The organism is Candidatus Desulfosporosinus nitrosoreducens (assembly GCF_030954495.1).
GTDB classification, from domain to species: Bacteria; Bacillota; Desulfitobacteriia; order Desulfitobacteriales; family Desulfitobacteriaceae; genus Desulfosporosinus; species Desulfosporosinus nitrosoreducens.
The window spans coordinates 1-49,953 of record NZ_JAVHUW010000020.1 but is presented as its reverse complement, the minus strand read 5'-3'; the positions used below and the strand labels follow the sequence as shown (position 1 = coordinate 49,953).

At 46.6% G+C, this 49,953-nt stretch carries 47 protein-coding genes, 1 riboswitch and 1 other annotated feature; of the genes, 2 read left to right on the top strand and 45 right to left on the bottom strand.

What is annotated here, in order from left to right; genetic code table 11:
* From glyS to REC12_RS01515, 30 genes are all read right to left on the bottom strand, one after another.
* Positions 1 to 2,002: glycine--tRNA ligase subunit beta (gene glyS, locus REC12_RS01660; RefSeq protein ID WP_308891898.1), on the bottom strand; the 2,002-nt coding region annotated here is incomplete at its 3' end.
* A gap of 1 nt (position 2,003) precedes the next feature.
* Entirely contained in the window at positions 2,004 to 2,894 is an 891-nt protein-coding gene (gene glyQ / locus REC12_RS01655; protein WP_308891897.1) for a glycine--tRNA ligase subunit alpha, read from the bottom strand.
* Positions 2,895 to 3,249: 355 nt separating this feature from the next.
* Complete coding sequence (locus REC12_RS01650; RefSeq protein WP_308891896.1) at positions 3,250 to 3,699, bottom strand: DUF4342 domain-containing protein; 450 nt, start codon at positions 3,697 to 3,699, stop codon at positions 3,250 to 3,252.
* Positions 3,692 to 4,486: a DNA repair protein RecO gene (gene recO, locus REC12_RS01645; RefSeq protein WP_308891894.1), complete on the bottom strand. Its 795-nt coding sequence runs from the start codon at positions 4,484 to 4,486 to the stop codon at positions 3,692 to 3,694. Before recO ends, REC12_RS01650 begins: the two co-directional genes overlap by 8 nt.
* A 50-nt stretch (positions 4,487 to 4,536) precedes the next feature.
* Positions 4,537 to 5,181: a deoxyribose-phosphate aldolase gene (gene deoC / locus REC12_RS01640; RefSeq protein WP_308891892.1), complete on the bottom strand. Its 645-nt coding sequence runs from the start codon at positions 5,179 to 5,181 to the stop codon at positions 4,537 to 4,539.
* A 1-nt stretch (position 5,182) separates the two neighbouring features.
* Positions 5,183 to 6,097, bottom strand: a complete 915-nt coding sequence (gene era / locus REC12_RS01635) for a GTPase Era (RefSeq protein ID WP_308891891.1) — start codon at positions 6,095 to 6,097, stop codon at positions 5,183 to 5,185.
* Positions 6,098 to 6,187: 90 nt separating this feature from the next.
* Entirely contained in the window at positions 6,188 to 6,610 is a 423-nt protein-coding gene (locus REC12_RS01630) for a cytidine deaminase (protein WP_308891905.1), read from the bottom strand.
* A gap of 57 nt (positions 6,611 to 6,667) precedes the next feature.
* A complete protein-coding gene (locus tag REC12_RS01625; protein WP_308891903.1) occupies positions 6,668 to 7,099 on the bottom strand; it encodes a diacylglycerol kinase family protein in 432 nt (143 codons plus the stop codon).
* 43 nt (positions 7,100 to 7,142) lie between these two features.
* On the bottom strand, positions 7,143 to 7,613 hold the full coding sequence (ybeY, locus tag REC12_RS01620; RefSeq protein ID WP_308891890.1) for an rRNA maturation RNase YbeY: 471 nt from the start codon (positions 7,611 to 7,613) through the stop codon (positions 7,143 to 7,145).
* Positions 7,614 to 7,667: 54 nt separating this feature from the next.
* Positions 7,668 to 9,968: an HD family phosphohydrolase gene (locus tag REC12_RS01615; RefSeq protein WP_308891889.1), complete on the bottom strand. Its 2,301-nt coding sequence runs from the start codon at positions 9,966 to 9,968 to the stop codon at positions 7,668 to 7,670.
* 71 nt (positions 9,969 to 10,039) lie between these two features.
* On the bottom strand, positions 10,040 to 11,260 hold the full coding sequence (locus REC12_RS01610) for a sporulation protein YqfD (RefSeq protein ID WP_308891888.1): 1,221 nt from the start codon (positions 11,258 to 11,260) through the stop codon (positions 10,040 to 10,042).
* Complete coding sequence (locus tag REC12_RS01605; protein WP_308891887.1) at positions 11,253 to 11,540, bottom strand: YabP/YqfC family sporulation protein; 288 nt, start codon at positions 11,538 to 11,540, stop codon at positions 11,253 to 11,255. Before REC12_RS01605 ends, REC12_RS01610 begins: the two co-directional genes overlap by 8 nt.
* Before the next feature lie 134 nt (positions 11,541 to 11,674).
* Positions 11,675 to 12,127 carry a GatB/YqeY domain-containing protein gene (locus REC12_RS01600; protein WP_308891886.1) on the bottom strand — a complete coding sequence of 151 codons (453 nt, stop codon included), beginning with the start codon at positions 12,125 to 12,127 and terminating at the stop codon, positions 11,675 to 11,677.
* A 13-nt stretch (positions 12,128 to 12,140) separates the two neighbouring features.
* Positions 12,141 to 12,317, bottom strand: a complete 177-nt coding sequence (gene rpsU / locus REC12_RS01595) for a 30S ribosomal protein S21 (protein WP_007786763.1) — start codon at positions 12,315 to 12,317, stop codon at positions 12,141 to 12,143.
* Between the two features lie 87 nt (positions 12,318 to 12,404).
* Positions 12,405 to 12,755 (bottom strand): histidine triad nucleotide-binding protein, encoded by a 351-nt coding sequence (locus tag REC12_RS01590; RefSeq protein ID WP_308891885.1) that lies wholly within the window; start codon positions 12,753 to 12,755, stop codon positions 12,405 to 12,407.
* A gap of 87 nt (positions 12,756 to 12,842) precedes the next feature.
* On the bottom strand, positions 12,843 to 14,180 hold the full coding sequence (gene mtaB / locus REC12_RS01585; RefSeq protein WP_308891902.1) for a tRNA (N(6)-L-threonylcarbamoyladenosine(37)-C(2))-methylthiotransferase MtaB: 1,338 nt from the start codon (positions 14,178 to 14,180) through the stop codon (positions 12,843 to 12,845).
* Positions 14,181 to 14,354: 174 nt separating this feature from the next.
* Positions 14,355 to 15,089, bottom strand: a complete 735-nt coding sequence (locus REC12_RS01580; RefSeq protein WP_308891883.1) for a 16S rRNA (uracil(1498)-N(3))-methyltransferase — start codon at positions 15,087 to 15,089, stop codon at positions 14,355 to 14,357.
* A 2-nt stretch (positions 15,090 to 15,091) separates the two neighbouring features.
* The gene (gene prmA / locus REC12_RS01575) at positions 15,092 to 16,021 is read right to left on the bottom strand and encodes a 50S ribosomal protein L11 methyltransferase (protein WP_308891881.1); all 930 of its coding nucleotides are present in this window, start codon (positions 16,019 to 16,021) and stop codon (positions 15,092 to 15,094) included.
* Between the two features lie 66 nt (positions 16,022 to 16,087).
* On the bottom strand, positions 16,088 to 17,200 hold the full coding sequence (gene dnaJ / locus REC12_RS01570; protein WP_308891879.1) for a molecular chaperone DnaJ: 1,113 nt from the start codon (positions 17,198 to 17,200) through the stop codon (positions 16,088 to 16,090).
* Between the two features lie 543 nt (positions 17,201 to 17,743).
* Positions 17,744 to 19,582, bottom strand: coding sequence for a molecular chaperone DnaK (gene dnaK / locus REC12_RS01565; protein WP_308891878.1), 1,839 nt, complete (start codon positions 19,580 to 19,582; stop codon positions 17,744 to 17,746).
* Positions 19,583 to 19,605: 23 nt separating this feature from the next.
* Positions 19,606 to 20,208, bottom strand: a complete 603-nt coding sequence (grpE, locus tag REC12_RS01560) for a nucleotide exchange factor GrpE (RefSeq protein WP_308891877.1) — start codon at positions 20,206 to 20,208, stop codon at positions 19,606 to 19,608.
* Between the two features lie 61 nt (positions 20,209 to 20,269).
* Complete coding sequence (hrcA, locus tag REC12_RS01555) at positions 20,270 to 21,310, bottom strand: heat-inducible transcriptional repressor HrcA (RefSeq protein WP_308891876.1); 1,041 nt, start codon at positions 21,308 to 21,310, stop codon at positions 20,270 to 20,272.
* Between the two features lie 129 nt (positions 21,311 to 21,439).
* Positions 21,440 to 22,633 (bottom strand): radical SAM family heme chaperone HemW, encoded by a 1,194-nt coding sequence (gene hemW / locus REC12_RS01550; RefSeq protein WP_308891874.1) that lies wholly within the window; start codon positions 22,631 to 22,633, stop codon positions 21,440 to 21,442.
* A 64-nt stretch (positions 22,634 to 22,697) separates the two neighbouring features.
* The gene (gene lepA, locus REC12_RS01545) at positions 22,698 to 24,503 is read right to left on the bottom strand and encodes a translation elongation factor 4 (protein ID WP_308891873.1); all 1,806 of its coding nucleotides are present in this window, start codon (positions 24,501 to 24,503) and stop codon (positions 22,698 to 22,700) included.
* Positions 24,504 to 24,721: 218 nt separating this feature from the next.
* Complete coding sequence (locus REC12_RS01540) at positions 24,722 to 25,840, bottom strand: hydroxymethylglutaryl-CoA lyase-like TIM-barrel protein (RefSeq protein ID WP_308891872.1); 1,119 nt, start codon at positions 25,838 to 25,840, stop codon at positions 24,722 to 24,724.
* Positions 25,841 to 25,861: 21 nt separating this feature from the next.
* Entirely contained in the window at positions 25,862 to 26,698 is an 837-nt protein-coding gene (locus tag REC12_RS01535) for a radical SAM protein (protein ID WP_308891870.1), read from the bottom strand.
* 486 nt (positions 26,699 to 27,184) lie between these two features.
* Positions 27,185 to 27,625, bottom strand: a complete 441-nt coding sequence (locus REC12_RS01530) for a HutP family protein (protein ID WP_308891869.1) — start codon at positions 27,623 to 27,625, stop codon at positions 27,185 to 27,187.
* Between the two features lie 350 nt (positions 27,626 to 27,975).
* Positions 27,976 to 29,553: a murein biosynthesis integral membrane protein MurJ gene (gene murJ / locus REC12_RS01525; protein ID WP_308891867.1), complete on the bottom strand. Its 1,578-nt coding sequence runs from the start codon at positions 29,551 to 29,553 to the stop codon at positions 27,976 to 27,978.
* A gap of 102 nt (positions 29,554 to 29,655) precedes the next feature.
* Positions 29,656 to 30,762, bottom strand: coding sequence for a stage II sporulation protein P (spoIIP, locus tag REC12_RS01520; protein ID WP_308891866.1), 1,107 nt, complete (start codon positions 30,760 to 30,762; stop codon positions 29,656 to 29,658).
* A 111-nt stretch (positions 30,763 to 30,873) separates the two neighbouring features.
* On the bottom strand, positions 30,874 to 31,203 hold the full coding sequence (locus REC12_RS01515) for a phage holin family protein (RefSeq protein WP_308891865.1): 330 nt from the start codon (positions 31,201 to 31,203) through the stop codon (positions 30,874 to 30,876).
* A 187-nt stretch (positions 31,204 to 31,390) separates the two neighbouring features.
* Here REC12_RS01515 and rpsT point away from each other — a divergent pair, with 187 nt between their 5' ends.
* A complete protein-coding gene (gene rpsT, locus REC12_RS01510) occupies positions 31,391 to 31,663 on the top strand; it encodes a 30S ribosomal protein S20 (RefSeq protein ID WP_308891864.1) in 273 nt (90 codons plus the stop codon).
* A gap of 70 nt (positions 31,664 to 31,733) precedes the next feature.
* Here the strand turns inward: rpsT and holA are convergent, their stop codons facing one another.
* The 12 genes from holA to REC12_RS01450 all read right to left on the bottom strand — a co-directional run bounded on the left by holA (position 31,734) and on the right by REC12_RS01450 (position 44,791).
* Positions 31,734 to 32,738, bottom strand: a complete 1,005-nt coding sequence (holA, locus tag REC12_RS01505) for a DNA polymerase III subunit delta (RefSeq protein WP_308891863.1) — start codon at positions 32,736 to 32,738, stop codon at positions 31,734 to 31,736.
* A 200-nt stretch (positions 32,739 to 32,938) separates the two neighbouring features.
* Positions 32,939 to 35,467: a ComEC/Rec2 family competence protein gene (locus tag REC12_RS01500; RefSeq protein ID WP_308891862.1), complete on the bottom strand. Its 2,529-nt coding sequence runs from the start codon at positions 35,465 to 35,467 to the stop codon at positions 32,939 to 32,941.
* Positions 35,464 to 36,120 carry a ComEA family DNA-binding protein gene (locus REC12_RS01495; protein ID WP_308891861.1) on the bottom strand — a complete coding sequence of 219 codons (657 nt, stop codon included), beginning with the start codon at positions 36,118 to 36,120 and terminating at the stop codon, positions 35,464 to 35,466. The genes REC12_RS01500 and REC12_RS01495 overlap by 4 nt, the downstream gene beginning before the upstream one ends.
* A 79-nt stretch (positions 36,121 to 36,199) precedes the next feature.
* On the bottom strand, positions 36,200 to 36,367 hold the full coding sequence (locus tag REC12_RS01490) for a hypothetical protein (RefSeq protein ID WP_308891860.1): 168 nt from the start codon (positions 36,365 to 36,367) through the stop codon (positions 36,200 to 36,202).
* Positions 36,368 to 36,402: 35 nt separating this feature from the next.
* Positions 36,403 to 37,728 carry a PhoH family protein gene (locus REC12_RS01485; RefSeq protein WP_308891858.1) on the bottom strand — a complete coding sequence of 442 codons (1,326 nt, stop codon included), beginning with the start codon at positions 37,726 to 37,728 and terminating at the stop codon, positions 36,403 to 36,405.
* Between the two features lie 265 nt (positions 37,729 to 37,993).
* Positions 37,994 to 40,498, bottom strand: coding sequence for a leucine--tRNA ligase (gene leuS, locus REC12_RS01480; RefSeq protein WP_308891857.1), 2,505 nt, complete (start codon positions 40,496 to 40,498; stop codon positions 37,994 to 37,996).
* 209 nt (positions 40,499 to 40,707) lie between these two features.
* Positions 40,708 to 40,909, bottom strand: a binding site (T-box leader).
* 106 nt (positions 40,910 to 41,015) lie between these two features.
* Entirely contained in the window at positions 41,016 to 41,372 is a 357-nt protein-coding gene (gene rsfS / locus REC12_RS01475; RefSeq protein ID WP_308891855.1) for a ribosome silencing factor, read from the bottom strand.
* Complete coding sequence (gene yqeK, locus REC12_RS01470; RefSeq protein ID WP_308891854.1) at positions 41,362 to 41,943, bottom strand: bis(5'-nucleosyl)-tetraphosphatase (symmetrical) YqeK; 582 nt, start codon at positions 41,941 to 41,943, stop codon at positions 41,362 to 41,364. The genes rsfS and yqeK overlap by 11 nt, the downstream gene beginning before the upstream one ends.
* Before the next feature lie 192 nt (positions 41,944 to 42,135).
* The gene (locus tag REC12_RS01465) at positions 42,136 to 42,384 is read right to left on the bottom strand and encodes an RNA recognition motif domain-containing protein (protein WP_308891852.1); all 249 of its coding nucleotides are present in this window, start codon (positions 42,382 to 42,384) and stop codon (positions 42,136 to 42,138) included.
* 87 nt (positions 42,385 to 42,471) lie between these two features.
* Positions 42,472 to 43,101 (bottom strand): nicotinate-nucleotide adenylyltransferase, encoded by a 630-nt coding sequence (gene nadD, locus REC12_RS01460; protein ID WP_308891851.1) that lies wholly within the window; start codon positions 43,099 to 43,101, stop codon positions 42,472 to 42,474.
* Between the two features lie 41 nt (positions 43,102 to 43,142).
* Positions 43,143 to 43,850, bottom strand: coding sequence for a transglycosylase domain-containing protein (locus tag REC12_RS01455; RefSeq protein WP_308891850.1), 708 nt, complete (start codon positions 43,848 to 43,850; stop codon positions 43,143 to 43,145).
* 506 nt (positions 43,851 to 44,356) lie between these two features.
* The gene (locus tag REC12_RS01450; protein ID WP_308891848.1) at positions 44,357 to 44,791 is read right to left on the bottom strand and encodes a metal-dependent transcriptional regulator; all 435 of its coding nucleotides are present in this window, start codon (positions 44,789 to 44,791) and stop codon (positions 44,357 to 44,359) included.
* A gap of 238 nt (positions 44,792 to 45,029) precedes the next feature.
* On the opposite strand from REC12_RS01450, the gene REC12_RS01445 reads away from it, so the two are divergent.
* The gene (locus tag REC12_RS01445; RefSeq protein ID WP_308891847.1) at positions 45,030 to 46,373 is read left to right on the top strand and encodes an Nramp family divalent metal transporter; all 1,344 of its coding nucleotides are present in this window, start codon (positions 45,030 to 45,032) and stop codon (positions 46,371 to 46,373) included.
* A gap of 267 nt (positions 46,374 to 46,640) precedes the next feature.
* On the opposite strand, the gene REC12_RS01440 is transcribed toward REC12_RS01445, so the two are convergent.
* From REC12_RS01440 to REC12_RS01430, 3 genes are all read right to left on the bottom strand, one after another.
* Positions 46,641 to 47,501: a YitT family protein gene (locus REC12_RS01440; protein WP_308891846.1), complete on the bottom strand. Its 861-nt coding sequence runs from the start codon at positions 47,499 to 47,501 to the stop codon at positions 46,641 to 46,643.
* A gap of 264 nt (positions 47,502 to 47,765) precedes the next feature.
* On the bottom strand, positions 47,766 to 48,914 hold the full coding sequence (locus tag REC12_RS01435) for a methyl-accepting chemotaxis protein (protein ID WP_308891845.1): 1,149 nt from the start codon (positions 48,912 to 48,914) through the stop codon (positions 47,766 to 47,768).
* Positions 48,915 to 49,096: 182 nt separating this feature from the next.
* A riboswitch (cyclic di-GMP riboswitch) is annotated at positions 49,097 to 49,183 on the bottom strand.
* A 166-nt stretch (positions 49,184 to 49,349) separates the two neighbouring features.
* A complete protein-coding gene (locus REC12_RS01430; protein ID WP_308891900.1) occupies positions 49,350 to 49,877 on the bottom strand; it encodes a methyl-accepting chemotaxis protein in 528 nt (175 codons plus the stop codon).
* Positions 49,878 to 49,953: the final 76 nt, after the last annotated feature.

Below are 49,953 nucleotides of genomic sequence, written 5' to 3'. Positions count from 1 at the left end.
TTTTCAAATCGGCATCTTCAACCATAATCATTACGGCTTGGAACAAAGCCTCGATCAGAGGAACAAGCTCGCCGGCTAATTTATACGCCTCATCAAGGGCTCCTTCCGCCAAAGCCTTTTCAAAGCCCTCTCTGCGCCCGGCAATTCCTTTCTCTAAGGCAAGTTCGGTCTCGTCAACCAACGAAGAGACTCTTAATTCTTGCAAAGATTCCTTTTTAGTTAAATTGAAACATCGCGTGTAGGCTTGAACGTAGGGAGTAAACGCCTCTTCGGTACGTTTTTCCGAAAGAGTTCTGGCCTTTTGCGCGACACGGTTCAATAAATCTCCGCCTTGTGCCAGAGCGGCATCCACTGTATCATAGCGCAGGCCCTGTTCCAAAAGCACAAACCGCAAGCGTTGCTGGAAGAAATCCTGTAACCCGGGCAAGATTTCCTCCAAAGGCAGCAAGGCTGTTCCTTGCTCCTTAAAGGCTTGGTAAACCGCAGTTAAAAGCCCCGCCAAGGAGAGATCCCAGCCGGCATCTAAGAGTATGGCCACAATTCCCTGGGCTTGCCGCCTAAGGGCGTAGGGGTCCTGTGACCCTGTCGGCTGAATTCCGATGCCAAAAGCTCCGACGATAGCATCCAGTTTATCCGCTATACTGACGACACGCCCAGCCTCAGAGACCGGCAAACTATCTCCGGCAAAACGAGGCTGATAGTGCTCGAAAATGCCCTGACAAACCCCGGGAGTTTCTCCGCCGGCCCGCGCATAATCCGCTCCCATAATTCCTTGCAGCTCGGGAAAGTCGCTGACCATCAAAGTGACAAGGTCGGCCTTGGCTAAAAAGGCAGTTCGATCAATCTCTTCCTTACGAGCTTCTTCAAATTTCAAAGTTTCCGCGATAAAGCGCGCTACTTTCCGCATACGTTCGACTCGCTGCTCTACCGTACCCAATTTCTCATGATAAACAACCTTCCCCAGCTTGGAAACCAATTCTTTCAAGGGAACCTTCTGATCTTCGCGATAATAAAAAGCCGCATCCTCCAGCCGGGCCTTCAGAACCTTTTCATTGCCCGCCTTGACAACATCTAAGGCAAAATCATTGCCGTTGCGCACTGTGATAAAATAGGGCAAAAGCTTTCCATCCTTAGAGCGAACGGGAAAATAACGCTGATGTTCTCTCATGGGAGTCGTTATCACAGCTTCCGGCAAATGCATATAGCGATCGGCTACTTCTCCCAGCAAAGCTGTCGGATATTCCACGATATGAATAACCTCTTCGAGCAGTTCTTCATCATCAGGCACTTCTCCGCCGACCTTCTCGGCAAGAGCTTTGATTTGAGCCTGGATCATCCTTTTTCGTTCCTCGGGGGCCACAATGACATAGGCTTGGCGCAGTAATTCCGGATAATCGGACGCTCGCCCAAACACCACCTCATTTTCGGCCAAAGTACGATGTCCGCGCGAACCTCGGCCTGACTCCAGGCCGACTAGTTCAAAATTAACCACCTCTGTTCCGAAAAGAGCTGCGAGCCAACGGATTGGCCGGGCAAAACGAAAATCCAAGTCTCCCCAGCGCATCGGTTTGGGAAAATGCAGGGCTTGAATCAGATCCTGGGCGAATTGAGGCAGAAGGGTCGCAGTCTCCACTCCCAGTTCTGACTTACGGGCAAAAACATAGGGCACACCGTTGACTTCCTGGACAAACAGGTCCTCGACCGTTACTCCTTGACCCCGGGCGAAACCTTGGGCGGCCTTTGTCGGAGACCCGCTGGGATCATAAGCCGCTTTAACAGCAGGACCTTTGACCTCTGTCAGGAGATCTTCCTGTTTATCCTGCAGGTCTCTAACTAAAAGCGCGAGCCGTCGCGGTGTGGCATAAATCCGCAGTTCTTGGTAACTTAGGCGAAGTTCCGCCAACCGTTTACTTGCCTGATCTTCCAATTGTTTCATAGCCCCCGGGGAAAACTTAGCCGGGATTTCTTCCGTTCCAATTTCCAATAAAAAGTCTTTTGCCACCCTATTTCACCTCTTTCAGAGAATTGGTCTTCAACAAAGGAAACCCTAATTTTTCTCTCTGCTCAACATAGGCTTGAGCACAAAGCCGGGCAAGAGCTCGGACCCTGGCAATATAACTCGTTCGTTCCGTAACACTGATAGCCCCGCGAGCGTCCAAAAGATTAAAAGTATGAGAGCATTTTAAGACGTAATCATAGGCGGGGAGCACTAAACCTTTTTCAACCACCCTTTTCGCTTCATGCTCGTACATATCAAACCAAGTCTGCAGTGCCTCAATATCCGCCACTTCGAAATTGTAATGGGAATAATCGATTTCATTCTGCAAATAGATATCCCCATAGGTCACGTCTCCAACCCATTCAATATCGTACACACTGTCTTTATCCTGGATATACGTGGTCAGCCGCTCTAAGCCATAGGTGATTTCAGCACAAACCGGCTTGCAATCAATCCCCCCGCACTGTTGGAAATAAGTGAATTGCGTCACCTCCATGCCGTCGAGCCAAACTTCCCAGCCTAATCCCCAAGAACCAAGGGTTGGAGCCTCCCAGTTGTCTTCTACGAAACGAATGTCATGTTCTTTGGGATTAATGCCTATCCGTTCCAGACTTTTCAGATACAGCTCCTGGACATTGTCCGGGGAAGGCTTCAGAATAACTTGGTATTGAAAATAATGCTGCAAGCGATTGGGATTCTCACCATAGCGTCCGTCTGTCGGCCGACGGGAGGGCTCCACATAGGCCACATTCCACGGTTCAGGTCCAAGGGCACGCAGGAACGTCGCCGGGTTCATTGTCCCGGCCCCTTTTTCCACGTCATAAGGTTGGGCAATGATGCAACCTTGCTCTCCCCAGAATTGATTCAAGGTCAGAATTAAATCTTGAAATTTCATAGTCCGGCCTCCTTGATTAAATATTATTTACCAGAGAAACACCTCTCAGGAATTGTGCTACGGTGAGAAGCGATTAAAGCCAATAAAAAAGCACTCACTCCCGTAGCTTAAACAGCTACAGGGACGAGAGCTTGTTCCCGCGGTTCCACCCTGTTTGACCCTTGCGGGTCCTCTTCGTTTCTAAACACTCCGGGCTGCCCCATTCGCCTATCCCATTCGGCTTCCAGCCTTGACCGAACTCTCTCTGGAGATACTTTGCCAACTTTCTTCCCATCATCGTATTCTAAAGTTATTTAAAGATAATTATATGCTGTAAATAAAATTGTGTCAAACACAAAAGCCATTTTTTACCTAGTTATTCATCAGCACTATAACCATAGGCCTCATCGTCATACCCGGTCTTATCCGGCGAATCCAGTTCCAGATGAAAATGATTGAGAGCCGCTCCCACAGCTCCTACAAGGGCTAACATCCTTAGGCTCGGCTTCCTCCAGACCGAGTAGGCTATAGCTAAACCCAGCGGGGCCGAAAGACTCAGAAGCGTCGCGTCATTTCTCTTAAGATTGACCTTCGTATGATTAAAATTCTGCAGCTTGCTCTTCAGGCTCTCCCATATCTCTTCTCCCCGGTCAGAGGCGGCACAGTTTCTTTTGACACCGTCGCGCTCCTTTTCCAGAAAGTCCAGAGCCTTGATAACATCTCCTTGGGCAAAATTCAGGGCCGCCCGCGCTTCTTCATACCCAATACCCATGCGTTCCCGCAGAATATCCATCTTCTCAAGTTCCGACCATAACTCTTCACTCAACTTCTTTTCCTTCCTTTCCACTGTAAAATCGGGTCTGTTGTCTAAAGCCATCACTGATAGCGTTTCCCATTCTCCAGGATTTAAGCGGCCTCTCGAATTTATATTCCAGAAAATGCCGCAGTGTGTCCAGAACTTCTTCTCTCATCCAAAGCGACCAGCGCAAACGATCAAGTTTCAGAAGATCCACTTGAATTAACTGACGCATAAAAGCAATACTCCCCGCCCGAACCAGGCGTCCTGTATACTTCTCCCGGCACCGTCCGCAAAGCGTACCTCCCGCTTCGGAACTAAACAGCAATCTTTCTCCGCTCACTTTCTCTCCGCACTCTACACAGTCGCCCAGATGAGGGCGGTATCCCAGCAACACCATCAAGCGCAGAGCAAAAGCACAGAGCAAAAGAGTCGTGTCATAATGTTCAAGAAGAAACAAGCAAGTCAAGGTGAGCGTAAACAGTTCAGTATTGGGCTGACCTAAAACCGTCGAAATGTCTAAAAGCTCCGCCATATTGGTCGCTGCCAGGGAACGGTCCAAATCCGACCAGAGATAAGAGAAACTTTCCTTTGGACTGCACTGACTCACAGTATCTAATGTCTTTCCCCGGTGAAGCAGAAAATCTCCATAGGTAAACATCTGCGCTCCGGCCCGCTGCCGGCTTTTAGGTTTACGTACCCCTTTAGCCACAGCCTGAAGCTTGCCCAGCTCACGGGAAAAAAGTGTGAGTATCCGATCCGATTCCCCATATTCCCGGCTGCGAATCACCAACGCGTCCGCATGATAAACGGCCACGCCCTCAACCCTTTCTATTCTTTGTTATCCGGAAATCAACTATACATAATTCAGGCAAGCACCGCGCTCGTCCCTAATCTCTCTGCCCCGGCCTCCACCAACTGAAGGGCGAATTCTTTAGTCCTGATTCCGCCTGAAGCCTTTACCTTGACATTTTCCCCGACCCACTCCTTCAGGTTTTGCACATCTTCAAGCGTTGCTCCTCCTCCGGCGAAGCCTGTGGAGGTTTTTATATAATCCGCTCCCGAGCGTCTGACAATTTCCGCTGCCGTTTTCTTCTCACTTTCCGTAAGCAAACAAGTCTCAATGATTACTTTAATCGACAACCCGCAGGCATGAGCCGCTTCCACCACGCGGCTAATATCCCGCTCTACTCCCTGCCAATTGCCCGACTTTGCCCATCCGACATTCATCACCATATCTACTTCTTTACCGCCATGAGCTTTAACCATGAAGACTTCCGCTACCTTAACCTCCGTAAACGTAGCCCCTAAAGGGAAGCCCACAACTGCCGCCACTCCGATTCCTGTGCCAAATAAAAGTTTCGCCGCAGTCTGAACATAGGAGGGATTCACGCAAACCGTTGCAAATTTATGTTCCTGAGCCTCATGACATAAAGTGACAATATCCTTTTCCGTCGCTTGCGGCTTTAATAGTGTATGATCTGTGATTCCAGCCAGATTAAATTCACCCATCTTATTCATCCCGCTCCTTTCCATATCCATAGTTACGCAGGCTATCGGCCCGGTTGCGCCAATCTTTTTTCACTTTAACCCAAAGCTCCAAAAACACAGGGCTCCCCAGCAGAGCCTCAATATCCTGGCGGGCCAAGCTCCCAATCTCTTTCAGTTGCTTACCTTTGGCTCCAATAATGATTCCCTTCTGAGAATCTCGTTCCACAACAATCACTGCCCGAATTTTAACCAAGGTCTTTTTTTCGGCAACCTCTTCAATGACCACCGCGATAGAATGAGGAACCTCGTCCCGCGTCAGCAGTAAGGCCTTTTCTCTGATTAGCTCCGCCATAATAAAGCGTTCCGGCTGGTCCGTAACCTCATCTTCAGGATAATACATTGGCCCTTGCGGAAGCTGATTAAAAATAACGTTCAATAACTCGGGGGTGTTCTCTCCCGTTTTAGCGGAAATCGGAACAATCGCTTTAAAATCAACCAAAGCAGCAAACTGCTGAATTTTCTGCATCAGTTGTTCTTTGCCTAACAGGTCAACCTTATTTAAAACAAGCACCACCGTTGTCTTGGTATGCTTGAGCATTTCAATGATATACTCTTCTCCGGGGCCATAGTCAGAGGCAAGATCCACCATATACAAAATAATATCAACTTCCCGCATTGATTCCTTGGCCGCACCGACCATATATTCTCCCAGCTTGTGCTTAGGCTTATGTATGCCCGGGGTATCTAAAAAAACGATTTGCCCTCGTTCCTCCGTCAATATACATTGAATGCGGTTCCGTGTCGTTTGAGGCTTATCCGACATAATCAGAACCTTTTGCCCCAATAAATGATTAAGCAAAGTAGACTTTCCGGCATTTGGCCTGCCGATAACCGAGACAAAACCGGAACGAAATTCTTTTAATGATGTTGAAGCCAAGAGCGAAACACTTCCCTATCCTTATACTTTATCCTTACTTTCCTTACGATAACCTTAAGTTACGGCATCTATGCAACACCCAGCGCCGGGTCACACATGCCCTTCTAAAAATTCCGGCCCAAAGGATTGCGGCAATAATGTCTCCAGCGTCGTCCAGCGGGTCTCCCCGCAGCCGTTAACCAGGATTATTAAACAATCCAGGGCAAACTCCCGCATCACTTGCCGACAGGCGCCACAGGGGGATGGGAACTCATCCGTGGGTACGGCGATGGCAATCGCTTGGAGGGTGCGCTCTCCCAAACTAACCGCCTGAAAAAGCGCATTTCTTTCCGCGCAAACCGTCAAACCATAACTGGCATTCTCCACATTGCACCCACTATAAATCTCGCCGGAAGAAAAAAGAGCGGCCGCACCGACCGGATAATGTGAATATGGCACATAGGCCTGCCGATATGCGGCAACAGCCCTGCTAATTAGGTCTTCTCTGAGTTCCGGCCCAATTGAAAATTCCATGATCCCCGGCGGATGAGATTCAAGCTGGCTCAAACTAAACAACTCCTTCACAAGCGGTCAATGTCCGCCTAAAATCAAAAAACCAAAGCCCAGCCCGTGAAAACCTCCAAATAGGTAGTTTAATAGGCGAAAGAAGCGGGGGAAAAACACAATCAGCCCAATAACAACAGCTTGAACCGCCGTTACTAAAACGGCGCCTGCCGCCACATCTTTAGCCATCCCCGCTAAGGGATCAAAATTAGGCTGCACCATGTCTACAATAATTTCAAGCGCAGAATTCACAACTTCTGCGCTTAAGACACTGCCAATCGCGAAAATAAGAATCAACCACTCAGAACGTGAGACTTTACTCCACCAAGCCAGGCACAAGACAGCAATCCCTACCGCAATATGAAATTGCATATGCCCTTGCGTCCTGCACGTATACCAAACCCCTCGCCAGGCTTGATTTAAACTTCGCCAAAACCCAGGCTTTTGATATCTCCCCATGTTCTCCTCCGTCTCATAACCGGCACTTTTTCTTGCCAACCGGCTACCTTTTTAAGCCCAACACGGTCATTATTTCTTCCTCTTTGGCGCGCATTTTTTGTTTGTCTTCATCGTCTTCATGATCATACCCCAATAAATGAAGAGTACCATGAACAGCTAAATAAACAATCTCCCGTTCAAAAGAGTGTCCATATTCCAAAGCTTGCTCTCTGGCCCTTGGAACGGAGATGACAATGTCACCGAGCATATCGTCCTCAAATTCCAGCTCGGGCTCATCTTCCGTTTCCTCTTGCAAGGCGAAGGAGAGGACATCCGTTGGGCGGTCAACGCCCCGATATTCCCTATTTAATTCATGGATACGCCGGTCATCGACCAATATCAGGCTGACCTCCGCTTCGTCCGCCCCTCCCGATAAACGTATCCCCTCCTGAATTGCCCGGTTCAGCATCCCGGCTAATTCCTCACGCGACTCAAGACTAACGGAATCTTCCTCCCAAGAAATATCTAAAATCACAACTTGCCGGCTCCTTTCCACTCGGTCAGATAACATCCATGCTCAAAGCACCGGCTACGAATCTTTCTCGGTATGCTCTGCCGCCGCTGTATTCTTAACCTCATCGTCTTCTGAATTCTCCTGTTTCTCTCCTGGAATCTCTTCTCCATTTCCTTTGTCGGCTGCTTTGCTGCCGTCGGCAGCAAGCTTTTTGGAAACATGCTCTTTCGCCGGGGGTAACTCCGGATATTCCACACGCGAGTGAAATATTCCGCTCAAAACCCTAACAAAAGCCATAGCGATTCGATCTAAGTCCTGAAACGTTAAATCACATTGATCCAACTGTCCGTCATTGAGCTTGTCCTTAATAATTTTCCGAACAAACCCTTCTACCCGTCCGGGTGTAGGGTTTTTCATCGAACGCACGGCTGCTTCCACAGTGTCCGCCAGACAGACAAGAGCTGCTTCTTTGGTTTGCGGTTTCGGACCTTCGTAGTGAAACGCTTCTTCAGGCACATCATCTTTTTCCTCAAGAGCTTTATGATAGAAATAGCTTACCAACCCATCTCCATGATGCTGAGCAATAATATCCTGAATCGGCTGCGGAAGCTTGTTCTCTCTGGCTAATTCCAAACCGTCTTTAATGTGGGAAATAATAATCAGAGCACTCAGCGTCGGAGCAATCTTATCATGAGGATTATCCTGGGTAAACTGGTTCTCAATAAAAAAATAGGGGCGTTTCAGTTTGCCAATATCATGGTACATAGAAGCCACCCGAACCAGAGTAGCATCAGCCCGGACCGCCTCAGCAGCGGCCTCGGCCAGGTTCCCCACTAAAATACTGTGATGATAAGTGCCGGGAGCTTCCATCAGCAACCGCTTCAGCAGCGGACGATTCGGATTGGATAATTCCAGGAGCCGAACTGAAGAAGTAATGTGAAATCCCGACTCAAACCAATGCAAAGCACCTACCGTCAGAAAAGAAGAAGCTACCCCATTGACAATTCCCAGAATCAGGCCTACAATCCAAACAATCAAACTCGTCCCCGTCGTCAAAGCAATCGAGCTAACCATAAAAGCATTGGCCGCGGAAACAAAAAGTCCCGCCCGCGCCAGATCGGAGCGTTGGCTCAAATGGGACACACTGTACACCCCGACGACACCGCCAAAAAGTGCCACCAAACCTGACTGCAAACCATTCGCCGTGGAAAGAGTCGGGTCCACCAAAACGGCAACAAAAACCGCTAAAATTACCGACACAAGCAAGGCGACGTCGGCATCAACTAAAATTGCCACCGACATCGTGGCCCAGGCCACCGGAATCAACATTCCGGACAAGGCATTAAAATCATTGCCGCCCAGATTGATGGAAATAACTCCCCGCCCGATGGCCAGAACTAAAATCATAGCCAGCCCAATCAAAACCATACGGTTCGTTACGCGCAAAACATCTCGTTTGTATTGATGCAAATACCCTAAAATTGTGCCAATTCCCAGAATAACCAGCAGCCCTATCCCGAAAACAGCCTTCAAAGTATTGCGGCTATTGATTAAACCATAGTCAACCAATACCCGATAAATCTTTTCATCCACAATCTCTCCCGGACCCACGATTTTCTGATTGGCCTTATATTGCACAATATCGCGCTTCACGGAGGAGCGGGCGGCGTTGCGCAATTTATCCGTAGTTTCGGTATCGACGACTAAGGTCGGACGAGTCAATTCCTGATCCACAAAGGCCTTAAAGAAAGCCTTCGCATCATCGTGCAGGGCCGACTGATCAATATCCGCTTTCGTGCGTTCACGCAGCGGTGCCACATCTACATCCGTACGGGCCCCCGAAACAACATTGCGGGCTCTGGTCAAAATGATATCGCCGCCGACCTGTTCCGTCGTATCCAGAACATCTGCAGAGGTCTTCAGCAAAGACAGCAGGACACTCTGGGGCAGGCTGGTGAAGGGTTGAGTTTCTCTTAACTTGGCGACACGGGCATTGTCGTCTCCACCGGCAGCGGCAATGCTGTGCAGCTCCGTAAAGTCATTCCCTAAATCTCTTGTCAAATCGTTAAAGAACTCTTCGTCAGGCTTATACACAGGTTGAACAGCTTTAGCCGCCGCGTCCTGGTCCTGAGCATATTTTTCAGTGTCCTCAATATCTCTGGTCCAGGGAGCGGTAATGAGCTGAGGGCTGGGTTCACCGACTTCCAAATGGAGCTTGGAAACAAATAAATTTGAAGATATCAGAAGGGTAAACAACAGAAAATACATCACCCCCATAATGGCACGCAGCCAGAAAGTGTGATGTTTAAACCAATCCAGACGGTTGGGCAAATCCCCCCAAGTCCTTTTGAGCTTTTTGATCTTCAAAACCATCATCCTTACTTTCCAATCCCAAACTATCTTTGCTTATAGCTTAGAGGACTGAAAAATCAATATTCTGTCTAACTCTAAGGATTAGCATAAACCGCAAGATCCTCGTAGGTTTCCACTTCAACCCTAACCCTTTCGGCACCGGAATTTCCGGGAAGAACCTTCACAGTCTCTTCCACAATTTGTGCCCCAGGGGAAATTTTTTTCATGACATCGGCACGGGCAGATTCTTCCGCCAATTGACGAGCTTCGGCAATCGAACGCTGGATGTGAACTTTATGTAGTTCCTTATATTTTATCTGTATAACTTCGACAGGGAAACGCCAATTCCTCCAGGGTTGGAAAGAATGACTTAAGACTTCTTGGTCTGCTTGTGCAAATGGCGAATTCTGCATTGTTACCATTATGACGCGAGAACCAAATTTTATACCCCATCCGTCGGCAACTCTTCCGCTTTCCTCAAGTTTATCTTCAACGAGCGAAATTTGCTGCTCGGCGCTATACCACACCCGGCCGCGCACAAATCCTTTGGCCGCAGAGGTTGGAGGAGTCGGAACTGAACTTTTTACAGGGTTGGTTTTCTGACCGACGGCATTTGGCTTGGTTGGCGGAACCGGGTTCGGCGTTTTGGCAATTAAAACCTGCCCGGCCCGCACGATTTCTCCTTCATGTACTTGAGGAATTCCCTGGATCACCATGATTTCTTTGACAAGTCCGGCGTGACTGGCCACCAGATTACCCGCTTCTTTGGGTATTGACGGCCGTCTTTTTTCCGAGACCTTTATTATGATCTCCGTTCCGTTCCGTTCCAGTCCAATCCAAGCAGCATCCGGCAATTCTTCCTGCAAAGTTTTGGCAATCTGATTCAAATCCAAGCCTTTTGAATAGGTCCAAGTTCTTAGGCCCAGCTTTTCAGCCTTTTCTAAAATCTCGACGGACTGTATGTTCCGATTCCCGCTAACGGAAATTAACAGCACAAGCTGCGACAAAAACGTCAGCCCTGCCGCGATGACTATAACGCCTGCTATTAGCCCCTTTCTTCTCCACCAGCGGGCCGCAACAAAAGGCCAGCCATATTTGGCGATAATATGCACCCTGGTATGCGTTAAACGCGCAGCCCTGCGCAAACGCCGAAAATCATCGAGCTTGAGCCGGGCTCGCATTCCCCGTTCGGATTTTTGGGTATGATAAAGAACCACACCCTCCTGGAGTACACAATTGAGAAAACGCGGCAGCTGATCTCCCCGCGCGAGAAAAAATACTCTTCCCTGCCAAAACGCCCGCAAACGGTCAAACATTTTTTTCCGCCCCTCTCTCAAAGGTCAAAGACGTAAGTTTTCCTTCTATACGCAGTTCCGTAGACAAGATAGTTTTTAAGACAAAGCCCTTGCCTGTAAAGAAAACTTCTCCTTCAGCCGTTTCCAAGCGGATTTCTTCCTCCGAAAAATTAATCACGCTACGATAATTCTCTACGAGGATTTCCTGGCTGCCCGTTATCGTAATTTTAGGACCCTCACCGGCAACATCCGGCGGAAAATCCAAAATATCTCCGACGCTTGTTTGAATCTTTTTAAACATAAAAGCTCCTCCCTTCTGTAGAAATCTATGAAGGGAAGAGCCAGAATAGTCCAAGCCCAAAAGCTAATTGTTATATCTAGCCGGCAAAAAGACCCAGCAGCTTACGCTACTGAGTCTTTTCTTAATCATTAATATTATGCCCCGAGCATTTCCCGCACGACCAGATTGACAAATTTGCCATCCGCCCGTCCTTTCGTCTTAGGCGACAACGCGCCCATAACTTTCCCGAGGTCCTTGGGGCCCTGTGCCCCCAGAGCGCTGATGGTCTCTTGTACGAGTTGGCGAATTTCCCCTTCGGAAAGCTGTTGAGGAAGGTATTCCTTAAGGACGGTAATTTCCTCTTCCAAAGCACTTACCTTTTCAGGGCGATCCGCTTTATCAAATACTTCAAGCGCATCTCGACGCAATTTTAATTCTCGTGCCAAAACTTCAATAACCTGGTCATCGTTGAATTCCACATGCTTCTCAATCTCAGCATTCTTTATAGCAGCCCTGACCATTCGAATGACGGAAAGTCTTACCTTCCCCTCCTCTTTGGCCTTCATGGCAACCTTCATATCCTCAACAAGGCGATCTTTCAGGGACAATTCAAGACACTCCTTACTTGAACTTGCGTTTACGTGCAGCTTCTGACTTTTTCTTTCGTCTCACACTCGGTTTCTCATAGGCTTCATGCTTACGAGCTTCTGCACTGACCCCTGCCTTTTGACAAGAACGCTTGAACCTGCGGAGTGCGGCATCAAGGGATTCGTTTTTACCAACTTTGACTTCACTCATTGTCTTATCCCTCCCTCCACTGGATCGTCACAAATATACTTTACAATTATACTAAAAGAAGCGATTCACGTCAAGTTAACTGCGCAGTTATCCGATGCGAGCTTCAAGAGCCTGTCCTCCGAGCAAATGGAAATGAAGATGCCCAACCACTTGACCTCCGTCCGCTCCGGTGTTGGTAACCACTCTATAACCTGTCTCGGCCACCCCGAACTCTTGAGCTAAGCGCCGGATTACTCCCAAAAGATGGCCTATTAAGCTCTCATGCTCAGGTGTAACGTCATTAAGACTGCCTAAATGACTTTTCGGAATGACGAGCAAATGCACCGGGGCCAAAGGCCGGATGTCTTTAAAGGCAACAAGTTTATCATCTTCATAAATGATTTCACTAGGTATTTTGCGCTGAGCGATTTGACAGAAAATACAATCCTCATGATACATTGTCCATACCTCCCTATCATAATCCGAACTATCCTTTTAAATACCCAACCCAGAATATCAGGTTCCGGGATTTTCCTCAACTGGTCTCTATTCTTTAATATAATCTTCTTGGAGAACAACCTGCACGAATTGACGTGAAGTCCAAACCTTCCCCTGCTGGCCCGGTAAATGTACCTCGATATAATGGGACGTATGTCCGACAGCCTTCCCTGCTGTGTCAACCTTCTCGATTAACACCTCTACAGTTTTCCCGATGAAGCTGTGAATATAGGCCCTTTGACTGGCATGAGCAACGGTCATTAACTCCTTTACCCGCTGATCTTTCAGTTTCTTGGGAACTTGGTCGGGATAATCCGCCGCCGGAGTTCCCTGGCGCTTAGAATAAGGAAAGACATGAACTCCGGCAAAGCCGCATTCCCGCACAAATTCTAAAGTCGAAGCATGATCCGCTTCAGTTTCCCCGGGAAAGCCCACGATGATGTCCGTTGTAACGGCCAGGTCCGGAATCCTCTGTCTTAATCTAACCAACAACTCCCGGTAATCCTGTAAAGAATAGGGACGGTGCATACGAGACAATATCTCGTCACTGCCGCTTTGCAGGGGCATATGCACATGGGGACAAACGATATCGGAAGAGGCAAGACAATCAATCAGCTCCGGAGAATATTCCATCGGCTCAATAGAGCTTAAACGCAGGCGACGCAGTCCCGCAATTTTAATCAGCTCTTGAACCAAGCGGGCTAAGTTCCACTCAGCGTTCAAATCCTGTCCGTAAAATCCCGTATGTATCCCCGTCAATACAATCTCCGGATACCCCTCAGCTACCAGCCTCCGGGCTTCGGCAAGAGCTTTCTCCGGCTGCCTGCTCCGCAATGGTCCCCGGGCATAGGGAATAATGCAATATGTACAGAATTGATTGCATCCTTCCTGAATTTTGAGAAAGGCCCTTGTCCTGTTCTCCTCGGCGAGCTGAGGAAGCTCTTCAAACTCCCCGGCTTCCTCAAGGCCGCGCACGGCATTTTGCGGCCTGCGTTCCCGTTTAACCCGTTCGATCCACTCCAGGATTTTATTCCGGTCTTGCGTACCGAGAACCAAATCTACCCCTTCAATCCCGAGAACTTCTCCCGGAGCCGTCTGAGCATAACACCCCGTCACCGCCACAATACTTTCCGGGTGAGCCTTGATCATCCGGCGGATCGCCTGACGTGACTTGCTGCCGCCCGTATTCGTCACAGTACAAGTATTTACAACCACCACGTCCGCATCTTCCGAGGCACTGACTACCTCATAGTTAGCCTCTCTAAAAAGCTGCGCCAAGGCTTCACTCTCCGCCTGGTTCACTTTACAACCAAGCGTCAAAAAGCAAACCTTCCCGGCTCCCAGTTCCAAACTCCCGCTGCTCAGTTCGGACTTAGCTGATTTCATTTTAACTTGTCCAATTTCTGCCGACATTAATACTCCACCTTTTTCAAGGTTCGAAATTCGCGGATCGTTACTCGAATTTCACAAATTGCCCAGTTCAAGTCCTTAGTTGCAGTGTAACAGAACTAGCCCTTTTCGGCTAGCAAAAACAACCAAACCGCAATTCAAGCATATTCCTCAAATGTCCCCAAAGTACCCCAAAACCAGGGTCAAGGCCGCCAGCGCCGCCGTCTCCGCACGTAAAATCCGCGGTCCCAGTGACACACTCCGGGCGCCAAGTTCCTCGCGGGCCCGCACAACCTCGGCCGCCTCAAACCCTCCCTCCGGGCCTATCAAAATAGCAATAGGATACTCCGGATCAAAGTCATTGAGCGCAGAAGCCAAACGCTGAGTCCTTTCTTCTTCATAAGGGATCAACCACTGAGTACCTGCCGGCAACTTCTCCGGCAAGTCTCTCCAATCACAGACTTCGCCAATTTGAGGTTCTCTCACCCTATGGGACTGCTTAGAGGCTTCGGAAGCAATTTTTTGCCAGCGTGCCACTCGATCGAGAGCTTTACTCCCTTCCAGCTGCATAACGGAACGCTGCGTCCGCAGGGGCAGAAGCCCCTGCATACCCAGCTCCGTTCCCTTCTGAATGACCCACTCCATTTTTTCCCCTTTGGAAAGTCCGGCAACCAGGAAAACGGAAGTATGCGCTTCAACATCCGGGTGGTCACTGCTGATAATCCGGCAGGTAACGCTTTTATCTTCAATCTTGAGGATCACACCCGTATATTCCATACCGCTATTGTCATAACCCAAAACTTTGTCTCCGGGAGTTAAGCGGAGCACACGAACAAGGTGGTCCCGTTCCGTTCCCCGCAGCCAAAAAGCGTTTTTTCCAAGCTCCGTGATTTTAAAGCGATTCATCGTTATTTAGCCCACCTTGCTCGAAATAAAATCCAACCGGAATCCTCGACTCGTTCCAAGATCTCCAGACCCGCTTTTTTCATGCCCTCTTCGACATCGCAGGCCCGGTGTTCAATAATCCCGGATGCCAGAAATTCCCCATCCGGGCTCAAAATACGCTTTAAATCCGCAAGAAGCAGCAAAATAATATCGGCAATAATATTGGCGATGACAATTTCCGCCTGCCCCTTAAGAACTGTCCCCAAATCCCCACGCAAGACCTGAACCCTATCGCTTACCTGATTTAGGTCGACATTCTCCTGCGCTACTCTTACCGCCACAGAATCGAGATCCACAGCTTTAACTGTTGCCCCGAGTTTAGCGGCCGCAATTGCCAAAATTCCGGAACCTGTACCCAAGTCAAATACTTTCTGGCCAGGTTTCACTAAGGACTCCAGAGCTTTTAAACAAAGGGTTGTTGTCGGATGGGTTCCCGTTCCAAAAGCCATTCCGGGATCAAGTTCAAGCACAATATCTTCCGCTAAAGGCTCTACTTGTTCCCAACTCGGCTTGATCAAAAAATTCTTTCCGATCCGGGTTGGCTTAAAATAAGCTTTCCAGGCTGTCGCCCAATCTTCTTCTTTTAAAGATATTCCTTTTGCCTGGACAATCCACTTTGGCGAACGTTCCAGCAGTTCCCGCAGTCCCAGATCCAGTTTCTCCAGCTTCTCAGAAAGTTCCTCGTCCTCCGGAAAATACCCTTTAACCACGGCGGTTCCGGTAAGTTCTACTTCGCCAAAATCATGATAATCCCAGGCTCCCGATTCAACATACCCGCGTAACAGTTCCGGGTCGTCAACACTCACTCCCGGACAGCCCAACTGATAAAAAAGATCGGCAACAATTTCTTCACCTTCTGCCGAAACTGTCACCGCAACTTCACGCCAATCCATGGTCATGCTCCTTTAATGCTTCTGTTATTAACCTTTATAGCAAATCGAAAACAAGTTAACTTTAGGTCATCCCATGGCATCCCGAAGGTTTTCTTTAAACTTCTCAAACAAAGACTTCTTGCCCATTTGTTGGTGATCCGGAGTGGCCTCACCAAAGGCGCGCAAAAGTTGTTTTTGTTTCTCATTAAGCTTCGTCGGTGTCGTCAAAATAACCCGGACATGCTGATCTCCACGGCCGTTGCCACGGCGGTAGGGAATGCCATGCCCTTTCAGGCGAAAGATCGTTGAAGTCTGAGTTCCTTCCGGAACTTTCATTTTAACGACTCCGTCAAGGGTCGGAACATCGATTTCCGCGCCCAAAGCCGCCTGAATAAACGTAATCGGGATCTCACAGTAGACGTCATTGCCTTCGCGGTCAAAGAACTTGTGCGGCTTCACTTGCAGGACAATATAGAGATCTCCCGGCGGCCCGCCCTTAGCTCCGGCCTCCCCGTCTCCGCTAAGCCTTAGATTCAGGCCATCTTCCGAACCTTGAGGGATATTAACTTTAATCGTTTTAACCTTGCGAATCTTCCCTTTGCCATGACAAGCCGAACATGGGCTGGCAATCGTCCGGCCTTCCCCCTGACACGCCGGACATGTCCGAGCCGTTTGAATTTGGCCGAAGGGGGTGCGTTGAGTTACTTTAACCTGCCCACTGCCGTTGCACTGAGAACACGTGGTCGGATGAGTGCCTGGCGCCGCTCCGGAACCCTGACAATCTGTGCACGTTTCGTCCCTCGGAATCTGAATTTCCTTTTCAACACCGAAGGCGGCCTCTTCGAAGGTCAGAGACATAGCATAACGCAAATCGGCTCCTCGCTGGGGACCATTGCGACGCTGTCCGCCGCCTCCGAAAAACATATCAAAAATATCTCCGAAGCCACCCATGTCTCCAAAGCCGCCACCCTGATTAGGGTCCACACCGGCATGCCCAAATTGATCATAGCGCGCCTTTTTCTCCGGATCATTTAAGCAATCATAAGCCTCGGCAACTTCCTTAAACTTTTCCTCGGCACTTTTATCACCTGGGTTCACATCCGGATGAAGCTGACGGGCCAATTTTCGATACGCCTTTTTAATGTCTTGCTCACTAGCCGAGCGATCGACCTCAAGCACCTCATAATAATCACGTTTCATGGTTTCCTCCATCACTCCTATAGCCATTCGCACTTGCCATTTTCGAAATCCCAACTCATTCTAAGCGTTCTCTTCTTAAGAACAGGCCTTACTAAATTAAGAATTAAAACGAAACTAGCCAGTTTATCGATTATTTAAAGTCCTATAGTATTATATGACCCTTCGTGTTTGAGCACAAGGAAATATCAGCGTTGAAGAATTCTAAATATATCCAATTACAAACAAATGCCGGCACAACAGTAACGAAACCTTGGCTGGTGCGGGCGGCTGCCTGGCTGCCCTGATGCAGGAGGAAAGTATTAACAAAGCCGTACTTTCTGACGGTATAAAGAAAACTCGGCCTGTGCCGAGCTTGCAAAAGCAGCCAAAGCCGTTAGTTAGTTGCTTTATTGGCTCAGCGCTGAAGCGAACCTAGCAATTAAAAGTACGGTAATTCTACACGTCCTATAATTCCATAATCCGCTTCAGCGCTTGTGCCGTTTCCCGCGTTCCCGGTACCTTCAGGCAGCGAGGGCAACCGCGGGGGGAGCAGATTCAGCTCCCTTATTTATCCTTGTCAACCTCTGTAAATTCCGCATCCACAACGTCATCGTCTTTCTTGGCAGCTTCCGGTCCGCCAGGCTGAGCTCCGGCGTTTTGCGCATCGGCGGCTTGTTGTTGATACATTTTTTCAATATAGGGATGGAGTACTTTTGTCAAAGCCTCGGATTTGGCATTCATCTCGGCAACATTGTCCGATGCGGCGGCAGTCTTAAGTTCTTCGAGGGCCTTCTTAATAGTTTCCAGTTCGCCGGCATCGCCTTTGCCTTCAAAATCTTTCAAAGTCTTCTCGGTTTGATAGGCCAAAGAATCGGCTTGGTTCTTAGCGTCAATCAGTTCTTTATGCTTCTTATCTTCTTCGGCGTGCAGCTCGGCATCCTGCTTCATTTTCTCGATATCTTCCTTCGAGAGTCCTGTGGAGGAGGTAATCGTCACTTTTTGTTCATTGCCTGTCGCCATATCTTTGGCCGAAACGTGAACGATACCATTGGCGTCAATGTCGAATTTCACTTCGATTTGGGGAATACCGCGCGGCGCGGGCGGAATTCCTGAGAGCTGGAAGCGGCCTAAAGTTTTATTATAGCTGGCCATTTCCCGCTCGCCCTGTAACACATGAATGTCAACGGAAGTTTGGTTGTCAGCGGCCGTGGAGAAAACCTGCGATTTCGTAGTCGGAATCGTCGAGTTGCGATCGATGATTCTGGTAAACACACCGCCCAGGGTTTCAATTCCTAAGGACAGTGGTGTAACGTCCAGCAAAATCATATCTTTAACTTCACCGCTGAGCACGCCGCCTTGGATTGCCGCACCCATGGCTACCACTTCATCCGGGTTGACACCTTTGTGAGGTTCTTTGCCGCTTAATTTGCGAATAGCATCCTGGACGGAAGGAACACGGGTTGAACCGCCGACGAGAATGATTTGATCAATATCTTTCCAGCTAAGTTTAGCATCCTCAAGGGCTTGACGTGTGGGACCAAGAGTTGCTTCCACGAGATCGGAGATGATCTCTTCGAATTTAGCCCGGGTGATGTTCATATCCAAGTGCTGCGGTCCTTGTTCTGTCATGGTGATAAAGGGCAGATTGACATTCGATGTCGTCACGCCGGAAAGTTCAATTTTAGCTTTTTCAGCGGCTTCTTTCAAACGCTGCAGGGCAACACGGTCTTTGGAAAGATCAGCGCCATTGCTCTTCTTGTATTCCGCGACCATATAGTCAATCAAACGTTGGTCAAAGTCATCGCCGCCTAAATGGTTGTTGCCGCTCGTCGCTTTTACTTCTACCATACCTTGGCTCAGTTCAAGCACGGATACATCGAAGGTTCCGCCTCCCAGGTCATACACCAGAACAGTTTGATCATGCTCTTTATCTAAGCCATAGGCCAAAGCAGCGGCCGTCGGCTCATTGATAATCCGCAGCACCTCAAGCCCGGCGATAGCCCCGGCATCTTTCGTGGCTTGCCGTTGAGCATCCGTGAAGTACGCCGGCACCGTAATTACCGCTTTGCTGACGCCTTGACCAAGATAAGCCTCAGCATCTGTTTTCAACTTTTGAAGAACCATGGCCGAAATTTCTTGCGGGCTGTAAGTTTTATCGTCAATTTTCACTTTATAGTCGGAACCCATATGACGTTTAATGGAAATAACGGTCTTGTCCGGATTGGAAACAGATTGACGCTTGGCGACTTGACCGACTAAACGTTCGCCGGTTTTGGAAAAACCTACAACGGACGGCGTGGTACGGTTTCCTTCCGCATTGGGAATAACAACTGCTTCCCCGCCTTCCATAACAGCTACACAAGAGTTTGTCGTTCCTAAATCAATACCAATAATTTTACTCATGATAAAATTCCTCCTTCAATTAACTAATTACACACTTTAACCATACTGGGACGCAGTACCTTTTCTTTAAGAAAATACCCCTTTTGCAATTCTTCCACGACAGTATTTTCCTCATGTTCATCAGACTCAACTCTCAGCACAGCTTCGTGAAGATTGGGATCAAAAGGCTGCCCCACGGCTTCCATAGCCTTTAGTCCTTCCTTGCTTAAAGCTGTTTGCAGCTGACGCAGAATCATCTCTACTCCTTGTGAAAAAGCCGCAAAATCGGGATTATTCTGAGCCGAACTAACCGCCCGTTCAAAATTGTCCAGAACCGGCAGTAATTCATTTACAAGGTGTTCGGATGCAAATTTGATGAGTTCGGTCTTTTCTTTTTGCGTCCGCTTCCTGTAGTTATCAAAATCCGCCTGTAAACGCAACAATTGATTGTAATGTTCATCCGACTTTTCCTTGGCCTGCTTCAGCTCGGCTTCTAAAGTCAGAATTTTCTCGGCAGGGTTCATATCCTTATTATCCAAACCATCTTCCCGGCTAGATTTTTTAAAGCCGTCCGCTTTATCTTCACTATATTCCTCGTCTATTTCGGCCTTTTGATCTTTGAGAGTTTCTTCTCTCGTTCGTTCCACTTACAATCACCTCTCGCACATTAGAATTTATATGGAATGAACCAAAAGGTTCAAACACCGCTTAATAACCGCGTGGCTTACCCCGAGCTAAGACCTCTGTCAAGCTTCGCGTCATAAAATCCACAAGCGCAATCACTTTGGCATAATCCATTCGCGTTGGTCCCAAAACCCCTACGGCACCGATGGTTTTTCCATTGACCTTATAAGTTGCCGAGATCACGCTGCAATCCCTGAATTCTTTCAAAGTATTTTCCCCACCGATGGTTATGTTTAGTCCTTCTTGACGGGGAAGCAGAAGTTTCTTTAGAGGTTCGTTTTCTTCAAACACTTTGAACAAGGTTTTAACTTTATTTAAATCCCGAAATTCGGGCTGATTTAGCATGTTGAGGGTTCCACCCAAATAAATTCGCTCTTCTTCCTCATTATCATCCAGGATCGCATCAAGCATTTCCAAGGCATTATCAATTAAATGCCGCTGCCGGGATAACTCACTGTAGATTTCATGCAGCAGACCTCGTTTCACCTGATTTAAGGAATAGCCTTTCATTTTCTGGTTAAATACTCCGGCCACTCGTTGCAGGTCCTCTGCCGTGATAGTTTCCCCCACATCGACAATGTGATTTTCTACGACCCCATTTTCTTTGACAATGACCATGATAACCTGGCCGGGCTGATAGGGCAAAAAATGCATCTTGCCGAAGGCGCTTTTCTCTTTATGCGGACCAAGGACAATACTAGTCAGGTTCGTTAACTCAGACAGCAATTTACTGGCGTGGGAAACAACTTCCTGAATCTCATGAATCTTTTTGGTGCCTTCCCGTTCGATAATCTCTTTATCCTCAGCGCTGAGAGTTTGAGTATCCATCAAACAATCTACAAAATAGCGGTACCCCGCATCAGACGGAATCCGCCCCGCAGATGTATAAGGCTGCTCAATAAAACCCAATTCCTCCAAGTCCGCCATTTCATTGCGGATTGTGGCAGGAGAAACACCTAAATCAAATTTTCGGGCAATCGTTCGCGAACCAATCGGTTCAGCGGTAGCAATATAGTCCTGAACAATCGCTCGCAGGATCTTTTGTTTACGTTCGTCCATTTGCATTTAATGCTTCCCGCCTTTCCAAGTTAGCTGAGCGTTGTTAGCACTCTCCTCTAATGAGTGCTAACATTTTATGTCTTCACATTACCACTCTCTTTTATCTTTGTCAAGAATCATTTTATATCGAATAAGCTATACAAACTCCTGCAAAATCATATTAGAGATAAACACATACTTAGAATTCAAGCATAGATTATCACCCTTAATTTCCAAAACATCTCTATACGAATAGCGTTCCAATACCTCCCGATAAATATCCCTGAGATCAACGCCAAAATCCTGACGAAACTTAGTGAAATTCACCCCTTCGCGCAGCCTTAGTCCCAAAATCATGCGCTCCGCCATGCACTCTTTAAGTGACAAGACTTCCTGCCCCTCTTCGTCCAGAGGCTCTTTTCCTTTTAGGAGGCTGCTGAGATAACTCCGAACATCTTCCACATTCTTCTGCCGAACTCTTTGCAAACAAGTTACAGCCCCGGGACCTAAGCCCAAATACTCTTCGCCCCGCCAATATCCCAGATTATGCCGGCATTCAAACCCCGGCAGAGCAAAATTGGAGGTTTCATAGTGAACGTAACCGGCTTTTTCCAAACGCTGCACAGCCCATTCCTGCATCACGGCCTGGAGGTCATCGTCCGGCAGTTCCCCGCAATGTTCACCGGCAGACAGGGCTTGAGAAAACTCAAGTCCATCCTTAGGGGCCTGCTCAGGCCCGAAACGCTCGTACAAAGGAGTTCCTTCCTCCAACATCAAACCATAAAGCGAAAGATGCTCCGGTCTAAAGGACAGCGCTTCTTCGAGGGACATTTGCCAGGAAACCAGGTCCTGCTTGGGAAGTCCGAACATCAAATCCAAATTCAGGTTTTTAAATCCCTCAGCCCGTAAAAGTCCAATAGCTTCCCGAGCCTGCCGGGCAGTGTGCACCCTGCCCACAGATTTTAAGAGTTGATCATTAAAGGTTTGGACTCCTAAAGAAAAGCGATTTATTCCGTATCGCCGCAAAAGGGCTAACTTATCTTGACTTAGAGTACCCGGGTTTCCTTCAACCGTCTTCTCCGCTCCTTCAGCGCAGGAAAAATGACAGGTTATCAGCTTCATAAGCCGCTCCAGGTTTTCAAGGCTTAAGGCCGTCGGGGTTCCACCCCCTATAAAAAGAGAAGACACCCCTTGCGGAGCATCTTTTTGTCGCCTGGCCACTTCCACTTCTAAGCCCTCTAAATACAAGGATATAAGCCGCTGAGAAGACTCCTGCAAAGCGTGCGAATAAAATGCACAGTAATCACACTTTTGCAGGCAAAAAGGAACATGAACATACAGAGAAGGCATATGAGCACACTCTCTCCTTTATATTGGGATTTAGGCCAACAGCCCAACGCTTGGTTAGGGAGTTTCAATCCTCAATCTTTAAAACAGCCATAAAGGCATCCTGGGGAATTTCCACATTCCCAACTTGCTTCATGCGCTTTTTCCCCGCTTTTTGCTTCTCCAGAAGTTTGCGCTTACGGGAAATATCTCCGCCATAACATTTAGCCAGGACATCTTTGCGCATAGCCCGAACCGTTTCCCGAGCAATAACTCTGTTGCCAATTACCGACTGAATGGGGATCTCAAACATCTGCCTGGGAATAATCCCTTGAAGTTTCTCAACAAGTTTCCTGCCGCGATGATAGGATTTCGTCCGGTGCACAATAAAGGAAAGGGCGTCTACCATTTCACTATTCAAAAGAACGTCAATTTTAACTAAATCCGACTCTTTATACCCGGACAACTCATAGTCAAGAGAAGCATACCCTTTGGTTCGCGATTTCAGCTCATCAAAATAATCAAAGACAATTTCGCTGAGGGGAAGCTCATAAACTAATTTTACCCGGCTCTTGGAGACATAATCCATAGTCAAATACGTTCCGCGCTTTTCTTGATTAAGTTCCATAATCGCCCCGACGAATTCAGCCGGCACCAGAATCATGGCTTTAACCACAGGCTCGGCGATACCCGCAATCTGGTCCACAGACGGAAGATTGGAAGGGTTGTCAATGTCCAACGTTTCTCCCTGAATCGTATTTACCTTATAAATAACACTTGGCGCCGTGGTAATCAGATTTAAATCATATTCCCGCTCCAAACGCTCCTGAATAATCTCCATGTGGAGCAAACCCAGAAACCCGCAGCGGAAGCCAAAGCCCAAAGCAGCCGAGGTTTCCGGTTCAAAGACTAAGCTGGCGTCATTAAGATGAAGTTTTTCCAGAGAATCCCGCAAGCGATTGTAATCGTTCGTTTCCACCGGATAAAGTCCGCAGAATACCATGGGAGTTGACTTCCGATACCCGGGCAGAGGTTCGGCGGCAGGACGCTCCGCATCCGTAATCGTATCGCCCACCTGAGTATCTTTAACATTCTTGATGCTTGCCGCAATAAAACCCACTTGCCCGGCTTTCAGTTCTTCGACAATTTTCATGGCCGGGGTAAAAACACCCACTTCCGTCACTTCAAAGACTTTCCCGGTGGACATCATTTTCATGGCTGTCCCTTTTGCCACCCGTCCTTCAACCACCCGGACATAGGAAATCGCACCCTTATAGGCATCAAACTTTGAATCGAAAATCAAAGCTTTCAAGGGAGCCTGATCATTCCCCTCAGGGGCAGGAACCATAGTCACAATTCGTTCCAATATTTCCTCGACACCCGTGCCAACCTTAGCGGAAGCTAAGATAGCGTCGCTGGCGTCCAGTCCGATCACATCTTCAATTTCCTGCTGAACCCGCTCAGGCTCAGCGCTGGGAAGGTCAATCTTATTAATCACCGGAATAATTTCCAGGTTATTCTCTAAAGCCAAATAGACATTAGCTAAAGTCTGGGCTTCGATCCCCTGAACCGCATCCACCACCAGCAACGCCCCTTCACAGGCCGCCAAGCTTCTGGACACTTCATACGTGAAATCCACATGCCCCGGAGTATCGATAAGGTTCAGCTCGTAAGTCTCACCGTCTTTAGCTTTATAACTCAAACGTACAGCCTGTAATTTAATCGTAATCCCACGTTCACGCTCCAGGTCCATGGAATCAAGGACTTGTTCTTCCATTTCCCGTTTGCTTAAAGCTCCGGTATATTCAATCAGTCGATCGGCTAAAGTCGATTTGCCATGGTCAATATGCGCAATAATAGAAAAGTTACGAATACGTTGCGAAGCCTGTGCCAAGGTCTTCCCCCTCATTTCTTAATCCAGACATAATGTTTTGAATTCAGGCGATGCCATCCTAAAGATAAAGTATATCAGATACAGAGGGAATTCCGCAAGAATCCTAAAATTAACTTCTTATTTGACGCATCGGACATAATAAGACATTAATTAACATAAAGGCCTTCTTTGAGCATAATTGCATCCAAAGAAGGCCCTAAACTGCTCTGAATTTTGCTCTAGCATGAGCTCACAACAATTTCCATAATATCATCTTCCCTCAAAGTCCTTTTTATCTCCTGAGCCCGCTGTAAAATCTTGTTGAGAAGGTTGTCAATAGTTGCCTGGTCAAATTCTATCCCTTTGGTTTGCAAAAGCCGCACAATACTTTTCCGTCCGGAGTACTTACCCAGGGAGGTTGCGTGTTGTCGTCCAATGCTTTCAGGCGGATACGTTTGATAGTTGGCAAAGTCTTTTTTAACCCCGTCTATGTGAATCGATGAGGTATGTGTAAACACATCTGCACCAATAACCGGTTTGGACCTGGGAATTTGCCGCCCCGTTACTAAACTTACCAATAAGCCCAGGGAGTTTAAACACTTTAAATTAATTTGCACCTCCTCATAAAGAGCATATCTCAACGCCACCGCCACTTCTTCCAGGGCCGCATTGCCCGCTCTTTCTCCCAAGCCTCCGACGGTTACACTCAAGGCTTTAAAACCCGCTTGAACCGCAGCAAGAGAATTTGCCGTGGCCATGCCTAAGTCATTATGCGCATGAAACTCCAAGGGAACCTTAGTCATCCTCACTAAATCCTGAAGGGTAAAAAATAATTTCAAGGGTTCCAGAATTCCCACAGTATCGGCAAAACGAACCCGATCTACCCCCAGTTTTTCAGCCTCTGCCAGAATTTCCGCCAGAAATATAAACTCTGCCCGGCTGGCATCCTCCAAGCCTAAGACAACATAGTCCACTTCTTTTCGGGCATTACGGATGCATTGTCCCATCTGTTCAAGAACCCAAGCCCGGTCTTTTCTCAACTTATTGCGAATTTGCTGATCTGAAGTAGGGATAGAAACGGCAACTCCCGCAACCCCTGTCCGGTAACTTGCCTGAAGATCAGCAAGAACAGCGCGGTTCCAAGTAATCAGACGAACAGGCAAATGAAGGCTCGCCAACTGGGAAATGGCTTTAATTTCCGAATCCCCCATAGCCGGAACACCCACTTCCAATTCGTCAATCCCGGCATCGGCCAAAGCCCTGGCGATCATTTCCTTTTCCCGCAACCCTAAGGCTACACCCGGTGCCTGTTCTCCATCTCTTAAAGTAGTGTCGCATAACAAAATTCGTTCCGCCATATCCATACCTCATTTCTCTAATCAGAGCAAACCAATCGCATCTGCCCGGCATTGCTGGCAATGCCGCATTTGAGGCAAAATTTTGCCGATAGTGTTTCTGCAGTTTTCCATAAGTTCCTTGGACGGGGCCTTAAGATGAGCAAACTTAGCTTGAGGAATCATAGGAACAATGTTATGAATGTGGGCCCCTCTTTTTTTAATTTCCAAACCCAAGCTATAGAGAAGCTTGTCATTGACTCCCGGAATGAGCACCGTGTTAATTTTCAGGGTCATCCCTGCCTCTGAGGCCAGCTCCATGCCCAGCAATTGATTGTCAATCAGAATTCTTGCCGCATTAGGGCCAATAAGAGTTTTGCCTTGCCAGCGAATATAACTATAAATTTTAGCCCCCACTTTCTCATCCAGAGTATTGATCGTAATTGTCAGGTGGGATACCCCGATCCCGGCCAGTTCTTTAATTTTTTCCGGCAACAAGAGCCCATTGGTGCTTAAGCAGAGAATCATATCCGGGAAATCGCGTTTTACTCCTCTGAAAGTGTCGAAAGTGGCCTGGTTTGCTAAAGGGTCCCCCGGGCCGGCAATTCCGACAACCTTCAATTTTGATCCGATAGCGGAGGCTTTGGCCTCTTGCACCGTCAGCAAGGCCTCCTCGACGTTTTGCACTTTACTCGTCACTCCCGGACGGGATTCATTGGCACAGTCAAATTTGCGCACACAATAATTGCAGGAAATGTTGCATCCGGGGGCTACCGCTAAATGGATACGTCCGCTTTGACCGTGTCCGTGGGTAGCAAAGCATGGGTGTCCGAGATTCAAGTTGGGACTGTTTCTATTTTCTCGTTGACATTCAGTATACATCTCAAATCCCTCCGTTTTGTTATATCACGCTGATTTTGCCCTAAAGGTGTAGACCTTCCGTACACAAATGCTGCCGCAGGATTGACAGCCTATGCACCGGTCTTTAGCGGTGATGATTGCCACATGCCGCTCAGTGCCCTCATATGGGAGCTTTCGTCCATGGTTAATGTCGAGGAAAGGAGTTTTTGTCTATACTATAAGCCATCGCATCACCTCCCTTAGTCTTGATTCAAAAAGACAAAGAGGACCCCTATTTTAAAATTAGGGCCCTCTAAAACACTTTTCCGCTCCAAACCATCACTTGATTTGGTGCCCGGATATGAAATTAAGCTCTGATTTCACAGTCAATACTCTAACACTCAATCACTCAAACGCCGCTATAAAGATGACTTGATTCAAGTGGAGTTTTAACTCCATCTGAATCTTAGCCGCACTTATCCAGGGACTTAGCCGCTCTTAACTCACCTCCCCTTAACCTCACTCTAATCAAAGATGCATAAACCCCAATCCTACACGGGCATGTTCCAAAAGAGGATGTAAGGACGAGCGACCAAAAATGGCTACTGCAATCCACTCCGTATCCGTCGTCAGACCAATTTTCAAAGCAAAGCTGGCATTACTGTTGGTGTGTATAAAAATGCTGTTGCTTGCTTCCAGCGTTGCATGGATTAAAGCGTGAATTTTTCGGTCTTCTTTGGGAATCACACCCGTGTTAAAGGCAGCGGACATCACCGAATTTGTCAGTTTCCCTGTATGCTGCAACGTTGAGACGGTTCCTCCCAGTTCGGTCACACCGCAGCGGAAATTTGCGGATTCCTGAAGAAATTTCTTGAGCTTTTCTTCCTCTTCTCTCGTCTCAGTCATGGCCAAAAGGATAGCGGAACGCTCCAAGGAAGGCTTTGCTCTATCTGACATAGAACCTTTCATAACCTGCCCTCCTTCCAAAATAAAGAAAACTTGGCTGGCGCTCGAAGACACTGTCTTCGCACGGGTTAGCATAACGGAGAATCCTCCGGCGCGGCGTCTGCCTGGTTGCTCTGATGCGGTCAGAAAGTTTAACGAGGTTATACTTTCTGACTGCAGAACAAAAAAAGCCGCCGGACATCGTGGCGATGTCTCGACGGCTTCATTGCCGATTTATTATCACTAATAATAGTTAATATAGTAACTGACATTCTAAAATTTGTCACATTGCAAAATTAACCCTGTGCAGGCAAATACGAAAAATACATCTCAAGTACCAAAAATATCACTTCAACGCGGCAAAATGCTCGTTTTTACTTGGCAGGGCGTAAACCTACCTTTCTCCGAACCAAACCCATCGTCTGTTCGAACTCCTCCATTCTTAAGATCCAAGCCATTACAGCAAAGACAAAAGCCCCTATGGCCGTGCCCGAAATCAATACAACAATTGAAGATACCGTGCGTACGCCAATCAAATGAGTCAGCCAGGTATTCCAGCCCCAGATCACAAGCGCCATAAGAAGAGAAGCTGTCACAGTCTTAGCACCGGTCCAAAACAAACTTCTGCCATTTATTTGTTTTAAACGTTTACGCAGTACGTAAAAAAGAAGCAGCATATTGACAAAGGCCGAAATAGTATCCGCAAAAGCCAGTCCTCCCACCGCTAAAGGACGCACCAGTAAAAACATGCACAAAATATCCAGAGCCATAGATATAATTCCCAATATCACCGGCGTCCACGTATCCTGCAAAGCATAAAAGGCCCTGGGAAGAATTTGAATCACAGACTGCGATGAAATCCCCAAAGCAAAATACAGCAGAGGAATGGCCGTTCTCAAAGTGTCCTCAGATGTAAAATGCCCGTGCTGAAAAAGCACTCTAATCAAGGGATAGCGCAAAACGATCATTCCCACCGATATCGGCATTGTGATAAAGATCACCATGCGGACGGTTCTGGATATGGTTTGGCGCAGTTTATCCCATTGTTTTAAGGCTGCTTGCTCAGTCATCGTGGGAAAAGAGGCAACAGCAATAGCTAAAGCAAAGATACCCACCGGCACTTGGAACAGCCGGGAAGAGTACCATATGGCCGAAATACTTCCCGGGAAAAGCATAGAGCCAAAATTATTGTTCACAGCAATTTGAATTTGATTTAATGAATAACTCATAATTATGGGAACGGCAAGAGCGGCAATCCGCCGGACACCGGGATGATGCCAATCAATGATCGGATAATAACGCAGCTTTACCTTCCGCAAAGCGGGAATCTGAACTGCAAAGTTAGCGATAGCCCCCACTACAACCCCCACGGCAAATCCGGAAATGCTCTCAGGTTTGGCCGGGTTAGCCAAAATCGTGCCAAAGAAAATAACACACCCATTGTAAAGTACTGTTCCCAAAGCAGAAGGCCAAAAAATCTTGTAAGAATTTAAAATTCCCATAGTTAAGCCGCTAAAAGCCATAAAGAGAGGCTGCAATAAAAGAATGCGGGTCAAGTGGGTTGTAAGGGCAATATCTTGAACTTTAAACCCGGGAACCATCAACCGGATGAACTGTGGTGTCAAAAACAGGCCCAACAGAACAAACACGCCCAGTATCAGGAAAATCAGATTCACAACGGAGCTGGCAACCCGCCAGCCTTCGTCTTCATTTCCCTTAGCGATATATTCGGAGAAGACAGGAATAAATGCCGCACTTAAAACCCCGCCTACAAGCAGCCAATATAATAGATCCGGAAGAATAAACGCCGTATTATAAGCATCCGTGACCCTGCTCTGCCCAAAAAAACCAGCAATCAATGTCTCACGTAAAAAGCCTAAAATTCTTGAAGCCATTTGAGCAGCCATTAAAAATCCGGCAGCTTTTAATAGCGTGCGGTTGGTTGATGACATATCAAGCTAACCTCTTCTCCCTATCGTCCTAATCTACCTCCCGCATTATAGCATTTTTCTATTCGGTATAAAAGCGAGAAAGAAAACTTGGCCGGTACGAGCTCATTGAGATTTTAGCCAATCGGCTATAATCTCAGCCACCGCTACGGCTGCTCCGTTAGCCTCTTCCAAAGTGTTGAGCTGACTGCCAAATTCCAGCAATAATCCTCCGTCCGACAAGTGCTGGTTATAACGGGCATCAGCGGCATAACTAATATTGGTATCGAAAAGACCGGGATATTTCTTTTCACCCAGCGCAATCAGCTCTTTGGCTAAAGCCTCATTTTTTTGCCAATGGGGATTTTTCTTGCCAATAATCACCAACACGTTGCTGACCTGTTTGCCATTAACCATAGCCGTTGCTTTCGGAACCCCCGGAGGGAAGCCATCTCTGTGGACATCGAGCAAAATCTTGATCGATGGGTTATCTTGAAGCATTTTAGTAGCCGTATTGACCGACCTGGAATAGGCTGTCATGAATTGTTCCGCATCGTGGATCTGCAGCGAGTGAACAGCACCGATTCCGTTTTGCTCAAGAGCGTTTTTCAGGGTCTCGGCAACAGTCACAACATCACCATTTTCTCCCGTTTTTCGTTCCGGTCCTCCATCCCCCGTATAACACTCACTATTATGCGTGTTATAAATTCCCACCAGAACCTCTTTGGACCCCGAAACCGGTGCGGGCGCTGCCGGTGGAGCTGCCGCCGCATTCTCTCCTGGCTTTGGCTCGGGCTTTGGCACCGTTTCAATTGGCTCAAGAATAGGGCCTTCAAACTCCGGATCATTGGGATTATAGGCCCATCCCAGCCAAACCGGTCCTTCGGGCGGCGGAGCAAAATAGCTGAGGAAAAACGTCCGGGGATCTGCCACATTCACGCCCGTTAACAAGAACATGCCCAGTGCCGCGCTTTGGCTCCTTACCTCAGCTAAACGCGCCCGTTCAGGCTGAGAGTATCCCGGAATCCCTTCCATCAGGACCGACTCAAAGGGAAACGATTGCTGAGTTAAAAAACGAACTAACTGGGCGGAAGTTTCACTCTTAATGGCGTATATAAAGCTTAGAAGAACAAGACAGCTTACCAACAGCAAAAAGAGTCCTCTTCCCCATTCTCTGAATTTCCAAAGCCGGGTTTTTTGGCGCCGATACTCATAAAAATCTTCCTCCAACAAAAAACTTGTCCCCCTTTCTCCTATTGAAGGAGTATGAGAGACAAGCCCGGCCTAGAACCAAAAAATTAATGTTTCAGGCCTTTCCAGCGAACAGAGTATTATGTCAGCCGCCTAACGGAGCGTCGTAGGCACGAAACTATCGACTATCCCAATGACCAGAGAGGCCAGCAGAGCACCGATTATTGAAACTGAAATAGAGCCTGGTACAATAAACTGGCTTAAATAAATCACCACAGCCGCAGTGACAAATCCGATGGAGCCCCGACCCATCCGGGATATCTTGTTGCCAAAGGCCAATTCAACCAAGTATCCCAAAACGGCTATGACTACAGCGGCAATGAGGGCACCCGTAAAGCCTGCTACTCGGAGACCCGGAACAATATAGCTCACTAATAACAAAACTAAAGCGGATACGATAAATCGAACAATCGCTCCTAACATTTAAAGACCTCCTATTCTTCTCACTTTTTTCTAAAGCAGTCCTAAAGTACGAGCTTAGTTTTAGCTAAAAACACGAAATTTATTTATATCATTAAAAACCTTATTTTCCTTGATAATTATAAACCATAATGTTAAAATGTAGTTTGTGTACAACTGAGGATATCGAAACCAAAGGGGGTGACTATTAGTGCCAAACATTAAATCTGCCATCAAAAGAGTCGAGTTGGGAAAAGCTCGCATGATTAAGAATGCTGCTGCAAAATCTGCTTTACGGACGAGCATTCGCCGTTTTGAAGAGTCAATCAGCACAGATTCAGAGACTGCAGCACTCGCTTTGAAAAAGGCTACTCGTGCTTTGGATAAAGCCTCCTCCAAGGGTTTGATTCATAAGAACTTAGCAGCTCGCAAGAAATCCCGCCTTACTAAAAGATATAGTAAGCAGTTTTCACAAGTGGGTTAAAAAGTGCTGAAAAGAGAGCGCCAAATAGGCTGCTCTCTTTTTGCATTCTCAAATAGTTAGCTTGCGCCAATTATTCTTTCCGGCAAAATTTAGCAATCATAATCTCCAGCAATAGTCCCGCATCCCCGCCGCCGGTTTTTAAGGCCAATTCTGTCTTTAAGCATTCATGAAGCGCTTGGGACAATTGCTTTGTCGATAAGCGGAGGGATTGCTGCCAAACCTTTTGAGCTTCATAAGGTGAAATTCCCAAGGAAGAAGGAACTTCAGCGCTATTCCCGCCCCGTTCCCGCAAAGCATTGCAGCCCAGAAGCAAGCGAACTTGACGGACCAACAGGGTCAATACCCTCAAGGGATGCTCTTTGCGCAGCACTTCATGCAGGGCCTTAATGGCCTGCTTGGCAGATCGATTAGCTACAGCGTCCAAAAGCTGGAAAACAGTGGCCTCAATGGTACGCGGAGTAATCTCTTGAAAATCTTCCTCTCTTATCGTTTTGCGTTCTCCTGTAAAAATATCAAGTTTGTCTAATTCCTGGCTTAAAACGCCCGTCTGATGTCCTGTCCATTCAATAAATTGAGCCGCAGCCTGAGGACTCATTATTTTGCCATGGGTTTTAGCCTCTGCCTGAACCCACTCGATCCATTCCTGCTGTCGTTTCGGAGAACGAAATTCCAGAATCTCCCCTGACCGGTCGAGGGCTTTGTAAAACTTTCGTCCTTTGTGCACGTTTTCCGCAATAAATAAAAGACAAGTTGAAGGATTGGGTTTTTCCAGATATTCCAGAAAAGGTTCCAGATCCGCCGCTTGACCATCCTGGAAATAAGTTACGTCTTCAACAACCACCAACCGGCTGGCAAAGAAAGACATGGAGTTGGCTGACTCACAGATTTCGGCTGGAGAGAAATCCTTGGCCGAGACCCGCTCAATCCCGCTTCCCGAAGGATCTATCAAAGTATAATAGGATTTAAGAACTTGATAGGCTTCCTGAATTAGAAAACGATCCTCTCCATACCATAAATAAACGGGTGGAATTTTACCCTTGGCCACATCTTTCTTAATTTGTTCGACTTCACGCATTAAATCCACCCCCTTTGCTCATTTTAATAGAGGCATCTAAAAAAAGCCAGATTATACTGCCAGAGAATCTTGAAATAAAAAAAGCCCTCCACGATCATCGGACCGTGAAGGGGCAAAGAAAGAGGAGGAGAAAAGAGATGTTCCTTGCTAGTGTTGCCCAATATTTCCTTTTTATACATAATAATGTAACTTTAAATAAATTATCTGCGTGGAGTGTCCGGCCTGCCCGCTATAATTTCCATATCTCCTTCTCTTAACAAAACCTTGATAGTGCCCTGCTCATCCGTGCGGTAAACAGGTATGTGACGATCTTCCCAATATTGCAAAACCTCCGGGGCAGGATGGCCGAAGGTATTTTTGCCCACAGAGATTAAAACGGCGCGGGGATGTATACTATCCAGCCAAGGTTTGTCAAGAGAAAACCGGCTCCCGTGGTGAGGCTCCTTAAAAACATCGGTTTCCAAATCCACCTCCGCCGCGGCCAGCTCTTCCATTTCCTCCTGCTCCATATCCGCTGTCAGAAATACATTCTGTCCCAAATAATTTAATTTCATCACCAAAGAATTGTTATTAGGGTCCGAGTGAGTGTCGTGCAACACTTGCTGGGGCCCTAAGACATCCAGCCACGCCCCGGAATCCAGCTCGATCCGATCTCCTGTCCGCAAAGTTTTTAGCTCTGGAGAATTACTGGTTAAGCCCACAGGAAGACCTGCTTTCCACTCTTCGCTATCTAAGCGTTCCCCTACATCAGGCACTCCGATCCAATCCGTAGGAATATTGCCGACTACCGCCCGGATTCCCCCAATGTGGTCCTGGTGTTCGTGAGTAATCAGAGCCGCATCCAGATGGCCTATACCTGTTTGCAGCAAATAGGGCAGGACGATGCGCTCTCCGGCATCAAACTGTTCATTGCGCGGTCCGGCGTCAAGCAATATGGCGTGTTTTTGGGGAGTACGGATTAAAATCGCATCCCCTTGTCCGACATCAATCAAATCCACTTCCAACTCGGCCGGAGAATTCCACGGGCTCCAAAGTAACAAGACAAGGACTAAGACACAACTCAAGCGCCAATACCAATGGTTTAGGCCACATAAATCATGACGCGGATTCTCCTCATTATTGAGACGCGGGAGAGCACCGCCAATCCCCAGCGCTATCCCCGGAGCAAGAGCCTCTAAGCGCCTCTTTAAATAGAGAAGCCTCACTTTTGTGAGGAAAAGCAGTCGTTCTTTTCCCCACACAATGATACCTATTCCTCCATACCAAACTATCTCAAAAAGCCAACCCGGGTTAATAACCCAAACATCTGCGTAAGGGCAACCGGCCAGGACCTTTAATATCTCGTTCGTCGCTGTCAAAAGCCATAAACTTGCCTGGAAAAACGGCGCACACAACCACCAGGAAAAGGATGAAATGACTCCAATCAGCCCTACCTCAAGTACACTTCCTAAAATGAAGAGAATAAATACATTGACGATTAAGCCGATGAGGGACAAGCGGTGAAAGGCTGTGATTAAAAGCGGGAGAGTGGCCAGCTGAGCAGCCATCGTGCTCGCCAGGGGATAGCGTAAAAACACCGGCAGCCGTCCCAGCCAGGCCTTTTGCAAAATTAAGGGTGTTAACACGACCAGTCCCCAAGCAGCACTAAAGGAGAGCTGAAAGCCAAGGTCCCGAATGATCAAAGGATTGAGGATAAAAAGTCCTGTCCCCGCCAGAAACAACCAACGCAGCGCAGACACTTGTCCCCGGCCAAGGCGGCCCAAGAGAAGGGCAACCCCTAAAACCGTAGCCCGAACAACCGGAGCACTTCCTCCGCACAATACTGCGTAGAAAAACAACGCCAGGATTGAACCGCCTATCCGAGCAGGTTTCGGCGTAAAGACCAAAACCATCCAGGCTAGAGCCATGACAAAAGCAACATTCGACCCTGAAGCCGCAAAAACGTGAAGTACTCCTGTCACCTTGTAGCGTTCCTGAACTTCATCCGGAATGCGGCTTGAATCACCAAAGAGAATTCCTTCCAATACTCCTGTTTCTTGCGGGTCCCAGGCCGCCAAACGAGACCGCACCTTCTGGCGGATTTTCCACGTCAGGCTTGGCCGGCCAACTAAAAGAAATTCAGCATCTCCCTTGACAGTCAGATTTCCGCTCAGCCCTCTCACGCCATTGTACAAACGCAGATCAAAAGCGCCTGGCGTGCCCACCGGCTTGGGTCTCTCCAAGCGTGCTGAAAAGCGCAGATGATCCCCAGGCTGAACCCTTTGCCACTCACCGGGAATCTGGCCCAATTTATTGGCATAAACGGTTAAACGGTAGGTCTGGCCCTTCAACTCACGTTCAAGCTCTTGCGGATCATAACCAGTTTTACTCTGACCATCATCTTTCCTATCCGCATCCTCAACCATCAGGATTCCTAAACTTTTATCAGCTCCCGGGTTCCAATCCTTTAAAACACCGCTGATCTCAACGTTGTCCAAGGTGAGCGGTTCCGGCAACGCACCCTCCGCAAAGGCTCCATACATAAAACCCAACAGAAAACTCGCGCTCAGCAGTAAGATCTCCGGCCGGTATACCTTGCCGAAGAAGTCACGGGGCCGCCAAAAAAGCAAGCGTACCCCTAATAAAAAAAGAACACCCAACACCCATACGCGCAGTTGTTCCGGCAAAAAGGCTCCGCAAAGCCCTCCGCCCAATAGAGAGGCTGAGCGTCCGATCCAGGGATCTTTCATGGGCCTACCGTCACTTGCGCAGCCATCTTTTCATAGGTTTTGGCTCCAATGCCTGCTACATTTTTCAGATCTTCAGGTTGAGCAAAGGGTCCATGCTCTGTCCGGTATTGAATTATCCGTCCTGCCAGCGACGGCCCAACACCAGGAAGCTTGTCCAAGTCAGCCGGCCCGGCGGTATTTATGTTGATCTTTCCCTCAGCGGATACGGGATTAACGCTTCCGGCACTTAATGAAGCAATGCCGGCCGTAGCGGGATTCGCTCCATTTGCCGAACCGGAATTATTCCCGGAGCCACTGCCAACTCCCGGCGTCTGGTTTTCGGCAGACAGAGTCCCTGAGGCGGTGGGAAGAGGCTTGTAAGGGACGGTAACTTTTTGCCCGTCTTTGAGTTTTTCGGCAGGATTCATGCTCTCTAAATTAGCCTCGGCTAAAGGGTGTATCTGCTTCAAAGCATCGTCTAAACGGGCATCCAAGGGTAAATGAACAAGCCCGGGCGACTCCACCGCTCCGGCAACGTAAACTACAATTTCCCGGCTTACGGCAGTCTTTTGCAGGTAAGCATTGGAACCATGCGGTAAAAAGAGCTTCCATATGGCAAAAACCACAAGTCCAACCAAAACAAACCACCATACATAGCGCAGCTTACGGTCCATACGCAGATACCCCCATATCCTTACCGCTCTTTTCAAGACTAATTTGCGGAAACCAATCGTCAGATTATCCTGCCGTTATTCAACCTTCGCTATCCCAAGCCGCTGTTCTGCTGTTATCTTGATTTCGTTTCATTCTCACCTTTTCCTGCTGTGAAATATCGTTAATCCTGTCGGATAAGGTAATTTCAAGGAACGTCCGAAAACACTCAGCTATCTTGACCGTCCGCCGGCTGTTCGCGACTGCCATGGCAGCCGGGCAACCGGCGACGTCCGCTCTTCCGCCTACAACAAATTTGCCGCCCGCGTCGCAAGGTCACTCCGCTCTCCATGGATCAAGCGAACTTGCCCATAGAAAGATTGCCCTTTAAGCCGGGAAGCAATATACGCCAGACCATTGCTTTCTTTATCCAGATAGGGGTGATCAATCTGGTCCGTATCCCCGCAAAGAACAATTTTAGTTCCTTCTCCGGCACGGGTTATTATCGTCTTAACTTCGTGAGCTGTAAGATTCTGCGCTTCATCAATTATCAGGTATCGATGGGGAATGCTGCGCCCCCGTATATAGGTGAGAACCTCAATTTCTAATTGCTTTTTCTTAACAAGCAGATCAATAGCGCTCTCTACGATCGACTCGCCGCTTCTCTCACGGTCCTTCTCTTTGCGGGCTCTTAACAAATATTCCAGATTATCATAAATAGGCTGCATATACGGGCGTACTTTTTGTTCCTTTTCTCCGGGAAGAAAGCCAATGTCCTTGCCAAAAGGAATAATCGGGCGCGCGCAAAGCATTCGTAAATATAGTTCATCGTGAACCGTCTGTTCTAAGCCGCTGGCTAAGGCCAGGAGGGTCTTTCCCGTGCCTGCCGGCCCCATTAGATTAACCAGCTTAATCTCCGGATTGTGAAGCATTTCCAAGGCCCAGGATTGTTCGATATTTTTGGGCCGAATATCCCAGGAAGCCCGGCCCTGCCCCAGGCAATAAATTAATTTATGCCCATCAGGCGACGAAACAAGAGGAAGAACACAATGGTCACTCAAGACCGTTCTAAAACAGTTATTGGGAGGCAATGATTCCCTCCAATCAATGGCGTTTTGCTGATAAAGCTGAGCCACCTCGTCGTCTTCAAGCTTCAACGTTAAAATCTCATCCTTGATCTCAGGCAAACTTACTTTGTCATTGTAGTAGTCCTCCGTCAAGATCCCCAAAGCATCCGCTTTAACTCGCATGGCAATATCTTTAGTGACTAATATCACCGTCCGTTCTTCTTCACGTGCCAGACTTAAAGAAACCGCCAAAATTCGGTTGTCCCCCATACTCATATCCGAATTAACAGGCAGGATTCCCTTGGAGTAATGATTGAGCTCAATGCGCATTTTACCGCCGCCGGGCAAATTAACGCCTTGTGAAAGCTGCCCGTTATTCCGCAGTTTGTCAAGGTTTCGAATTGCCTCCCGCGCCGCTTGACCAACATTATCTTGAAGACGTTTCTTACTTTCTATTTCCTCCAAAACCACAAAAGGAATAATAACGTCATTATCCTGGAACTGAAAGACTGCCTTAGGATCATGCAGCAACACGCTGGAATCGAGCACATAGACTTTTTGCAAAAATAACACTTCCTTTTGCCGCTCTTTTAATATTATATTCCATGACCTTCCAATTTTCTTCTCTGCAACCTGGGATAGCCATACCAATCCTACTTAAACTATATTTTCATAACGAACTAACCATAACCAACCTGACAAGTCTCAACAAAAAAAGCCATGCCCTTATGAGCATGACAATCCCCAAAACAAGACGGCACACATGAAATGTGCCGTCTCCCAAGCAATCTATAATTTATACTTTAACGTCATCCTGACCCAAGTCCCCCTACTTCACTACCAAATTCACCAATTTTCCCGGAACGGTAATCACCTTAACAATGTTCTTTCCCTGTGTCCATTCCAGAACCTTCGGCTGGGAAACGACAATCTTCTCCAGCTCAGCCGCGGAAATTTCAGCGGCGACTTGAATCCGATCACGTACCTTTCCATTCACTTGAAGCACAACCGTCACTTCATCCTGAACAAGTGCTGTTTCGTCCACTTTCGGCCAGATCTGTTCATGAATACTGTCCGTATGCCCGATTTCCTGCCAAAGCTCCTCCGTAATATGCGGAGCAAACGGAGCCAAAAGTATCAGAATCCCCTCGACCGCCTCTCTGCCGACTAAAGCGTCGGCATTCGGTTGTTCTTTGTAAAGATACAGTGCGTTTACCCATTCCATAATTGTACTGATCGCCGTGTTGAAATTATAACGCGTCCCCACATCCTGGGTCACTCTTTGAATCGCTATATGAGTTTGACGGCGCATTTCCTTCCCTGCCGAGTCTAAGTCCTTCCATGCTCTTTCCTGCTCAGATCCGTCCGCAGCAAGCTTCCTTGTCTCCTTGATAAGAGGCTCGTACTGGACAACCAAGCGCCAGACACGGTTAAGGAAACGATAACAACCTTCAACTCCCTGATCACTCCACTCCAGGTCTCTTTCCGGCGGAGCTGCAAAAAGAATAAACAGCCTTGCCGTATCAGCTCCATATTTCCCGATAATTGCCTCAGGGCTGACGATGTTTCCCTTAGACTTGGACATTTTGGAGCCGTCCATACAGACCATACCTTGGGTCAATAAATTCTGAAAAGGTTCATTCGCTTTCAAATAGCCAAAGTCCCGCAGCGCTTTGGTAAAAAAGCGTGCGTACAGCAGGTGCAGGATAGCATGTTCAACCCCGCCGACATACTGGTCAACATTCATCCACTGATCCGCCGCGGATTTAGTAAAAGGCTCTTCCGTATTGCGGGGATCTGTATATCTGAGGAAATACCATGAAGAACAGGCAAAAGTGTCCATAGTATCCGTTTCTCGCCGAGCGGCCCCGCCACACTTCGGACAGGTTGTTTCCATAAAGGAGCGTGAAGTGGTTAAAGGATTTTCTCCGGATTTAAACACGACATCCGCAGGAAGCATTACAGGCAGCTGCTCTTCCGGGACGGGCACCGTACCGCAAGCTTCGCAATAAACCATAGGAATAGGCGCTCCCCAATAACGTTGCCGGGAAATAAGCCAATCGCGCAAACGGAAATTGACCTTGCGCTCTCCCACACCGCGGCGCTCCACTTCGTCTGCGATTCTTTCCCAGCCTTCCTCACTGTCCAGTCCGTCAAAAGAACCTGAATTCACTAAAACGCCCGCATTTGTATAAGCTGCTTTGAGCGGCTGGTCTTTCTCCTCAGGCAAGCTCTCAAAAGGTACAATGACCGTATTAATCTCCAAATTATATTTCGTCGCAAACTCAAAGTCCCGCTCGTCGTGCGCCGGAACCCCCATGACCGCACCGGTTCCATATTCCAGCAAAACATAATTAGCGATCCAAATCGGCAGTTTTTTCCCGCTTAAAGGGTTAAGACAGTAAGCTCCTATGAACAAGCCTTCCTTTTCAGCTTCCGTCGAAGTACGGGCAATTTCATTAAGCCCATTCATTTTTTCAATGAAAGCCCGTACATCTGCCTCATACTCTGTCCCTCGTACTAATTCCAGTACGAGAGGATGTTCCGGGGCTAAAACGACATAGCTTACTCCAAAAAGCGTATCAACTCGGGTGGTGTAGACCGAGATCTTTTCCGGGCGCTCTTCCAAGGAAAATTTAACTTCGGCCCCTTCCGAGCGGCCAACCCAATTCCGCTGCATCGTTTTTACCTTTTCAGGCCAACCCGGCAGTTCATCCAAGTCTCTCAGCAACGTCTCAGCATAGTCTGTAATTTTAAAAAACCACTGTTCCAGGTTTTTCTTGGTCACAAGAGTATCACAGCGTTCGCATGCTCCGTCCACGACTTGCTCATTCGCTAAAACTGTACTGCAAGACGGGCACCAGTTAACAGCGGCCTTTTTCTTATAAACTAACCCGTGTTTATAGAACTCTAAAAACATCCACTGTGTCCACTTGTAATAACCGGGATGGCAAGTCGCCACTTCCCGATCCCAATCATAGGAAAGTCCCATCCCTTTAAGCTGGCGCTGCATATTTGAAATATTTTTCCAGGTCCAATCCGCCGGGGGCGTCTGATGTTTAATCGCCGCATTTTCCGCGGGCAGGCCGAAAGAATCCCAACCGATTGGGTGCAGAACATTAAATCCCTGCATCCGCTTAAAACGAGCAATAACATCTGCAATAGAATAGTTTCGCACATGTCCCATATGCAAATCTCCGGACGGATAAGGAAACATAGCCAAAGCATAATATTTTGGCTTACTGGAATTTTCTTCAGTTTTATAAGATTTTTCTTCTATCCATTTCTTCTGCCACTTTGGTTCAATCTCTGTAAACGAATACTTCTCTTGCACTGACCTTTCCCCCTTATAATCAAGAAAAACTCACCTTTTGTCTGTCTCTCTATACAAACTTCCACTCTCTGGTTATCACTTTAGGAAGTTATGAAAAGTGATATATAACAGCACGAAGGAAACTTGACGGCCGCCTCGTTGCCTTTACGCTGGAAGAAAGTATGCAACCAAAGGTTATACTTCCTGACAGTACCAAAAATCCCCCCGTCCCAAGGGACGAGAGGTTTGCTCCCGTGATACCACCCAAATTTCTACTGGCGTTTTAACGATTTTAACGGCTCGCACCGATGTCCATTGCAACCTGAACATAGCTCCAGGGCGAGTTCCTAAAGTCCCTTGCAAAACGGCTTGCACCAACCGCCGACTCTCTTCCTAAGATTCTTCAGTACTACTCCCTATCATGACTTTACTGTATAATAGCTCTGATTTTAGTAGTTTATCTCTTCATTTTAATTTTAATATAAAAGCGTTCTTTATTACAAACAATGCGTTCCACTTGCCTGATCCTTTAAATCCGTTAGCTTAAGCCGGCAAATGAAATAACCTGAGCATCCTTCCAAAGGCGTTCCAATTGATAGAATTCCCGCTGGTCCGGGGTCATTACATGAATTACCAAATCTCCGCTGCAATCCATAAGTACCCATTTGGCGTCCGGCAATCCTTCAATATGTAAAACCGGAATACCGACTTCAGGTAATTTCTCCTCCAAATGATTCGTGATAGCTTTCACCTGGGTTGTTGAATTTCCAGTCACAATTAAACAGTAATCCGTCACCATAGAGATGCCTTGCAAATCCAGTAAGGTAATGTCGCCACCTTTTTTATCTTCGACAATATGAATAACCTCAGTAAGCATTTTTTGATCAAGTTCCAAAAGTTAGCCTCCTTTTAAAATCATCATAAGCTAGTTGCGTTAAAGGATGAATGGGATGATTACTATCTCTTAGATATAGCAAAGTGCCTTCAATGCAGTCTAACGTACCTCTGTCTAGATCATCATACAAGGATTGTCGCAACTTGTCTACTTCGGGAAAAGTACGGGTAGGTTCTGTCAAATCAGCGCTATAAATCAACATCTCTAAACGAGACATTCCCGGTCTGCCTAAAGTATGACTGGCAATGGCTGCCAGCAGGTCTTTATCATCGACTCTAAAATAATGCTCCAGCCAGTAAGCTGAAAGACGTCCGTGTAAGACATAGGGATAATGTTCATCTTCCGGATATTCGAATAAATTCCAGAGCCGGGCTAAACCTAATTGCTCTTTAACCGGCAGTTCCTTCGCTAAATCATGGGCCAGTCCTGCACAACGCGCTTTGACCGGATCAACACCATGCCGCTTGGCTAATTTTTCAGCATAATCGGCAACACCTAACGTATGTTCCAATCTCGGTGCGGAAAGCATATGCGTCGCCAGACTCATCACCTCTTCAACCCGCAATTCCATTTTCCTGCTCCCCCTTAAAACACTAATTATCTATTTCTCGCATTATCTCACATTTTATCAATTAAAAACATTAACTGCAAAATTTTTAGCAAAGATCTTCCAGACAAGAGAGAGGAAAAGCTTTCCGCATCACAATAGCTGAAGGGAGTCCCACAAGCTTGTCAGAGGGGCTCCCTTCCAGTCCGCAGGATATTACACTTGTTTTGGTTTAGCTTCATTCACCGTTAATGGTCTTCCACCAAAATCTTTGCCATTTAGCTCAGCCGCCATACGTGCCGCATCTTCTTCTCCAACCTCGATAAAGCCGAATCCCCTGGAGCGGCCTGTCTCACGGTCGGTTATAATCCGGCTGCTTTCCACACGACCGTAGCTGCCAAAGAATTCCCCGAGTTCATCCGCTGTAGTATTCCACGGGAGATTTCCGACATAAAGTGTTGTCATAACTAATCTTCACCTCTTTGAGTTTGATTCATTTTTAGTATGGTCAAATCCTGCCAGAGTATGCGACCCAAGGCTTGATAAAACTTGCTACATTTTGCTTTTTGCACTGGAACGATACAAATTATGTTCTTGAATAAATAATCGAACAGGTTCAGGTAATAGATAGCGGATAGGTTGGCAATGCTTAACTCGATAGCGGATATCCGTTGAGGAAATTGCTAAAGCCGGAACCTCCAAATAATGAATCTTCTCCAAACTATCCGGATGTTCTTGTTGAACCTGCTCTAAAAAATCACTGGCATCAAACCCGGGACGCGCTGCACCAATAAATTGAATCAAAGTTAATATTTCCTCCGCTTCGCGCCAAGAAAAGATTTCGCGGAGAGCATCCGTTCCCGTAATAAAAAACAGCTCATGCTCAGGCCAGTCACGGCTTAAAATACGCAAAGTATCAACAGTATAAGAAGGGCCCTGTCTCTCAATTTCCAAAGCAGAACAGGTAAAATCCGGGTTATCTTGAATAGCGCGTTTAACCATCTCCAAACGCAATTCACCGGCGGAAATATCACTGCGGTTTTTATGAGGCGGTATCCCTGTCGGGATAAATAATACCTTACTTAGATTAAATTCACTGCGCGCCATTTCTGCAGCAACTAAATGCCCATAATGAATAGGATCAAAAGTGCCTCCCATAATGCCTAATTTTCCTATTTTCACCTTATTATTACTCCTTAGGTTGCATTTGAATCAGCCAGTTCTTATTTTAACATAATTGGTTGCTTCATAACTTGTTCTGCTTGAAATTCATTAATTACCCCGTCGTTAACCATACTTTGAACGACCAAATCTTGCCGTTCGCGAGCAAGTGTTAAGTTTTTGTAGGGATCATAAACACCAGGTGCATTAGGAAGACCTGCCAGCATCGCTAGTTCTCCGGCATTCAGCTCTGAAGGGCTTTTTTCGAAATAAGTCTGAGATGCTTGGTACAACCCTTGAGCTCCGTGCCCAAAATAAATAATATTAGCATAAAGCTCAAAAGTTTCTTGTTTATTCATCGTATCGTAAAGCCCAATGGCATAAAAAGTCTCCTCTATTTTCCATAATAATGATTTTGTCTCCTTGCTTAAAAGTGTGTTATGGACCAATTGTTGCGTAATCGTAGATCCGCCTTGACGGGACTGTCCGCTGGCGACGTCTACAAATACCGCCCGCAAGGTTCCTGTAAAATCTATTCCTCTGTTAGTAAAAAAACTGCGGTCCTCTGTTGCTACCACAGCATTCCGATACAGCACGGGAATCTCATTATACTTAAGAAACCTGCTATTATGACTATGTATTTGAGCAGCTACGTCATTCCTCACCAAATCGGCAATTCTATTCATATGAGTAAAATAATACTTCATTCCAAACCAACCAATGTATAAAGTTATAACCATTAATATGAGGAATTTGACCGATCTTTTCATGATGCGCCTCACGAAATCCTCCGTTTGCAGCGGATGTTTCCTACTATTTTAGGTCCTGGAGATTCTAAGTCCTTTTACATTCTAATTTTTAACAAAAGGAGCTGACTTTAACCGTGCCAGCAGCAGTATAATATTCGTCATAATCGGGAATCTGTGAAACATCAGATTTTTTAATGCAAAATAAAGGTTTATAACCAAACGAAAGGCAAATTGCCGACGGCATAACAGGATTGCTTTATTCACCTGATGATCCAAATTGGTTATTAACATCCATTCTCTTAACAATAAGCATTAATAGTACGCCATGAATCAAGCCGGAACATTTTAGCATTGATGTTCCGGCTTGATTCTTTTTTTGAGCTCTTCAAATCTGGATTATTTTCCCATCAAGGTATTCGTAGCATTTTTCATTTTCTTACGTATTCTAATTTCAGAATTACACTATGAAGTTAGTTTCGGCTAACCCAGCAAGTTTCAGAAATCCTTTCGCAATTACTTTAGGCACTCTATTCCTGATAACAACTCTCCTGATCTTTAAATTTTATAAAGTCGTTAAAGGCTTGTTTCCATGCCGGGTTGGTCTTCATAAATTCAACAAATGTTTTAATGGCATCGATCGTTGCAGTCGACAGATAATGTTCCATAGCTTCGGCCTCAGCAGCAAAATCGCATTTGCTACATATTAGGTCAAGAAACTCCTGCAGCAATTGGTTTCTCGTTACCAAATAATTGCCGAGTTTTTTCCCTTTGTCCGTTAGTTTGATCTCACCATACCGCTCGTAGTTTATATAGCTTTCATCTCGCAATTTATAGAGAGCTTTGGTTACTGACGGCAAAGCAACATTAAGCCTATTACTAAGATCCGTTACCCGCACAGAACCCAATGACAAAGAAAACCGGTAAATTTCCTCTAAGTAATCCTCCAAGCTGGGTGTAAGCAATTTACGCGCTCCCTTCTTTAAATGCGCCCCAAATAAAAGCCGTTGCCCTAAGGGAAACGATGTTTATCTAATCGTTAAACCTATTCACTCCTATTATATTCGGTTCATTGTCTATCTTGACAGCTGGCCAGACTAAGATTTGCATTAACGCCGCATTTAATTTTCCAGTATATCAAAATTTATAGTTTTTAGAATAACGAGCGCAGCTGTCGCTATTAAATAAAGGGAGGAAACTAAAATGAGTGATGGGCTGAATATCCATCAAAATGTTGCCCCTAACGTCTCAATACCTATAAATTTAAACACGAACAAAACCGTAGAGGCCTGTCGTGCTGCCATCTCAGGCAAACGCAAGGGAATACGGGCATTGCTCCCGTTTTTGGGGCCTGCTTTCATTGCTTCCATCGCTTACATGGACCCAGGAAATTTTGCCACGAATATTTCAAGCGGTTCTGAATTTGGCTACAATATGTTGTGGGTGGCCGTACTTGCCAATGTGATGGCGATGCTCCTACAAAACATGTCCGCCAAACTGGGGATTGCCACGGGTAAGAATTTACCGGAGCTCTGCAGGGAACACTTTTCCAGATGGACTTCCTTTACCATGTGGGGGATTTCTGAATTAGCTGCCATGGCAACTGATCTTGCGGAATTTTTAGGGGCCTCTCTGGCGCTAAATTTATTGTTTGGCATCCCAATGCTTTATGCCGCAATTTTAACCGGTTTGGCTACCTACCTCATTCTTATGCTGGACCGCTTTGGCTTCCGGCCTTTGGAAAAATTCATTGCAGCCTTTTCACTCTTAATTGGGGCATGCTATCTGCTGGAAACGTTTCTTTCTCATCCAGACTTTGCCCAGGTCGCTTATCATAGTGTGGTACCCTGGCTGGGGAACGGAGACAGCATCATGCTCGCAGTTGGGGTTGTTGGAGCAACCGTAATGCCCCACGCCATCTACTTGCATTCGGGCTTGACTCAGAACAGGGTCATACCTCACAGTGACAATGATAAACTTAAACTTCAGAAATTTAATACGAAAGAAGTATTTATTGCCTTAGGTTTTGCCGGATTGATTAATCTTGCCATGATGTATATGGCTGCAGCGGCGTTCCATACAACAGGACATAGCAGTGTTGCAGACATTCAATCCGCTTACATGACATTAACTCCAATCCTAGGCTCGGCAGCAGCTAGCGTTTTCTTGATTTCTCTGCTTTTCTCAGGCATTTCCAGTTCGGTGGTCGGCACGATGGCCGGTCAAGTCATCATGCAGGGATTCGTTGGTTTTTCTATTCCGGTTTGGGTAAGACGTATTGTTACCATGCTGCCGACCCTAGCTATTATAGCCTTAGGGGTTAATCCCACCATGACCTTAGTCATCAGTCAAGTAGTCTTAAGCATCGTCTTACCCCTTCCAATTATTACACTAATTTACTTCACAAAACGCAAAGATATTATGGGCGTCCTGGTTAATAAACGCTGGATAACTATTTCATCCATCCTTTGTGCGATAGTCATCCTGTTTCTTAACCTTTTGCTGATCTATCAAACATTAGGCGGAAAAATGCCCTTCGTTGGGTAATTAAGCGGAACCTGAAATAGACAATATAAAGCTGGAAGCAACAGCGTATCTATGACTATTCGCGTGCTTCCAGCTTTTATTTATTAGAATTAGGTCTTTCTGCAAAAATGAACATGAAGCTTCCCTAAGACAAAAAGAAAGTCATGACCAGCCAGCCGAACCTATGTTTTACATTTGTAAAAAGCGAATTATTCCTCTACTCATTCTCCTGAAATAGTTTGGGGAAAGCAGTAGACTTTTGAGCATCATTACATATCTGAGATACAGCTAGTGTATCGCCTTTTTCCTTACTTTTCCGCCAATTACATCGTGAACATCATGGATCGTCACAAAAGCATCTTCATCTATTTCATCAATAATTGCTTTTAATTTAGCGATCTCTAAACGGGTAATCACAGAATATAATACGCCTTTTGCTTCTCCGGAATACCCACCCCTGCCTTCCAGAAAAGTGACTCCTCTGCCTAAACGAGCTTGAAGTGCTTCCGAAATTTCATCCGGTTTTTCGGAAACAATCATGACTGCTTTCGATTCGTCTAAGCCTTGAATCGTTAAATCAATAACTTTGAAGGCAATAAAATAGGCTATCAGTGAATACATTGCCCGATTCCAGCCAAATAGCAAACCGGCACTGCTCAAGATGAAGATGTTAAAAAACATTACAACCTCACCAACAGAAAAACCACTTTGTTTGGAGATGACAATTGCCACAATTTCCGTTCCGTCCATAGAACCACCATAGCGGACGACCAAGCCTACTCCAATGCCGAGGATGATACCGCCGAATACCGCGGCCAGTAACATATCATTCGTTAATCCTGGCACAGGCTGTAAAATACTAACCCCTATTGAGAGAGTTGTGATTGAAAACAAGGTAGAAAAAACAAATGTCTTTCCTATCTGGTAATAACCTAAAACGAGAAAAGGAATATTGAGAGTGAAAATAAAGGCTCCCAAAGGCAGCTTTGTCAAGTGACTGGCCATGATAGAGATTCCCGTGATCCCTCCATCAACGATTTCATTGGGAACAATAAATATCTCCAAACCAACTGCGGCCAATACGGCTCCAATAAACAAAAAAACGTACTTTTTAAGCAGTAAAACAAATCTGTTTCTTTTTCGTGTCATGCAATTCCCCCTATCTTTCTATTTAGATACCAGTTTTAAAAACCTGGGTGATCCAAATTATACATAAATGCCCAAATATAATCAAGCTTTATTATAAAGGATAAATGATAGTATTCCTAGAATAAATAAGGATAAGGTGATATTTACTAGCTATACATTAGTTTGTAGTTAAATTTAAAGCAAGCAGCGCTACGTTATTTAGGGCAAATAACTGTTATGAATAACCGAATAATTATAATTATGCCTTTGTTTAAAGCTCAAGCACTATAAGGTCTTGGCAATATTGCTTAGTTCTTCAGTCATTGAAGTGATTTCTTCAATACTTGCCGTAATTTCTTGCGTGGCAGCCGCTTGTCCCTGACTGGCATCCAAAGACCTGTTGCTTTTTTCACTTACCTCATTGACCTTACCTTTTATGGTGTCTGTCAGTTGCTTAATCCTAGGAACTGTGCTTTTGGATTGAGCAGAAAGTTTCCTGATTTCTTCCGCCACGACACCAAATCCTCGACCGGCATCACCGGCCCTTGCGGCTTCAATAGCGGCATTTAAGCCAAGCATTTTCGTCTCATCGGCAATTTCTTTTATGAAGGCTGACACTTCATTTATCTCTTCGGATATACTGAGAATCTCCTTTATATCTGAATTCAAAGCCCCTTCATTAGAGTATATTTCCGTGGCTGATGCCGATAATTCTTCTATTGCCGCGGCAATACCAGTTAAGCTGTCCTCCAAATTATTGGACATCTGGCGCAAAGTAGCGGCCGTTTGCTTTGGCGTTACAATTCCCAGTGTTGCCACAATCTCTTCACTATCTTCATCAAACAGCGGATAATTTGATATATTGAGAGGCAAGCCGTATTTTGCCGCATCTATCTCTTCACTAATCGGTTTTTTAGATCTAATAACCCGATGGGCAATGTCCGCTTCACTCAATTCATAGCCGACGGAAATTGACGGCATGTCAAATTTCTTGGAAGACTGTGCATAAGCAATTTTGTGCAAATCAGACATATAAATATAGGACCCTTCAGGAAACATTTCGACTAAAATCGGGGCAAAATCTCCGAAGGCAGCCGCTACAGGGTGCAATTTAGGAAAAGCTATGGAAAAAGCGCCTACAGCACTGCCATCCTCATCGACCACAGGAACTGAAACGATTGATACCCTCTTGCCATAGACTTTACGGGGAATATTTTTGGTTAAAACCCTTTTTTCACGTATTGCTTGCATAGTTGTGGTGTCGCCGTCCAATTTATTGCCAATCCGGAAAATATCTATTGTAAACGACTTAGATGCTTTTACCCATGTAAATGTATCTTTTTCCACTAAACCAAACACGACCCCGCCAGGAATCAAATCTGCTAAAAATTCAGCCAATGACTTACAAGACTCAATACCCGCTAACGCTATCATAAAAACCTCTCCTATTCGAGCTACTTCATTAATACTTCAACCTTTGAATTCAAGCCCTTTAATAACAGATAAAACTGACAAATTGAGAGGAATACAACAAAATTCACCTCCTTAATCTCAGACTATAAAAGCTGCGACATTACGGCCGCAGCTTTAAAACCATCACTTTTAAGGCTTTTTACTTTGGCAGCCGGACTATCGTAGTGTAGCTACACCTTAGACTCCTGGCTTTGCGTCCTTACTTTTCGGTAAGTTTGCTTTTTTCCTATCTCAATTGTTTTAATAATTCTAACATTATTTGTTATTTATTTCAATAATAAAAACATAATGAATAATTCTTACAATTTATGTAAAATAAACTGTAAGAATTATTTCAGTCACCCAATGTTATGCTTGGAAAATACGTTATCTGCTTAAAGTTCATTAATACTTTGCTCAGACTTTAAATTTACTAACCAGAAGAGCTAAATCTTCTTCAAGTCTGGCCAAAGCATCGGCTGATTGGCTCACAGATACCATCGCCGCCGCTTGTTCCTCCGAAGCCGCCGAAACCTCCTCTGAGCCCTCGGCATTTTGTTGAGCTATAAGGCCGATGCCCTCCACGGATTTTACCACGTGAGCAGTCCCGGACGCCATTTCCTGGGTGGCATCCGTGACCTGCTGAATCTGCTCGGCTACTCTATTAACCTCTTCCGCAATGGTTTTAAAGGATTTCCCCGCCAAATTTACGGCTTCCACACCGGCGCTGACTTCGTTCTTTCCTGCCTCCATGACACTCACAGTTTGTTCCATCCCATGCTGAATATTGCCAATCAGGGTGGCAATTTGAGCCGTCGAAACCGATGATTGTTCTGCCAGCTTGCGCACTTCTTCGGCGACCAAAGCGAAGACCTTTCCCTGCTCTACTGACAGTGCCGCCTCAATCACCGCATTTATGGCCAACAAATTAGTCTGATCGGCAATCGCCTAGATTACATCCACAATTTGTACAATCTCTTCGGAGTGTCTGCCTAATATAAAAAAAGCTTCGGCTGTCAAG

Bases quoted from the DNA above. Each gene is read 5' to 3' on its own strand.
- glyQ (WP_308891897.1), bottom strand. From the start codon at position 2,894: ATGAAATTTCAAGATTTAATTCTGACCTTGAATCAATTCTGGGGAGAG.
- deoC (WP_308891892.1), bottom strand. From the start codon at position 5,181: ATGGGTGAATTTAATCTGGCTGGAATCACAGATCATACACTATTAAAG.
- REC12_RS01630 (WP_308891905.1), bottom strand. From the start codon at position 6,610: ATGGAATTTTCAATTGGGCCGGAACTCAGAGAAGACCTAATTAGCAGG.
- REC12_RS01625 (WP_308891903.1), bottom strand. From the start codon at position 7,099: ATGGGGAGATATCAAAAGCCTGGGTTTTGGCGAAGTTTAAATCAAGCC.
- REC12_RS01615 (WP_308891889.1), bottom strand. From the start codon at position 9,968: ATGATGGTTTTGAAGATCAAAAAGCTCAAAAGGACTTGGGGGGATTTG.
- REC12_RS01610 (WP_308891888.1), bottom strand. From the start codon at position 11,260: ATGTTTGACCGTTTGCGGGCGTTTTGGCAGGGAAGAGTATTTTTTCTC.
- REC12_RS01605 (WP_308891887.1), bottom strand. From the start codon at position 11,540: ATGTTTAAAAAGATTCAAACAAGCGTCGGAGATATTTTGGATTTTCCG.
- rpsU (WP_007786763.1), bottom strand. From the start codon at position 12,317: ATGAGTGAAGTCAAAGTTGGTAAAAACGAATCCCTTGATGCCGCACTC.
- REC12_RS01590 (WP_308891885.1), bottom strand. From the start codon at position 12,755: ATGTATCATGAGGATTGTATTTTCTGTCAAATCGCTCAGCGCAAAATA.
- mtaB (WP_308891902.1), bottom strand. From the start codon at position 14,180: ATGAAATCAGCTAAGTCCGAACTGAGCAGCGGGAGTTTGGAACTGGGA.
- REC12_RS01580 (WP_308891883.1), bottom strand. From the start codon at position 15,089: ATGAATCGCTTTAAAATCACGGAGCTTGGAAAAAACGCTTTTTGGCTG.
- prmA (WP_308891881.1), bottom strand. From the start codon at position 16,021: ATGGATTGGCGTGAAGTTGCGGTGACAGTTTCGGCAGAAGGTGAAGAA.
- dnaJ (WP_308891879.1), bottom strand. From the start codon at position 17,200: ATGAAACGTGATTATTATGAGGTGCTTGAGGTCGATCGCTCGGCTAGT.
- dnaK (WP_308891878.1), bottom strand. From the start codon at position 19,582: ATGAGTAAAATTATTGGTATTGATTTAGGAACGACAAACTCTTGTGTA.
- hrcA (WP_308891876.1), bottom strand. From the start codon at position 21,310: ATGCAAATGGACGAACGTAAACAAAAGATCCTGCGAGCGATTGTTCAG.
- hemW (WP_308891874.1), bottom strand. From the start codon at position 22,633: ATGCCTTCTCTGTATGTTCATGTTCCTTTTTGCCTGCAAAAGTGTGAT.
- REC12_RS01540 (WP_308891872.1), bottom strand. From the start codon at position 25,840: ATGGCGGAACGAATTTTGTTATGCGACACTACTTTAAGAGATGGAGAA.
- REC12_RS01535 (WP_308891870.1), bottom strand. From the start codon at position 26,698: ATGTATACTGAATGTCAACGAGAAAATAGAAACAGTCCCAACTTGAAT.
- REC12_RS01530 (WP_308891869.1), bottom strand. From the start codon at position 27,625: ATGAAAGGTTCTATGTCAGATAGAGCAAAGCCTTCCTTGGAGCGTTCC.
- murJ (WP_308891867.1), bottom strand. From the start codon at position 29,553: ATGTCATCAACCAACCGCACGCTATTAAAAGCTGCCGGATTTTTAATG.
- REC12_RS01515 (WP_308891865.1), bottom strand. From the start codon at position 31,203: ATGTTAGGAGCGATTGTTCGATTTATCGTATCCGCTTTAGTTTTGTTA.
- holA (WP_308891863.1), bottom strand. From the start codon at position 32,738: ATGCGTGAAGTCGAACAAATTAAGAAAGATGTGGCCAAGGGTAAAATT.
- REC12_RS01500 (WP_308891862.1), bottom strand. From the start codon at position 35,467: ATGAAAGATCCCTGGATCGGACGCTCAGCCTCTCTATTGGGCGGAGGG.
- REC12_RS01495 (WP_308891861.1), bottom strand. From the start codon at position 36,120: ATGGACCGTAAGCTGCGCTATGTATGGTGGTTTGTTTTGGTTGGACTT.
- REC12_RS01490 (WP_308891860.1), bottom strand. From the start codon at position 36,367: ATGGCAGTCGCGAACAGCCGGCGGACGGTCAAGATAGCTGAGTGTTTT.
- yqeK (WP_308891854.1), bottom strand. From the start codon at position 41,943: ATGGAATTGCGGGTTGAAGAGGTGATGAGTCTGGCGACGCATATGCTT.
- REC12_RS01465 (WP_308891852.1), bottom strand. From the start codon at position 42,384: ATGACAACACTTTATGTCGGAAATCTCCCGTGGAATACTACAGCGGAT.
- REC12_RS01455 (WP_308891850.1), bottom strand. From the start codon at position 43,850: ATGAAAAGATCGGTCAAATTCCTCATATTAATGGTTATAACTTTATAC.
- REC12_RS01445 (WP_308891847.1), top strand. From the start codon at position 45,030: ATGAGTGATGGGCTGAATATCCATCAAAATGTTGCCCCTAACGTCTCA.
- REC12_RS01440 (WP_308891846.1), bottom strand. From the start codon at position 47,501: ATGACACGAAAAAGAAACAGATTTGTTTTACTGCTTAAAAAGTACGTT.
- REC12_RS01435 (WP_308891845.1), bottom strand. From the start codon at position 48,914: ATGATAGCGTTAGCGGGTATTGAGTCTTGTAAGTCATTGGCTGAATTT.